General features: G+C 62.3%; 57 protein-coding genes and 1 riboswitch (1 of these 58 running past the window's edge). Of the genes, 35 read left to right on the plus strand and 22 right to left on the minus strand.

What is annotated here, in order from left to right:
- Positions 1 to 377: 377 nt before the first annotated feature.
- Complete coding sequence (locus C3Y91_RS05305) at positions 378 to 692, plus strand: helix-turn-helix domain-containing protein (protein ID WP_168575112.1); 315 nt, start codon at positions 378 to 380, stop codon at positions 690 to 692.
- A 16-nt stretch (positions 693 to 708) separates the two neighbouring features.
- Here the strand turns inward: C3Y91_RS05305 and C3Y91_RS37765 are convergent, their stop codons facing one another.
- The 4 genes from C3Y91_RS37765 to C3Y91_RS05325 form a co-directional block, all read right to left on the minus strand.
- The gene (locus tag C3Y91_RS37765; RefSeq protein WP_343227715.1) at positions 709 to 903 is read right to left on the minus strand and encodes a type II toxin-antitoxin system RelE/ParE family toxin; all 195 of its coding nucleotides are present in this window, start codon (positions 901 to 903) and stop codon (positions 709 to 711) included.
- Between the two features lie 202 nt (positions 904 to 1105).
- Entirely contained in the window at positions 1106 to 1627 is a 522-nt protein-coding gene (locus tag C3Y91_RS05315) for a GNAT family N-acetyltransferase (protein ID WP_168575113.1), read from the minus strand.
- A 19-nt stretch (positions 1628 to 1646) separates the two neighbouring features.
- A complete protein-coding gene (locus C3Y91_RS05320) occupies positions 1647 to 2468 on the minus strand; it encodes a bifunctional allantoicase/(S)-ureidoglycine aminohydrolase (protein ID WP_168575114.1) in 822 nt (273 codons plus the stop codon).
- A gap of 115 nt (positions 2469 to 2583) precedes the next feature.
- Entirely contained in the window at positions 2584 to 3237 is a 654-nt protein-coding gene (locus C3Y91_RS05325; RefSeq protein WP_018071183.1) for a glutathione S-transferase, read from the minus strand.
- A gap of 124 nt (positions 3238 to 3361) precedes the next feature.
- On the opposite strand from C3Y91_RS05325, the gene C3Y91_RS05330 reads away from it, so the two are divergent.
- On the plus strand, positions 3362 to 4576 hold the full coding sequence (locus C3Y91_RS05330; RefSeq protein ID WP_130720127.1) for a polyhydroxyalkanoate depolymerase: 1215 nt from the start codon (positions 3362 to 3364) through the stop codon (positions 4574 to 4576).
- A gap of 31 nt (positions 4577 to 4607) precedes the next feature.
- Here the strand turns inward: C3Y91_RS05330 and C3Y91_RS05335 are convergent, their stop codons facing one another.
- The 6 genes from C3Y91_RS05335 to C3Y91_RS05360 all read right to left on the minus strand — a co-directional run bounded on the left by C3Y91_RS05335 (position 4608) and on the right by C3Y91_RS05360 (position 11724).
- Positions 4608 to 6443, minus strand: coding sequence for an ABC transporter ATP-binding protein (locus C3Y91_RS05335; RefSeq protein ID WP_168575115.1), 1836 nt, complete (start codon positions 6441 to 6443; stop codon positions 4608 to 4610).
- Positions 6444 to 6478: 35 nt separating this feature from the next.
- Complete coding sequence (locus C3Y91_RS05340) at positions 6479 to 7675, minus strand: aminotransferase class V-fold PLP-dependent enzyme (RefSeq protein ID WP_168575116.1); 1197 nt, start codon at positions 7673 to 7675, stop codon at positions 6479 to 6481.
- 68 nt (positions 7676 to 7743) lie between these two features.
- The gene (locus tag C3Y91_RS05345) at positions 7744 to 8256 is read right to left on the minus strand and encodes a RidA family protein (RefSeq protein WP_064246616.1); all 513 of its coding nucleotides are present in this window, start codon (positions 8254 to 8256) and stop codon (positions 7744 to 7746) included.
- 50 nt (positions 8257 to 8306) lie between these two features.
- Positions 8307 to 9176: an ABC transporter permease gene (locus C3Y91_RS05350; protein ID WP_130772928.1), complete on the minus strand. Its 870-nt coding sequence runs from the start codon at positions 9174 to 9176 to the stop codon at positions 8307 to 8309.
- Positions 9176 to 10117, minus strand: coding sequence for an ABC transporter permease (locus tag C3Y91_RS05355; protein ID WP_168575117.1), 942 nt, complete (start codon positions 10115 to 10117; stop codon positions 9176 to 9178). The genes C3Y91_RS05350 and C3Y91_RS05355 overlap by 1 nt, the downstream gene beginning before the upstream one ends.
- An 80-nt stretch (positions 10118 to 10197) precedes the next feature.
- Complete coding sequence (locus C3Y91_RS05360) at positions 10198 to 11724, minus strand: ABC transporter substrate-binding protein (RefSeq protein WP_018483465.1); 1527 nt, start codon at positions 11722 to 11724, stop codon at positions 10198 to 10200.
- A 227-nt stretch (positions 11725 to 11951) separates the two neighbouring features.
- On the opposite strand from C3Y91_RS05360, the gene C3Y91_RS05365 reads away from it, so the two are divergent.
- The 19 genes from C3Y91_RS05365 (at position 11952) to C3Y91_RS05455 (ending at position 30914) form a co-directional block, all read left to right on the plus strand.
- Positions 11952 to 12536: a DUF1349 domain-containing protein gene (locus C3Y91_RS05365; protein WP_168575118.1), complete on the plus strand. Its 585-nt coding sequence runs from the start codon at positions 11952 to 11954 to the stop codon at positions 12534 to 12536.
- Positions 12537 to 12761: 225 nt separating this feature from the next.
- Positions 12762 to 13895 carry a transporter substrate-binding protein gene (locus C3Y91_RS05370; RefSeq protein ID WP_027690182.1) on the plus strand — a complete coding sequence of 378 codons (1134 nt, stop codon included), beginning with the start codon at positions 12762 to 12764 and terminating at the stop codon, positions 13893 to 13895.
- Positions 13892 to 14473, plus strand: a complete 582-nt coding sequence (locus C3Y91_RS05375) for an ANTAR domain-containing response regulator (protein ID WP_017996435.1) — start codon at positions 13892 to 13894, stop codon at positions 14471 to 14473. The genes C3Y91_RS05370 and C3Y91_RS05375 overlap by 4 nt, the downstream gene beginning before the upstream one ends.
- Positions 14473 to 15321, plus strand: a complete 849-nt coding sequence (locus tag C3Y91_RS05380; protein ID WP_027690184.1) for an ABC transporter permease — start codon at positions 14473 to 14475, stop codon at positions 15319 to 15321. The genes C3Y91_RS05375 and C3Y91_RS05380 overlap by 1 nt, the downstream gene beginning before the upstream one ends.
- Positions 15321 to 16241: an ABC transporter permease gene (locus C3Y91_RS05385; protein WP_168575119.1), complete on the plus strand. Its 921-nt coding sequence runs from the start codon at positions 15321 to 15323 to the stop codon at positions 16239 to 16241. Before C3Y91_RS05380 ends, C3Y91_RS05385 begins: the two co-directional genes overlap by 1 nt.
- A gap of 25 nt (positions 16242 to 16266) precedes the next feature.
- On the plus strand, positions 16267 to 17886 hold the full coding sequence (locus tag C3Y91_RS05390) for an ABC transporter substrate-binding protein (protein ID WP_168575120.1): 1620 nt from the start codon (positions 16267 to 16269) through the stop codon (positions 17884 to 17886).
- Between the two features lie 67 nt (positions 17887 to 17953).
- The gene (locus C3Y91_RS05395) at positions 17954 to 18898 is read left to right on the plus strand and encodes an acetamidase/formamidase family protein (RefSeq protein ID WP_018071170.1); all 945 of its coding nucleotides are present in this window, start codon (positions 17954 to 17956) and stop codon (positions 18896 to 18898) included.
- On the plus strand, positions 18895 to 20583 hold the full coding sequence (locus C3Y91_RS05400) for an ABC transporter ATP-binding protein (RefSeq protein WP_018071169.1): 1689 nt from the start codon (positions 18895 to 18897) through the stop codon (positions 20581 to 20583). The genes C3Y91_RS05395 and C3Y91_RS05400 overlap by 4 nt, the downstream gene beginning before the upstream one ends.
- Positions 20584 to 20727: 144 nt before the next feature.
- Positions 20728 to 20824: riboswitch (TPP riboswitch) on the plus strand.
- Positions 20825 to 20874: 50 nt separating this feature from the next.
- Positions 20875 to 21678, plus strand: coding sequence for a hydroxyethylthiazole kinase (gene thiM / locus C3Y91_RS05405; protein ID WP_024320036.1), 804 nt, complete (start codon positions 20875 to 20877; stop codon positions 21676 to 21678).
- On the plus strand, positions 21675 to 22310 hold the full coding sequence (gene thiE / locus C3Y91_RS05410; RefSeq protein ID WP_075225527.1) for a thiamine phosphate synthase: 636 nt from the start codon (positions 21675 to 21677) through the stop codon (positions 22308 to 22310). Before thiM ends, thiE begins: the two co-directional genes overlap by 4 nt.
- Positions 22307 to 23116, plus strand: a complete 810-nt coding sequence (gene thiD, locus C3Y91_RS05415) for a bifunctional hydroxymethylpyrimidine kinase/phosphomethylpyrimidine kinase (RefSeq protein WP_024320034.1) — start codon at positions 22307 to 22309, stop codon at positions 23114 to 23116. The genes thiE and thiD overlap by 4 nt, the downstream gene beginning before the upstream one ends.
- Positions 23117 to 23336: 220 nt before the next feature.
- Entirely contained in the window at positions 23337 to 23816 is a 480-nt protein-coding gene (locus C3Y91_RS05420) for a GNAT family N-acetyltransferase (RefSeq protein WP_024320033.1), read from the plus strand.
- A gap of 24 nt (positions 23817 to 23840) precedes the next feature.
- Positions 23841 to 24863: a glycoside hydrolase family 3 N-terminal domain-containing protein gene (locus tag C3Y91_RS05425; protein ID WP_024320032.1), complete on the plus strand. Its 1023-nt coding sequence runs from the start codon at positions 23841 to 23843 to the stop codon at positions 24861 to 24863.
- 43 nt (positions 24864 to 24906) lie between these two features.
- Complete coding sequence (locus C3Y91_RS05430; protein ID WP_018071163.1) at positions 24907 to 26553, plus strand: ABC transporter substrate-binding protein; 1647 nt, start codon at positions 24907 to 24909, stop codon at positions 26551 to 26553.
- Positions 26554 to 26609: 56 nt separating this feature from the next.
- A complete protein-coding gene (locus C3Y91_RS05435) occupies positions 26610 to 27587 on the plus strand; it encodes an ABC transporter permease (RefSeq protein ID WP_018071162.1) in 978 nt (325 codons plus the stop codon).
- 1 nt (position 27588) lies between these two features.
- Positions 27589 to 28467 carry an ABC transporter permease gene (locus C3Y91_RS05440; RefSeq protein WP_024320030.1) on the plus strand — a complete coding sequence of 293 codons (879 nt, stop codon included), beginning with the start codon at positions 27589 to 27591 and terminating at the stop codon, positions 28465 to 28467.
- Positions 28464 to 29267 carry an ABC transporter ATP-binding protein gene (locus C3Y91_RS05445; RefSeq protein ID WP_018071160.1) on the plus strand — a complete coding sequence of 268 codons (804 nt, stop codon included), beginning with the start codon at positions 28464 to 28466 and terminating at the stop codon, positions 29265 to 29267. The genes C3Y91_RS05440 and C3Y91_RS05445 overlap by 4 nt, the downstream gene beginning before the upstream one ends.
- Complete coding sequence (locus C3Y91_RS05450; RefSeq protein ID WP_024320029.1) at positions 29264 to 30163, plus strand: ABC transporter ATP-binding protein; 900 nt, start codon at positions 29264 to 29266, stop codon at positions 30161 to 30163. Before C3Y91_RS05445 ends, C3Y91_RS05450 begins: the two co-directional genes overlap by 4 nt.
- Positions 30164 to 30233: 70 nt before the next feature.
- Positions 30234 to 30914 carry a spermidine synthase gene (locus C3Y91_RS05455; protein WP_024320028.1) on the plus strand — a complete coding sequence of 227 codons (681 nt, stop codon included), beginning with the start codon at positions 30234 to 30236 and terminating at the stop codon, positions 30912 to 30914.
- A 3-nt stretch (positions 30915 to 30917) separates the two neighbouring features.
- On the opposite strand, the gene C3Y91_RS05460 is transcribed toward C3Y91_RS05455, so the two are convergent.
- The 3 genes from C3Y91_RS05460 to C3Y91_RS05470 form a co-directional block, all read right to left on the minus strand.
- Complete coding sequence (locus C3Y91_RS05460) at positions 30918 to 31709, minus strand: HpcH/HpaI aldolase family protein (protein WP_018071157.1); 792 nt, start codon at positions 31707 to 31709, stop codon at positions 30918 to 30920.
- Between the two features lie 106 nt (positions 31710 to 31815).
- Entirely contained in the window at positions 31816 to 32013 is a 198-nt protein-coding gene (locus C3Y91_RS05465) for a hypothetical protein (RefSeq protein ID WP_024320027.1), read from the minus strand.
- Between the two features lie 120 nt (positions 32014 to 32133).
- Entirely contained in the window at positions 32134 to 33036 is a 903-nt protein-coding gene (locus tag C3Y91_RS05470; RefSeq protein ID WP_018071155.1) for a choline sulfate utilization transcriptional regulator, read from the minus strand.
- A gap of 140 nt (positions 33037 to 33176) precedes the next feature.
- On the opposite strand from C3Y91_RS05470, the gene betC reads away from it, so the two are divergent.
- Positions 33177 to 34691: a choline-sulfatase gene (gene betC, locus C3Y91_RS05475; RefSeq protein ID WP_024320026.1), complete on the plus strand. Its 1515-nt coding sequence runs from the start codon at positions 33177 to 33179 to the stop codon at positions 34689 to 34691.
- Between the two features lie 18 nt (positions 34692 to 34709).
- Here betC and C3Y91_RS05480 read toward each other — a convergent pair whose 3' ends face one another.
- Positions 34710 to 35570 carry a sugar phosphate isomerase/epimerase family protein gene (locus tag C3Y91_RS05480; protein WP_024320025.1) on the minus strand — a complete coding sequence of 287 codons (861 nt, stop codon included), beginning with the start codon at positions 35568 to 35570 and terminating at the stop codon, positions 34710 to 34712.
- A gap of 66 nt (positions 35571 to 35636) precedes the next feature.
- On the minus strand, positions 35637 to 37007 hold the full coding sequence (locus tag C3Y91_RS05485) for an amidase (protein ID WP_168575121.1): 1371 nt from the start codon (positions 37005 to 37007) through the stop codon (positions 35637 to 35639).
- Positions 37008 to 37282: 275 nt separating this feature from the next.
- Between C3Y91_RS05485 and C3Y91_RS05490 the strand changes: the two genes are divergently transcribed.
- Both C3Y91_RS05490 and C3Y91_RS05495 read left to right on the plus strand, forming a co-directional pair.
- Complete coding sequence (locus tag C3Y91_RS05490) at positions 37283 to 37561, plus strand: hypothetical protein (protein WP_018071151.1); 279 nt, start codon at positions 37283 to 37285, stop codon at positions 37559 to 37561.
- Between the two features lie 176 nt (positions 37562 to 37737).
- A complete protein-coding gene (locus tag C3Y91_RS05495; protein WP_018497187.1) occupies positions 37738 to 38178 on the plus strand; it encodes a DUF1810 domain-containing protein in 441 nt (146 codons plus the stop codon).
- A gap of 49 nt (positions 38179 to 38227) precedes the next feature.
- Here C3Y91_RS05495 and C3Y91_RS05500 read toward each other — a convergent pair whose 3' ends face one another.
- Together C3Y91_RS05500 and C3Y91_RS05505 are read right to left on the minus strand one after the other, a co-directional pair.
- Entirely contained in the window at positions 38228 to 38416 is a 189-nt protein-coding gene (locus C3Y91_RS05500) for a hypothetical protein (RefSeq protein ID WP_018071149.1), read from the minus strand.
- 74 nt (positions 38417 to 38490) lie between these two features.
- The gene (locus C3Y91_RS05505; RefSeq protein ID WP_130671142.1) at positions 38491 to 39114 is read right to left on the minus strand and encodes a TetR/AcrR family transcriptional regulator; all 624 of its coding nucleotides are present in this window, start codon (positions 39112 to 39114) and stop codon (positions 38491 to 38493) included.
- 127 nt (positions 39115 to 39241) lie between these two features.
- On the opposite strand from C3Y91_RS05505, the gene C3Y91_RS05510 reads away from it, so the two are divergent.
- Positions 39242 to 39457, plus strand: coding sequence for a hypothetical protein (locus tag C3Y91_RS05510; RefSeq protein ID WP_024320020.1), 216 nt, complete (start codon positions 39242 to 39244; stop codon positions 39455 to 39457).
- Between the two features lie 187 nt (positions 39458 to 39644).
- Here C3Y91_RS05510 and C3Y91_RS05515 read toward each other — a convergent pair whose 3' ends face one another.
- Complete coding sequence (locus tag C3Y91_RS05515; protein ID WP_026170824.1) at positions 39645 to 40502, minus strand: SDR family oxidoreductase; 858 nt, start codon at positions 40500 to 40502, stop codon at positions 39645 to 39647.
- 315 nt (positions 40503 to 40817) lie between these two features.
- Here C3Y91_RS05515 and C3Y91_RS05520 point away from each other — a divergent pair, with 315 nt between their 5' ends.
- A complete protein-coding gene (locus C3Y91_RS05520; RefSeq protein WP_168575149.1) occupies positions 40818 to 41657 on the plus strand; it encodes an IclR family transcriptional regulator in 840 nt (279 codons plus the stop codon).
- Positions 41658 to 41678: 21 nt separating this feature from the next.
- Here the strand turns inward: C3Y91_RS05520 and C3Y91_RS05525 are convergent, their stop codons facing one another.
- Together C3Y91_RS05525 and C3Y91_RS05530 are read right to left on the minus strand one after the other, a co-directional pair.
- Positions 41679 to 42896 carry an amidohydrolase/deacetylase family metallohydrolase gene (locus tag C3Y91_RS05525; RefSeq protein ID WP_018071144.1) on the minus strand — a complete coding sequence of 406 codons (1218 nt, stop codon included), beginning with the start codon at positions 42894 to 42896 and terminating at the stop codon, positions 41679 to 41681.
- Between the two features lie 265 nt (positions 42897 to 43161).
- Positions 43162 to 44031 (minus strand): sigma-70 family RNA polymerase sigma factor, encoded by an 870-nt coding sequence (locus tag C3Y91_RS05530; protein WP_018071143.1) that lies wholly within the window; start codon positions 44029 to 44031, stop codon positions 43162 to 43164.
- Between the two features lie 126 nt (positions 44032 to 44157).
- Here C3Y91_RS05530 and C3Y91_RS05535 point away from each other — a divergent pair, with 126 nt between their 5' ends.
- The gene (locus tag C3Y91_RS05535; RefSeq protein ID WP_024320017.1) at positions 44158 to 44616 is read left to right on the plus strand and encodes a carboxymuconolactone decarboxylase family protein; all 459 of its coding nucleotides are present in this window, start codon (positions 44158 to 44160) and stop codon (positions 44614 to 44616) included.
- A 94-nt stretch (positions 44617 to 44710) separates the two neighbouring features.
- Here C3Y91_RS05535 and rhaI read toward each other — a convergent pair whose 3' ends face one another.
- The gene (rhaI, locus tag C3Y91_RS05540) at positions 44711 to 46003 is read right to left on the minus strand and encodes an L-rhamnose catabolism isomerase (RefSeq protein ID WP_168575122.1); all 1293 of its coding nucleotides are present in this window, start codon (positions 46001 to 46003) and stop codon (positions 44711 to 44713) included.
- A gap of 77 nt (positions 46004 to 46080) precedes the next feature.
- Between rhaI and C3Y91_RS05545 the strand changes: the two genes are divergently transcribed.
- On the plus strand, positions 46081 to 46239 hold the full coding sequence (locus tag C3Y91_RS05545; RefSeq protein ID WP_003547831.1) for a YqaE/Pmp3 family membrane protein: 159 nt from the start codon (positions 46081 to 46083) through the stop codon (positions 46237 to 46239).
- A gap of 64 nt (positions 46240 to 46303) precedes the next feature.
- Here the strand turns inward: C3Y91_RS05545 and C3Y91_RS05550 are convergent, their stop codons facing one another.
- On the minus strand, positions 46304 to 48400 hold the full coding sequence (locus tag C3Y91_RS05550; protein WP_130800988.1) for a bifunctional rhamnulose-1-phosphate aldolase/short-chain dehydrogenase: 2097 nt from the start codon (positions 48398 to 48400) through the stop codon (positions 46304 to 46306).
- Between the two features lie 198 nt (positions 48401 to 48598).
- Here C3Y91_RS05550 and C3Y91_RS05555 point away from each other — a divergent pair, with 198 nt between their 5' ends.
- The 7 genes from C3Y91_RS05555 to C3Y91_RS05585 all read left to right on the plus strand — a co-directional run.
- Entirely contained in the window at positions 48599 to 49411 is an 813-nt protein-coding gene (locus tag C3Y91_RS05555) for a DeoR/GlpR family DNA-binding transcription regulator (protein WP_018071139.1), read from the plus strand.
- A 48-nt stretch (positions 49412 to 49459) separates the two neighbouring features.
- Complete coding sequence (rhaS, locus tag C3Y91_RS05560) at positions 49460 to 50455, plus strand: rhamnose ABC transporter substrate-binding protein (protein ID WP_024320014.1); 996 nt, start codon at positions 49460 to 49462, stop codon at positions 50453 to 50455.
- Positions 50456 to 50528: 73 nt separating this feature from the next.
- Positions 50529 to 52064, plus strand: coding sequence for a sugar ABC transporter ATP-binding protein (locus tag C3Y91_RS05565; RefSeq protein WP_168575123.1), 1536 nt, complete (start codon positions 50529 to 50531; stop codon positions 52062 to 52064).
- Between the two features lie 59 nt (positions 52065 to 52123).
- Positions 52124 to 53125: an ABC transporter permease gene (locus tag C3Y91_RS05570; RefSeq protein ID WP_017968377.1), complete on the plus strand. Its 1002-nt coding sequence runs from the start codon at positions 52124 to 52126 to the stop codon at positions 53123 to 53125.
- Positions 53122 to 54129 carry an ABC transporter permease gene (locus C3Y91_RS05575; RefSeq protein ID WP_024320012.1) on the plus strand — a complete coding sequence of 336 codons (1008 nt, stop codon included), beginning with the start codon at positions 53122 to 53124 and terminating at the stop codon, positions 54127 to 54129. Before C3Y91_RS05570 ends, C3Y91_RS05575 begins: the two co-directional genes overlap by 4 nt.
- Entirely contained in the window at positions 54126 to 54446 is a 321-nt protein-coding gene (rhaM, locus tag C3Y91_RS05580; protein WP_024320011.1) for an L-rhamnose mutarotase, read from the plus strand. The genes C3Y91_RS05575 and rhaM overlap by 4 nt, the downstream gene beginning before the upstream one ends.
- Positions 54443 to 55766, plus strand: the 5' portion of a protein-coding gene (locus C3Y91_RS05585) for an FGGY-family carbohydrate kinase (RefSeq protein ID WP_168575124.1). Its footprint extends 56 nt past the window's final position; only the first 1324 of its 1380 coding nucleotides appear in the window; it begins with the start codon at positions 54443 to 54445; its stop codon lies off the right edge, out of view. Before rhaM ends, C3Y91_RS05585 begins: the two co-directional genes overlap by 4 nt.

The raw sequence follows: 55766 nt of genomic DNA on the forward strand, positions 1-55766 counted from the left end.
CCAAAGTGACACTTCTACTTTGCACACAAACGGACATTCCAACTTCCCCGCCACATTACCACTAGCGATTGCTAATCAATGATAATGCTCTCTACGATTGCTTTGGATGCGTGAGGTCAATACCGTTTGATAATCGCAGTTCGTAGCGCGTGATCGCGCAACCGATGCCCCTCGGCGAAATTGGGATAATTGAACTGACCGATCCTCATCCCCAGTCGTCTCATAACCCTCAAATTTGATGTTTGCGGGCACCGTGAAGCTGACTGTGCGATGACGCATCAGCTTTTCCTAGGCGGGGTGAAAAGCGATTAACCGAACCGCTTGACGGTCCCGTCATTTCGACCTATATACTGGAACCTGTATAAAGGGGTTATCATATGGAACGGCTTGTCTACGACAACGTCTTCGAGTCACTCGTTGACGACAAGGGTGAAGCCGCCGACTTGAGCTTCCGCGCATCGTTGATCTCCGCTCTCGTCGATCTCTTCGAGGATCGCGGTTGGAAGCAAGCAGATGTAGCAGAAGCACTAGGCGTTCCACAGCCACGAGTTAGTGAGCTGATGCGAGGGAAGGTTCATCTGTTCTCCGCTGATCGGCTCATAGGCTACCTGGCTCGCCTCGGCGTTCGCTTCAAACCATCCTTTGAACATCACAGAATAATATGTGATGTGGAAATGACAGAGGCCGCCTAACGCGGCCTCAGTTGTCTCACTTCTTCCTTTGCTTCTTTCGCGCGTTAACCTCGGCCATCATGGCCTTGTAGCGCTCCTCCACCGTCTTCATTGCGGCCCTGTCGACCCCGTTCGTGGTCTTGGTGAATGCGTGCAATACGAAGACCGTATCTTCATACTTGGCGCAGTAGACTGCCCGATAAGCCGGGCTGCCGTTTTCGATTAGTTCGATTACCCCCGCCCTGCCCGATACCCTTTAAATGTTTAAAATCCGACAGGGGCTCTTGCCTTCTTGTACCCTCTGCAGGTCCGTCGCAAATTGGAGTGCGATCTCCTTTGGGAGAGCCTTCATCGCCTTCATCGCGGAGTTATTCACGTACTCTAAATTCATTTTTTTGGACATTTTCCCTCATCTCTTCAGGATAGCCCTCTTTCTAGCTGACCTTCTCGTAGAGGACGTGACGGCGCAACGGATGCCCTTCGGCCAAATTGGGATGATCGAACTCACCGATCCGGTTCATCCCCAGTCGTCTCATCAATCCCCAGGAATTGCTGTTTGCGGGCACCGTGAAGCTGACGATGCGGTCAAGCTTCAGATCGTTGAACGCAAAGTCGAGCGAGCGTTCCGCGGCCTCGCGCGCATATCCGGCGCCGTGCCGCGACGCTGAAAGCCGCCAACCGATTTCGACCGCCGGGGCAAACGGCAAAGCCGGCGAAACCTTGGCGAGGCCGCACATACCGATCAACTGGCCGCTGGCCTTCTCCTCCAGCGCCCAAAACCCCCAGCCATGGTCCTCGAAGTGCCGGTCGATGCGGTCGAGCATCGCATTCGACTGTTCGTCGGTCAGAGGATTGAGATATCTGACGACGTCGGGCTCGGCATTGATCGCAGCGAAGGGCTTGCGATCCTGCTGTCGCCAGGGTCTCAAAATCAGACGTTCGCTTTCGAGCTTCATCGTTCCTCTGCGACAGATCCTACCAGAGCGTCATGTGACGGTTGACGTCCTTGTAAAGCAGGTAGCGGAACCGGCCGGGGCCGCCGGCATAACATGCCTGCGGGCAGAAGGAGCGCAGCCACATGAAGTCGCCGGCCTCGACCTCGACCCAATCCTGGTTCAGCCGATAGACGGCCTTGCCCTCCAGCACGTAGAGACCATGCTCCATGACATGGGTCTCCATGAAGGGAATCACGGCACCCGGCTCCAAAGTCACGATATTCACGTGCATATCGTAGCGGACATCGGCCGGATCGATGAACCGGGTCGTCCCCCAGCGTCCATCGGTATCGGGCATTGCCGAGATGGGATGCTGGTCCTCATGCGTGAAGATCGCCGGCGGCGGCTCCAGCCCCTCGACCTCCTGAAAGGCCTTTCGAATCCAGTGGAATTTTGCCGCGGTCGAGCCGCTATTTTCCAGGCGCCAGACCGAGCCCGCCGGAAGATAGGCGAACGAACCGGCGCGCAGCGCATGGCTGTTGCCGTCGAGCTCCACGGTCATCTCGCCTTCGACGACGAACAGGACCGCTTCGGCCCGCTTGTTGGGCTCCGGCCGATCGCTTCCGCCGCCGGGCTGAACCTCCATCACATATTGCGAAAAGGTCTCGGAGAAACCGGAAAGCGGCCGGGAGAGAACCCATGCCCGTGTCCCCGTCCAGTGAGGAAGGACGCTGGTGACGATATCGGTCATGACGCTGCGCGGGATGACCGCGTAGGCTGTGGTGAAAACGGCCTTGCTGGAAAGCAGCTCGGTCTGCGGCGGCAGTCCGCCGAGTTTGGAATAATAGTCGTTGTTGTTCATCGGTCCAGATTTCGCGGCATGTGGCACTGCAACTGATTTATGCGCCGCTCACCTTGCAGGCAACTCTTAATTCGGCGCGTGAAGGTCGATACGGAGCCGCACCGCCGCGTTCCCTTCAGAACTCGACTTCCAACTCGACGATCTCGTCCGGCTCGGCCATCGCCCCTTCGGTCCATTCGCCCATCAGCGGCCAGGACAGCACCGTTTCCACATAGGCTTCGAGCTGCGGTTCGAGCTCCACCGCATAGGTGCGGAACCGGGTGCAGACCGGCGCATACATCGCATCGGCCACGCTCGGCGTGGTGCCGAACAGCCAGGGCCCGCCGCTTGCCTCGAGGCATTCGGTCCAGATCGCCTTGACGCGCTCGACATCGGGCCGCGCGCCCGAAAATATCTTGAAGCTCGCATGCCGCGCCTTGAGGTTCATCGGCAATGCCGAGCGCAGGTTATGGAAACCCGAATGCATCTCGCCCGAGACCGACCGGCAGCGGGCGCGCGCCGCGCGCTCAGTGGGCCAGAGCCTGGCATCCGGCACGACCTCATGGAGATATTCGGCAATCGCCAGCGTGTCCCAGACAGTCACCTCGTCATGGGTCAGCCTCGGCACCAGGACCGATGGTGAAAGCAGAAGCAGTTCCTGACGCGCCTCGTCATCCATCTCCACAAGGACTTCGGCGAAGTCCAGCCCGGCCATCCGGCACAGCAACCAGCCGCGCAGAGACCATGAGGAGTAGTTCTTCGAGGAAATCGTCAGTGCAGCTTGCGACATCGCGCTCGTATCCTTGCCGGACAATGTTGCTTCTTCCTCGATAATCTTCTCGCATGGCAGGACATATTCCACTAGCATTTTTTGCACCGCCGCATCGATGCGGCAGTGCGGGAGATTTCGGCCCATGCTCTACCAGGCCTATCAGTTCCAGGATGATCTCATCGCGCCGCTCCGCGATCTGGCGCGGCGCCTGCAGATCTTCTCCGCGACAGCGCTCTGGGGATCCGGCAGCGAAATGGGACGGCACTTCGCCGCCGCGCTGGAGATGATCTCACGCTTCGAGATCACCCACCAACGTCCGGATTTCGCGATAGACTCGGTCATGATCGGCAATCGCGTGGTGCCCGTCACAGTCGAGACCGTACTCGACATGCCCTTCGGCGCACTGCTGCACTTTGCAACGGACACCGATGCAAAGCGGCCGCGGGTGCTGGTCGTCGCCCCGCTGTCCGGCCATTTCGCCACACTCCTGCGCGGCACGGTGCAGACCCTGCTGCGCGATCACGACGTCTATATCACCGACTGGGCGAACGCCCGCGACGTGCCGCTGTCGGCCGGACGCTTCGGCATGGACGACTATGTCGATTATATCATGCATTTCCTGGAGGAAATCGGCCCCGGCGCTCATATCCTCGCCGTCTGCCAGCCCTGCGTACAGGCGCTGGCCGCCATTGCCGTGATGTCGGAAGAGCGGCATCCCGCCACCCCGCGCACCATGACGCTGATGGCCGGGCCGATCGATCCGCGCGAGAGCCCGACCAAGGTCAACGAACTTGCCGTATCGAAGTCGCTCGCTTGGTTCGAGAACTCGCTGATCACGGGCGTTCCCTGGCGTTATCGGGGCGCCGGGCGGCGGGTCTATCCCGGCTTCCTCCAGCTCGTCGCCTTCATGTCGATGAACATGCAGCGCCATCAGGACGCCCATCGCAAGCTCTACGACCATTTGGCGAAGGGCGAGACGGCCGAAGCCGGCAAGATCAAGAAGTTCTACGACGAATATTTCGCCGTGCTCGACCTTACCGAAGAATTCTACATCGAAACCATCGAACGCGTCTTCCAGAAGGCGGAACTCGCAACCGGCGACTTGACACACCATGGCCGCAAGGTCGACCCGGGCCAGATCCGCAACACGGCGCTCTTGACCGTCGAGGGCGGCCGCGACGACATCTGCGCGCTCGGCCAGACGTCGGCCGCGCACGATCTCTGTCGTGCACTGCGCCCGCATCTGAAGCGCCATCATCTTCAGGCCAATGTCGGACATTACGGCGTCTTCAGCGGCCGCCGCTGGGAGGGGGAAATCTACCCCGTCGTGCGCAACATGATCCTGGCGATGGAATAGCGCCCGTCAGATCCGAAACGCGATGGCAAGTCTACCGATCGGCCATGACCAGGTGGCCAGGCGCGACTTCGCGATAAGACGTGCTTGCAGGCTGATAGTCGACGGCACGCATCGGGCTCTTGATCTCGTCATTCGCCACCATCCGCTTTTCGTGGCGACGGTCGGGATCCGGCACGGGCACTGCCGCAATGAGTTTCTTGGTATAGGGATGCTGCGGATTTTCGAAGACCGCGGCCCGCGGGCCGATCTCGACGATCTCTCCGAGATACATCACCGCCACGCGATGGCTGACGCGCTCGACCACGGCCATGTCGTGCGAGATGAACAGGAAGGCAAGGTTGAGGCTCTGCTGCAGGTCGAGCATCAGGTTGATGACTTGCGCCTTGATCGAGACGTCGAGCGCCGAGACGCTTTCGTCGGCGACGATGACCTTCGGCTGCAAGGCAAGCGCGCGGGCGATGCAGATGCGCTGGCGCTGGCCGCCGGAAAATTCATGCGGATAGCGCGTGGCCATATCCGAGGACAGACCGACCTTCACCAGCAGATCGGCGACGACATCCTTTGCCTGTTTCGCGTTGCCCATCTTGTGCTCGAGATAGGGTTCGGCGATCGCCGCACCAACTGTCATGCGCGGATTGAGGCTGGCAAAGGGATCCTGGAAGATCATCTGCACGGATTTGCGCATCTCGCGCAGATCCTTCCTGTCGAGGCCGAGCACCTCCCTGCCCTCGACGAGAACGGAACCGGCCTGCGGCTCGATAAGCCGCATGATGGCGCGCCCGGTCGTCGATTTGCCGCAGCCGGATTCGCCGACGAGCGACAGCGTCTCGCCGGCATGAAGATCGAAGGAAACGTTTTCGACGGCATGCACCCGGCTGGTCAGCCGGCCGAACAGGCCGGAATGAATGTCGAAGCGCTTGGTGAGGTTCTTCACCTGCAGGACCGGTGTTGCAGCGACGGTATCGGCAACCTCGGCAGGAATGTCGGATTCCCCCGTTGCGGTATTGACCACGGGAAAGCGCAGCGGTCGTGGCCTGCCCTGCATCGAGCCGAGCACCGGCACGGCTGAAAGTAGCGCTCTCGTATAGGGATGTTTGCCGCGGTGGAAGATATCGGCGGTGGCGCCGCTTTCCACCTGTTCGCCGCGATACATCACCACCGTCCTGTCGGCGATCTCGGCGACGACACCCATATCATGGGTGATGAAGAGAACGGAGGTCCCCTCCTCGTCCTGCAGCATCTTGATGAGATCGAGGATCTGGCCCTGGATCGTCACGTCGAGCGCCGTCGTCGGCTCGTCGGCGATCAAGAGTTTCGGCCGGCTGGCGAGCGCCATGGCGATCATCACCCGCTGGCGCATGCCGCCGGAGAAACGATGCGGATATTCGCCGAAGCGCGAGGCAGCCGAGGGGATGCGGACCTTTTCCAGCAGCCTTATCGTCTCGGCTTTGGCATCGGCCCGGCTCATATCGGAATGGCAAAGCAGTGCTTCGGAAATCTGGTCGCCGATGGTGAAGAGCGGATTGAGCGATGTCATCGGCTCCTGGAAGATCATCGCCACCTCGTTGCCGCGCACCTGCCGCATGGCATTTTCCGGTAAGGCCAGAAGGTCGCGTCCGCCGAGCATGACGCGGCCCTCGACGCGGCTGGTATCCGCCTGCAGCAGCCGCATGATCGAGAGAGAGGTGACGCTCTTGCCCGAGCCGGATTCGCCGACGATCGCCACCGTCTCGGCCGGCGCCACCGTGAAGGAAACATCGCGCACGACCGGTTTCCAGACGCCGTCCACCAGGAAGGAGGTCGTCAGACCTTCGACAGAAAGAACGTCGGTCGTCGTCTGGATCGGTTGGGTTTGGACACTGGCCATGGTGGTTCCTCTAGCGACAGATGAGCGTCGGCGGATCAATCCGGCCAGCGCAGCGCATCGTCGAAGCGGTGCCTGCTGCGGTTCTCGATCGGCGTTGCGATGATCTCGTTGGAGGCGCGCGCCTTGTCGAGTTCCTGCGCCAGGCGCTCCGCGACAATCTTCTCCTCGCCCGGGTGCAGATTGCACGGGTCGAGGTAGAAATAGCGGTGCTCCACCTCGTGATCGCGCACGATGATCGGCGGGCTGCCCTTGGCAAGCGCATCGGCCAGATCCCAGGCGGTGATATGGGCTTGCTCGGGATCGACGATCAGGCGCAGCCGATCGAGCGGATTATTGGTCGGATCGGGCTCGATCAGCGCGGTAAGGCCCGGGCGGCCGTCGAGCGTGCGCTTCCACAAGTTGAGATAGCTGGTCTCGCGTTCCCGGATGCCGGCATGGTCGCGGTTTTCCCAGGCTTCGAGCGCTGCCATAACGCCAAAGATGCTCTCCTTGCCGACCTTCATGCCGCGGCCGATGCCCATATTCTGCAGGAAGGCATGGCGCACCAGTTCCTTCCTGCCGGCAACGATGCCCGAGGTCGGGCCGCCGAGGAATTTGTGGCCGGAATAAAGCGCGATATCCGCGCCCTGTTCGAGAAAGATGCGCAGGTCATATTCCGAGGCCGCATCGACGATGACGGGCACGCCCTTGGCATGGGCGATCTCGACGAATTCCTTGAGATTCAGCAGGCCGTAGTCGACGACATGGTGGGAGACGACATAGACGGCGGCTGCGGTCTTGTCGGTGATGGCGTTTTCCATGTGGAAGCGATGCGTCGAGGTCGCCTGCCCGACAAGAACGACCTTGCCGCCGGCAAGCCGGATCGCCTGGTCGACCGGGGCGCCGTAACTGACGACATGGCCCATCTGCACCAGCACTTCGTTCTTCTCCGGCACCACATCCGGCAGCCTCTCGATCGCCAGCAGATTATTGCCGGTGATCGCGCCGGCGACGGCCAGCGAAATGCCGGCCGAGCAGGAGGCGGTGACGAAGCCCGCCTCGCCGCCGGTCAGCCGGGCGATGACGGCGCTTGCCTTGCGCTGCAGGTCGTTGATCTCGACGAAGTGCGGCAGCATCGATGCCATCGCGCTGATCGCTTCTGGAACGACGATCGAGGCGCCGAGGCTGGTCATGGTGCCCGATACATTGATGACAGGGCGAAGGCCGAGCGACGGGCGGATATCAGTGGACATGGAGATCTCCAGGATTCTGGGTCGAAAAACGAAACATGGGGCGGTCGATCAAGTGTGTCGAGTTCCCGTCAGCCGTGCAAGGCGACGATCGCCTCGATCTCGACGGTGATGTTGCCGGGCAGCGAGCCGAAGCCGACGGCCGAGCGGGCATGTTCGCCGGCCGGCCCGAAGACTGCAATCAGCAGATCCGAACAGCCGTTGATGACGCTCGGATGATCCTCGAACTCAGGCACGGCATTGACCATGCCGAGCAGCTTGACCACCCGCTTGACCCGGGTGAGATCACCGAGCGCATCCTGCATGACGGCAAGCAGGTTGATGCCGGTCAGCCGCGCATGGCCATAGGCCTCCTCGACACTGATGCCGGCGCCGACCTTGCCGGCATGCATGAAGCCGTCGGCCTCGCGCGGTCCCTGGCCGGAGAGGTAGAGCATGTTGCCTTCGATTACGTGCGTCACGAAATTGGCGATCGGCGGCGGCGGCGGCGGAAGCGCAATACCGAGGGCGGCAAGCCGTTCGTAAGGCGAGTTCTCGACCTTGCCGGCGGCGGTGGGAAACTGATTCACGCAAACTCCTGTCATGCAATTTTCGATTTGGCGAATTTCGATTGGGCCAACGCTTGGTCGGCGGATTAAAGATCCTTGCGAAGTCTGGGATCGAGCATGTCCCTGAGGCCATCGCCGACCATCTGCAGCGACAGCACGGAGAGGATGATGGCGACGCCCGGAAACAGCGTCATCCAGTCCGCCTGGCCGATATACTGGCGGCCGGCGGCGATCATCGTTCCCCAAGTCGGGATTTCGGGGCTGACGCCGAGGCCGAGGAAAGACAGGCCGGCTTCGGCAAGCATGGCGCTGGCGAAGAGGAACGTCGCCTGCACAAGGATCGGCGACAGCAGATTGCGCAGCACATGCCGCGTCATGATATGGAAGGTCGAGATGCCGAGCGCCCTTGCCGCCTCGACATAGGGCAGCTCGCGAATGACCAGCGTCGAAGCGCGCACGATCCGGGCAAGGCGCGGCGCGTAGACGATCGATAGCGCGATGATGACAGTGGTCAGCGACGGGCCGAGGGCAGCAACGAGCGCGATCGCCAGCAGAATATCCGGAAACGCCATCATCGCGTCGATCAGCCGGGCGATCGGCGTGTCGAGCTTCTGGAAGAAGCCGGCAAGCAGGCCGAGCGTCACGCCGATCACGGCCGACAAGGTCACGACCGCAACACCGACGAGCAGCGACAGGCGGCCGGCGAAGATGGTGCGTGAGAAGACGTCGCGGCCGAACTCATCCGTGCCGAAGACAAAGGTGCCGCTCGGCGGTTTCAGCCGGTTGACGATGGAAAGCTTCGACGGCGAATAGGGCGCGACAAGAGGCGCAAAGACTGCCAGAAGCACGAAGATCGTCAGGATCAGCAGGCCGCAGGCAACCGTCTTGCGCTTCAGCAGGCGCCTGGCGAATTTGCTGCCCTCGCCTTCGGCTGATTTGATTGCGATATCGGCCATCAGTAGCGCACCCTCGGATCGATCAGCAGGTAGAGCATGTCGATCGCAAAATTGATCAGCACATAGAGGGCGGCGATGACGAGCAGCGCCCCCTGGATGACGGGGTAGTCACGGCGCAGCACCGCCGAGACGACGAGATTGCCGACACCCGGTAGGCCGAAGACGGTCTCGGTGACGACGGCGCCTGAAATCAGCACCGCTGCCGTCAGGCCGATCACCGTCAGGATCGGGATCAGCGCATTCTTCAGAGCGTGCTTCAGAATGACCCGGCGCTCGATCAGCCCCTTGGCGCGGGCGGTACGGATATAATCGTCGCCGAGCACGTCGAGCATCGAGGCGCGTGTGAAACGCAGGATCAGCGCCGAGGAGACAATGCCGAGTGCAAAGGCAGGCAACGTCAGATGATACATGCGCTCGAAGAAGGTCGAGCCCGGACCGCCATAACCCGAGACCGGGAAGAGGTTCAGCCTGACGGCGAAGAACTGCATCAGGATCAGGCCGAGCCAGAAGCTTGGAATGCTGGCGGCAAACATCGCGAGCGTCGTTGCCGCCTGGTCGATGAAGGAACCGCGCCGATAAGCGGCATAAATGCCGATCGGCAGGGCGATGATGCTGGCGATTGCGAGCGAGAACAAAGTCAGGAAGAAGGTCGGCTCGGCGCGGTCGAGCAGAGCCGAAGTGACAGGCATGTTGAGGAAGATCGACTGGCCGAGATCACCTCTCAGCATCTGGCCGATATAATAGACATATTGCAGGGCGAGCGACCGATCGAGGCCGAGCCGGGCCCTGAGGTCGGCAATATCCTGCGGCGTCGCATCCGGCCCGAGCATGACGGCGGCCGGATCGCCCGGGGTCACGCGCACGATGACGAAGACGATCGTGACGACGAGAAACATCACGACGATCATGCCGAACAGGCGCTGGAGGATGTAACGTATCATGAATGCCTGGCAAACCTTTGCAGATGCTGCAAAAAAGAAGACCGATACCGGCCAGGGATGGCCGGTATCGGTGGCGATGTTTACTTCTTGATCGAAGCATTCCAGAAATACGGCCACGGAGCCGGATCGACGCCTTCAAGCTTGGTCGATTCCGCCGAAACGGCGTTGAAGTCGCCGATCTTCATGAAGGGGGCGTCGGCATAGATCGCCTTCTGGACATCGGCCCAGAGCGCCACGCGCTTCTTCGGATCGACTTCCGAGGTGAAGGCATCGACGGCGGCCTTGCGGGCCGGCGTATCCCACCAGCCCGGCGAGCTGGTCGAGAGCGAGCCGATGAGGGCAGGCTCCGGCAGGAAGGGGCTATGGGTGATGTAGATATCCCAGAGCTTCGGATCGGTGCGGCGCTGCGTCAGCGTCGCCCAATCCACAACCTGCATATCGACGGTGAAGCCGGCAAGCTTCAGATATTCGGCGGCGACCTGCGCCATCTTGTAGTGGAACTCGTACTGGCGGCTGGTCAGGATACGGATCGGCTCGCCATTGTAGCCGGCCTTCTTGGCGGCAGCCGCCGCCCCTTCCGGATCGGCGACGTTATAGGCGCCCTCGACGCCGGCATCCGTCGACCAGGCAAAGGTCTTGGGATAGATGGCGCCGTCGAGCGCATAAAAATCCTTGCTGCCGAAAGCCGCGGCCAGCATGTCTTCCATGCTGAGCGCCTGGCGGATGGCCTTGCGAACCTCGACATTCCCAGCACTCCCTTCCTTCGTGTTGAAGACGAAGACGGGATAACCGAAGGGCTTCAGGATGATCGGCTGCGAGGCGGTGGAGGCCTTCAACTTGTCGTAGGATTCCACAGGGATCGAGTCGACATAATCATACTGGCCGGAAACGGCGGCCTCGACACGAGTGTTCGGATCCGGCACCGGCACGAAGCGGATCTCATCGAGATATTGATGACGGGCGCCGCCGTAACCATTGCTGTCGCCTTCGCGGGACTTATAGCCATCGAAACGGACGAGCTGGATATACTGGTCGGCCTTGCGCTCCTTCAGCATATAGGGACCGGTGCCGATGAAGTCCTTCATCGGCTCGTCCTGCTTTTCCGACGGGATGATGATCGCGGCCGAATTGTTGAAGGCGAGCAGCGAGGTCAGCGGCGCATAGGGCTGCTTCAGCGCAATCTTGACGGTCGCCGGATCGACGGCGGTAACGGATTCGATGAAGCCGGCCACCTGCTTGCCGCGCGAGGCGATCTTCATCCAGCGACCAAGCGAGGCGACGACATCTTCCGAGGTCATATCGGTATTGTCGTGGAACTTGATGCCGGTCCTGAGCTTGATCGTATAGGTTTTGCCGTCGGCGCTGATCTCAGGCAGGCTTTCGGCCAGAAGCGGCGTGACGTTCCAGCTCTTGTCGAAGGTGTAGAGCGTTTCGAAAATGTGCTGCGTGACGATGCCGACCAGATCGGCCGTCGACGACATCGGATCGAGCGTCGGCGGTTCGCCGATCGTCGCGACGTTAATGACGCCACCCTTTTCCTGGGCAAGGAGTGTCGAAGGCAGGGCGACGAGCGCAGTGCCGAGAAGGAATGCGACCAGTGTTTTCATGTGATGGCTCCCGATTTAGTTCCACAATTATGTAATTCATCTTTTTGTAACAGAATAGGAGATGGATCGATCCTGTCAAGCACGAGCGACGGATTATGCCCGGGGCGGATACCCGGACGCCGGAAAAATACACAATCTTCGGCTGCGCCCGCCTGCACCACGGCCGCGCATTGTGCCAAGGTGAGGCGATCGCCCTCAATCAGGCTTCAAGGGAACGGGAGAAGAGGATGAGCATCGATTTCAACGACGGAAAATGGCTGAACGAGCCGGCTCAATGGCGGGCGGTCGACGCAGGTCTCACCCTGACGACCGACGAGAATACCGATTTCTGGCGGGAAACCCATTATGGCTTCACCCGCGAGAGTGGCCATTTCCTCGCCTTTCCCACCACCGACGGCTTCACCGCGCAGATCCGCGTCCAGGGCGAATTCCGCACCCTCTACGACCAGGCCGGCCTGATGGTGCGCATCGACGAGAAACGCTGGGTGAAAACAGGCGTCGAGTTCACCGACGGCGAAGCCTTCCTCAGCACCGTCGTCACCGACGGCAAGTCCGACTGGTCCGTCGCTCAGCCCTTCAGGGAATTGGAGGATTTCTACATCCGCGTCACCGTCGCCAACGGCGCGATGCGCATCCAGGCTTCGCGCGATGGCAGTTTCTGGCCGCTGCTGCGGCTCGCCCCCTTCCCGGCGGCCGATCACTACGAGGTCGGACCCACGGCCTGCACGCCTGAGCGCAGCGGGTTGGCAGTCCGCTTCTCCGAATTCTCGATTGGGCCGGCAATTACCAGGGATCTGCATGATTTGAGCTAGAAGAGCGTCCTTTCGCGGCTCTACCGAAAGAACAAGATCAAATGACTGCGAGTGCAGCGCAGCACACTTGACAAAGACAAGCTGCCTGTATTTTACTCAAGCCTGCGGAATAGGCAAAAGGCCGGCCGCATTGACATGACTCCGATAGTCTCTGGGCAGTTTCGCCCCATGACGCCTCATCGCTCGATGGGACCAGCGTCGTGGGGTTTTTGATGTGGTCACTTCATGAACGACACGCTGAAAATCGGCATCCTCTATTCGACCACCGGGCCTTACGGCTCGATGGGCCGCGACGCGCGCGACGGCGCCGATTTCGCGATGGCCGAATATGCCGGCGTCGAAGGGCTGGCGATCGAACCCGTCTTCTTCGATCCGCATGCCGATCTTGCCGCCTATCTCGATGGCGCGCGCCATCTTCTGCGCGCCGGCTGCCGCCATATCGTCGGCACGATCACCTCTGCGGCACGCAAGGAAGTCATCCCGCTCGTCGAGAAACATGACGGCCTGCTCTGGTACATGTGCCCCTATGAAGGCTTCGAGGCCAACGAGAACGTCATCTATGTCGGCGGCTGTCCCAACCAGCATCTGCTGCCACTGTTCGAGCACCTGATCCCGCGTTTCGGCGCAAGGCCCTATCTCGTCGGCGCCAACTATGTCTGGGGCTGGGAGATGAACCGGCTCGCCCGCGAACTCATTGCCAATGCCGGCGGCGAAGTACTTGGCGAACGCTATCTTCCGCTTGAGGAGACCGCCGTCGAGCGCATTGTCGCCGAGATCGCACAACGCCGCCCGAGCTTCATCCTCAACAATCTGATCGGCCCGTCGAGCTACGCCTTCCTGGAGGCGATCAAGGCCCTCGGTGATCGCGACCCGGCCTTCCGCGCGGAAAACTGCCCGGTGGTCAGCTGCGACCTGATGGAATGCGAACTCGACGATATCGCCGCCGGAGCTGCTGCCGGCCAGCTTTGCGCCGCTTCCTATTTCGACAGTATCGCGACCCCCGAAAATGCCGCCTTCAAGGCCCGTGTCACTGAGCGTCACGGCGCCGAGCGGCGTGTCTCCAGCGTCTTTGCCAGCGCCTATACGGCCGTCCGGCTCTGCGTCGACGCGATCGTCGCTGCCGGCGGTGACGAGCCCGACGCCGTCCGGCGCGAGCTCTACAATCGATCCTGGCCGACCCCGTTCGGCACGCTTTCGATCGACCGCGAGACCAATCATGCCGCCCTGCCCTTCCATCTCGGCCGGATCAACGCCGATAACGGCTTCGATGTCGTCGCCTCACGACCGCCGCTCGCCGCCGACCCCTATCTGACCGGCCGCAACCGCCAGGCCTTTCCACGGCTAAGGGTGGTCTCATGAGAGAGACACCCAATTTCACCGGCTGGCAGGCGATGGTCCTGCATCGCGAGGACGGCAACACCGAAAAGCTGATCCGCCAGCTTCGCCTGCTCGGCATCCATGCAACGCTGCAATGGGCGCCGCTTTCGGCTGCGGCACTGCCCGATCTCGTCATCGTCGATGCCGACCAGGGCTGGGACGATCTGCTGCCCTGGAACGGCGAAACGCCTGCTTGCCCCGTCGTCGCCTTGCTTGGTTCGGAAGCGCCCGGCCGCATCGCCTGGGCGCTCGGACAGGGTGCCGGCGCGATCATCGCCAAGCCGATCGCCACATCGGCCGTCTATCCGGCGCTTGTCATGGCCGTCTCCATTCATCAGGAGCGCAAGGCGACTGCGGAAAAGCTGCAATATCTCGAAGAGCGCGTCCGGCTGCGGCCGCTTGTTCACGCCGCCGTCGAAAAGCTGCAGGCCGCACACGGCATCGACGAGGAGAGCGCTTACGCAATCCTGCGCAATTGCGCCATGCGCCGCCGCCTGCCGATGGAGCAGATATCAGCCTTCATCCTGGCGGGTGCCGAACCCCTGCCGGAGGCGGGCTGATGCATGTGCTGAAACAGATGATCCGCCAGCCGACGGCCCTCTTCGGCCTGATCGTCGTCACACTCGTCATCGGGCTCGCCATCGCAGCGCCGTGGATCGCGCCGTTCAGCCCCGACGAGCAGATGTTTGACGGCCTCTCGCTCGAAGGCGCGCCGCTGCCGCCGGGCGGTCCCTATCTGCTGGGCACCGACACACTCGGCCGCGACCTCTTCTCGCGCCTGCTCTTTGGCGCCCGCACCTCGCTGATCATCGGCCTTGTCGCCAATGGCATCGCGGTGGCAATCGGCCTCTTCGTCGGCATCGTTGCCGGTTATCTCCGCGGATTGCCGGGCAACATCCTGATGCGCTTCACCGATCTGATGATGGCCTTTCCGGCGCTGCTGCTCGCCATCGTGCTGGCGGCCCTTTTGAAGCCGAGCCTCTGGATCGTCGCCATGGTGATCGCGCTGGTCAACTGGGTGCAGGTCGCCCGCATCGTCTATACCGAGACTCGCGGCCTGGTGGAGCGCGATTTCATCATGGCCGAACGCTCGCTCGGCGCCGGCCATATGCGCGTGCTCTTCATGCATATCCTGCCGCATCTCATGCCGACGGCAATCGTCTGGGGAACGCTCGGCATCGCCACCACCGTGCTGCTCGAGGCCACACTCTCCTTCCTCGGCGTCGGTGTCCAGCCGCCGCAGCCCTCTTGGGGCAACATCATCTTCGAGAGCCAAAGCTATTTCCAGGCCGCTCCCTGGCTGGTCTTCATTCCGGGCGCGATCATCCTTCTGACGGCGCTTTCCTTCAATCTGGTGGGCGACGCGCTGCGCGACATTCTCGACCCGACCCAGCGCGGGAGGGGCTGATGGCGTCACTCATGCTGCGCCGGCTGGCGCAGGCGGCCCTCATCCTGCTCGGCGTCGCTGCCATCACCTTCGTGCTGCTCTACGCCCTTCCGGCCGATCCGGCCCGCATGATCGCCGGTCGCAGCGCAACCGCCCAGACAGTCGCCAATATCCGCCATGAGCTCGGCCTCGACCAGCCGCTGCTGGTCCAGTTCGGCACCTATCTCGGCAATCTGCTGCACGGCAATCTCGGCCGCTCCTATGCGCAGAAGACCGACGTCTGGACGCTGATTGCCGCCCGCCTGCCGGCGACGCTGACGCTGATGCTTGCCGGCATCTTCGTCGAGGTGGTGCTCGGCCTGACGCTCGGCACCATCGCCGCCGTGCGCCGCGGCGGCTTCATCGACCGGCTGGTGATGATGGCCTCCTTTGTCGGCACCTCGGCGCCGCAGTTCCTTGTTGCCCTGCTGCTGCTCTACCTGCTGGCGGCAACGCTCGGCTGGTTTCCGATGAGCGGCTGCGGCAGCTTCTCGCATCTCGTCCTGCCTGCCGTAACACTCGGCATCTGCGGCGCCGGCTGGTACGCCCGCATGGTGCGCTCGTCGATGATCGACGTGCTGAACCAGGATTATGTCCGCACGGCGCGCGCCAAGGGCCTTTCCTCGAAACGCGTCATCCTGCGCCATGCGCTGCCCAATGCCGTGCTGCCGATCATCGCCATGATCGGCATCGATATCGGCCAGTTCATGGGCGGCGTGGTCGTGGTCGAGGCCGTTTACGGCTGGCCCGGCATCGGCCAGCTCGCCTGGCAGGCGATCCAGCAGGTCGACATCCCGATCATCATGGGCGTCACGCTGACCTCGGCGCTTGCCATCATCATCGGCAACCTGCTTGCCGACCTCGTCGCGCCGGTCATCGATCCGCGCATCCGCACACGCTGACAGCAACCAAAGAAGGGGAACCAAGATGTTCAAACGCTGGCTGCAACAGACGACCATGGCAACGATGGTGGCGCTCGCCCCATTGTCCGTCATGGCTGAGGAAACGCCCAAGCAGGGCGGCGATATCGTCGTCACCTACAAGGACGACATCACCACGCTCGACCCCGCGATCGGCTACGACTGGGTCAACTGGTCGATGATCAAAAGCCTTTATTCCCGCCTGATGGATTATGCGCCCGGCACGCCGAACCCGGTGCCCTCGCTTGCCGAGAGCTTCACCGTTTCGCCCGACGGCTTGATCTATACCTTCAAGCTGCACAAGGGCGTGAAGTTCTCGAACGGCCGCGAGGTCGTCGCCTCCGACGTGAAATATTCGATCGAACGCGCCGTCGACCCGAAGACGCAGGGGCCTGGCGCCGGCTTCTTCGGCGCCATCAAGGGCTTCGAGGATGAAACCGGCGGCAAGACGACGACGCTCTCCGGCATCGAGACGCCGGATGACAGCACCGTCATCTTCAATCTCTCGCGTCCCGACGCCACCTTCCTGCACGTGCTTGCCATCAACTTCGCCTCGGTCGTGCCGAAGGAAGCCGTCGAGGCGGCCGCCGGCGACTTCGGTAAGAAGCCCGTCGGCTCCGGCACCTTCATCCTGAAGGATTGGACGATCGGCCAGCAGCTCGTTTTCGAGCGCAACAAGGATTATTTCGTCAAGGGCGTTCCTTATATCGACAGCTTCAAGGTCGAGGTCGGCCAGGAGCCGCTGGTGGCGCTCTTGCGCCTGCAGAAGGGTGAGGTCGACATTGCCGGCGACGGCATTCCGCCGGCGAAATTCCTCGAAATCAAGAATTCGGCCGATGGCGCACAGATGATCGTCGACGGCGAACAGCTGCACACCGGCTACATCACACTCAACACCAAGGTTAAGCCCTTCGACAACGTCAAGGTTCGCCAGGCGCTGAACATGGCGATCAACAAGGACCGCATCACCCGCATCCTCAACGGCCGTGCAACGCCTGCCAATCAGCCGCTGCCGCCGCTGATGCCGGGCTACGACAAGTCCTTCACCGGTTATGCCTATGAGGTGGCGAAAGCCAAGGCGCTGCTTGCCGAAGCCGGTTATCCAGATGGCTTCGAGACCGCGCTCTACTCCACCAACACCGACCCGCAGCCGCGTATCGCCCAGGCGATCCAGCAGGATCTGGCCGCTGTCGGCGTCAAGGCCGAAGTCCGGGCGCTCGCCCAGGCAAACGTCATCTCGGCCGGCGGCACGGAAGGCGAAGCGCCGATGATCTGGTCGGGCGGCATGGCCTGGATCGCCGACTTCCCGGACCCGTCCAACTTCTACGGCCCGATCCTCGGTTGCGCCGGCGCGGTTCCGGGCGGCTGGAACTGGTCATGGTACTGCAACGCCGATCTCGACAAGCGCGCCGTTGCCGCTGACTCGATGTCCGATCCGGCAAAGGCAGCCGAGCGTACTGCCGCCTGGGGCAAGATCTTTACCGACATCATGGCCGATGCGCCGTGGATCCCTGTGATCAACGAACGCCGCGTCGTCGCCAAGTCGCTGCGCATGGGCGGTGCCGACAACATCTACATCGATCCGACCCGCGTCATCAATTACGACGCGATCTACGTGAAGCAATAAGCCCTGAAGAAACAAAGCCTTCCCGGTCCACGCCGGGAAGGCGTCATAAAATCGAGGGAGATATGACATGTGCATCGCCTGCACCCACACCATTCACCGCGCCCAGCATAATTTCGGCTGGAACAAGGATTTCGCCCCCGCCGTCGTCGCCAAGCCTGGCGAGACGATCCACTTCGAGTGCATGGATTCGTCCGGTGGCCAGATCGGAAGCGACGCGACGCTGGAAACGCTGAACGCGCTCGATTTCGGCAAGATCAACCCGGTCTCCGGCCCGGTCTATATCGAAGGCGCCAAGCCCGGCGATGCGCTGAAGGTGACGCTACGCAAGTTCATTCCCTCGGGCGTCGGCTGGACGGCCAATATCCCGGGCTTCGGCCTGCTTGCCGACCAGTTCAAGGACCCGGCGCTGCATGTCTGGTCTTATGACGCCAACAGCATGGTGCCAGCCCTTTACGGTCCGGGCGGCCGCGTGCCGCTGAAGCCTTTTGCCGGCACGATCGGCGTCGCACCCGCCGAGCCCGGCACCCACTCCGTCGTTCCCCCGCGTCGCGTCGGCGGCAACATGGACATCCGCGACCTGACGGCGGGGGTAACGCTCTACCTGCCGGTCGAGGTCGACGGCGCGCTGTTTTCGATCGGTGATACCCATGCCGCCCAGGGTGATGGCGAAGTCTGCGGCACGGCGATCGAAAGCCAGATGAACGTCGAAGCGACGATCGAGCTCGTCAAGGACGCCAGGCTGCAGACGCCGCGCTTCACCACGACCGAACCGGTGACGCGCCATCTCGACGGCGCCGGCTACGAGGTCACGACAGGCATCGGCCCTGACCTGATGACCGGGGCGCGCGAAAGCGTCATGCGCATGATCGATCTTCTCGGCGCCGAACATGGCATGAGCGCCATCGATGCCTATCTGCTCTGCTCGGTCTGCGGCGATCTGCGCATCAGCGAGATCGTCGACCAGCCGAACTGGGTGGTTTCCTTCTACTTCCCGAGGATCGTGTTCGCGTGAACGAAGCCATGCCCGCCGCAGCACCGGTGCTCAGCCTTCGCAATCTGAGCGTCGATGCCCGCACACCCGAAGGCCGCAAGCCGGTGCTGCAGGATGTCAGCTTCGCGCTTGCAAGCGGCGAAACGCTCTGCATTGCCGGCGAATCCGGTTCCGGCAAGTCGGTCACCTCGCTGTCGATCATGGGGCTCTTGCCGAAGGCCTCGCTGAAGGTCGCCTCCGGCAGCGTGCTGCTTGGCGAGCGCGACCTGCTCAGGCTTTCCGACCGGGCGATGCGCAGCGTGCGCGGCGGCGATATCGCCATGGTGTTCCAGGAGCCGATGACCTCGCTCAACCCGGTCATGTCGGTCGGCAACCAGCTGACCGAGGCAATCCGCGCGCACCAGGGCAGCGACAATGCCGAGGCGGTGGCACTGAAGATGCTCGATGCCGTGCAGATCACCGAGCCGGCCCGGCGGCTGAAGCAATATCCGCACGAGCTTTCCGGCGGCATGCGCCAGCGGGTGATGATCGCCATGGCGCTCTCCTGCCGGCCGAAGGTGCTGATTGCCGACGAGCCGACGACGGCACTCGACGTCACCGTGCAGGCGCAAATCCTCAGGCTGATGCGCGAGTTGAAGCGCGAATTCGGCGCCTCGATCATCCTGATCACTCACGACATGGGCGTTGTCGCCGAAATGGCCGATCGCGTCGTCATCATGCAGAATGGCAGGATCGTCGAGCAGGGAACGGCGCTCGCCGTCTTCCAGCGGCCGAAGGAAGCCTATACGCAGCAATTGCTGGCCGCCGTCCCGCGGCTCGGCGCGCTTGCCGGCACCGATCATCCACCGCGCATCACGCAGCGCGCCGTCGAGACGCTGCATCCGGACCGCACGCCGGTTCTGAACGTGCGCGACCTCACCGTCACCTATGGCAATGCCGCAAGCCGGTTTTTCAAGGGCAAGCCGCCGGTTGCAGCCGTAGACGGCGTCTCCTTCGATATCCTGCCGGGTGAAACGCTCGGTCTCGTCGGCGAAAGCGGCTCGGGCAAATCGACGACAGGCAAGGCCGTGCTCGGCCTCATCCCCTTCAAGGGCAATGTCCTGATCGACGGCCGCAATATCGCCGGCCTCAGCCAGCGCGAGATGCGGCCCGTGCGCCGCTCGGCGCAGATGATCTTCCAGGATCCCTATGCCTCGCTCGACCCGCGCATGGCCGTCGGCAAGGCGATCGGCGAACCGATGCTCATCCACGGCATCGGCAACCACAGCGAACGGCAAGACCGCGTCGCCGAACTGCTGCGCCGGGTCGGCCTGACGCCTGACGCAGCGACGCGCTATCCGCACGAGTTTTCAGGCGGCCAGCGCCAGCGCATCTGCATCGCCCGGGCGCTGGCACTGGAGCCAAAGCTGATCGTCGCCGACGAGAGCGTCGCAGCGCTTGACGTCTCCGTCCGCGCCCGGGTGCTCGACCTGCTGCTCGAACTGCAGGAAACCATGGGGCTCGCTTATCTCTTCATCTCCCACGACATGGCCGTCGTCGAGCGCATGTCGCACAACGTCGCCGTCATGCGCGCCGGCCGCATCATCGAAACCGGCACGCGGCGGGATATCTTCGAGAACCCGAGGGATGACTATACCCGCGCGCTGATCGCCGCGGTTCCGATCCCCGATCCGGAGGTCTATCGCGGCAGGGAAGCGCATGCGTGATTGAAGGTTTGAGACTGACTAGAATGTCGACGAGGAGCGCCTCGTGGGCTGACCGCGTTTCGTAAAAGAGACGCGCCGCCGCGCCGGTCGCAGGATTGTCATTTTCGAGGTGACATCAGCCCCGTTCTCTGCGAAAAAGAGCGCGATGAGAGACAGGGGCGCCCGTCGACAGACGGGCTGAGAAGCACCCTTCGAACCTGAACCGGATAATGCCGGCGGAGGGAGTCGCTCGGGGTCGCGGCACAGCCCGCACGAACCGCCCCGTGCCCGCCCCCGCCTGAAAGGGGCCACATGCAGACCAAGACCACACCAGGAGCGATGCTGAATGCGATGCGCGAGAAGCCGCCGCTCGTTCAATGCATCACCAATTACGTCGCCATGAACATCGCCGCAAATGTTCTGCTTGCATCAGGCGCCTCGCCCGCCATGGTGCATGCCGCAGAAGAAGCCGGCGAGTTCGCCGGGATCGCCAGCGCGCTGACAATCAATATCGGCACGCTGTCGACGCAATGGATCGACGGCATGCAGGCGGCGGCGAAGGCGGCGACATCAGCCGGCAAGCCTTGGGTGCTCGATCCGGTCGCGCATTATGCGACGGCTTTCCGCCGCAACGCGGTCGCCGACCTCCTGGCGCTCCGTCCAACCATCATCCGCGGCAACGCTTCCGAAATCATCGCGCTGGCCGGCGGAGAGAGCCGCGGCCAGGGGGTCGACAGCCGCGATCCGGTCGAACAGGCGGAAGGTTCGGCGCGATGGTTGGCTGAGCGGCAGCAGTCGGTCGTCGCCGTTACCGGTGCCGTCGATTTCGTCACCGACGGCGAGCGGGCCGTGCGCATCGAAGGCGGGTCGGCCTTGATGCCGCAAGTCACAGCACTCGGCTGCTCGCTCACCTGCCTCGTCGGCGCCTTTGCCGCGACGGCACCTGAGGATATCTTCGGCGCGACGGTTGCGGCACTTGCGACCTTTGCCATCGCCGGCGAGGAGGCAGCACTTGGGGCGGCCGGCCCCGGCTCCTTCTCCTGGCGCTTCCTCGATGCGCTGGCCGCGCTCGACGCCGAAACGCTTGACGCCAGGGCAAGGATATCGGCCGCATGAAGGCCTTCGACCTTTCGCTCTATCTCGTCCTTGACCCCGATCTCTGCGCGGGGATCGGCATGGTCGAAACCGCGCGCCTTGCCGTTGCCGGCGGCGCCACCATGGTGCAACTGCGCGACAAACATGCCGGCACCATCGGGATGATCGAGACCGGCCGTGCCTTGAAACAGGCATTGGATGGAACCGGCGCCCTCCTCATCGTCAACGACGATGTCGAGGCGGCAATCGCCATCGGCGCCGACGGCCTGCATATCGGCCAGGAGGACATGGATGCGATGAGAGCGCGGACGATGATCGGCCCCGACATGATCCTTGGCCTGTCGGTCGAGAACGAGGCGCTCGCCGGTGCCGTCGATCCTGATCTCATCGACTACACGGGCGTCGGGCCAGTGTTTGCGACACCGACCAAGGCCGACCACAAGCAGCCGATCGGCTTTGACGGCCTTGCAAGGCTGGTGAAGGCCTCGCCAGTGCCGTCCGTCGCAATCGGCGGGCTCAAGGCGGATCATGTCGCCCAAGTGTTCGCCGCCAGCGCCAAGGGCCTTGCCGTCGTATCCGCCATCTGCGGCACGCCCGATCCGGAAGCGGCCACGCGCCGCATCGCCGCAGAAATTCGAAAGGTGCGCGCATGATCCGCAACGTTCTCTCGATCGCCGGCTCCGATCCCTCGGGCGGCGCCGGCATCCAGGCCGATCTCAAGGCCTTTTCCGCCCGCGGCGTCTACGGCATGGCGGTGCTGACCGCGCTGACGGCGCAGAACACGCAAGGTGTCAGCGGCGTGCATCTGGTGCCGCCGCAATTCGTCGCCGACCAGATCAATGCCGTCTTTGCCGATGTCCGCGTCGATGCCGTCAAGATCGGCATGATCGCCAATGCCGGCATCGCCGATGCCGTTGCCGGTGCGCTGTCGGACCACCGCGACATTCCGATCGTCATCGATCCGGTCATGATCGCCAAGGGTGGAGCCGCCCTGCTTGCGCCCGAAGCGGTCGACGTATTGACCCGCCGGCTGCTGCCGCTTGCCACACTTCTGACCCCGAACCTGCCCGAAGCCGCCGCCCTGCTGCAACAGCCGGTGGCGACAAACCGCGCTGACATGGCGGCGCAGGCCGAGCGCCTGCGCGCACTTGGCCCGGTCGCGGTGCTGGTCAAGGGCGGCCATCTCGACAGCGACGAGAGCCCTGACGTGCTTGCCACGGCCGCCGGCCTGCACTGGTTCGAAGCCAGGCGCGTGCCGACCAAGAACACCCACGGCACCGGCTGCACGCTGTCCAGCGCGCTGGCGGCCGAACTCGCCAAGGGCGCTTCGGCGCAGGAGGCGGTCGCCATCGCGAAGGTCTACCTCGCCGGCGCGGTCGCGGCTGCCGGAAGCCTCACCGTCGGCTCCGGCCACGGCCCGGTGCAGCATTTTCATGCGCTCTGGAAACACGGCATATAATAGCGCTCGCTCAGCGAAATGCCGCCAATCGAAAACGGCCCGGCCTTCCCGGGCCGTTTTTGCGTTCGGCACCTACTTTGCGTTGAAACCGCGGCGACTGCGTCGGGTCGTCCCCTTGCCCCTTTGAAAAACCCTGTTGACAAGCCCGGCCAGATGGCCAAGTCTATGACACTAAAAGGGGATACATTCCGCAATAACGGAATAACTGGAGGAGTGACAGGTGCCAGACCTGCTTGTGAGCTTATACTCCACTGAGCTCGCCGACCTGAAACAGAAAGCCGACGATATCGGCATCTCCATCCGTCCGGCCCTCCCCCCGGAACTGCATCTTATCGCCAACTGGGTTCGCGAACAGTTCAGCGAGAACTGGGCAAGCGAAGTCACAGTCGCCTTCTCCCGCCAGCCTGTTGCCTGCCTGATCGCCATCGAAGGCGGCAAGCTCCTGGGCTTTGCCTGTTATGACACGACGGCACGCGGCTTCTTCGGTCCGACCGGCGTCGAGCCGCAAGTGCGCGGCAAGGGCATCGGGCTCGCCCTTTTTTCCGCCTGCCTTCAGACCATGAAGACGCTCGGCCACGCCTACGCCTTCATCGGCGATGCCGGCCCGGTCGATTTCTACGCCAGGACCGCAGGCGCAATCGTCATCCCCGCCCCCGATAAGGGCATCTACGAAGGCATGCTGAGAAGCACGCCGAAATGACCATCTGATCCCGGAGCTACAGATTTGTCCTCGACCCCGCTCGCCCTTTTCGTCGGCCTTCCGAATCCCACTATTTCGGATGATGAATTCGCCCTCTTTCGCGAAACCAATCCGCTTGGTCTCTTCGTCGGCCGGCGCAATCAGCGCAAGCCGGAGCAGACGAAGCGGCTGATCGACCGCTTCCGCGAAGCCGTCGGCCGCGACGACGCGCCTGTCTTCACCGACCAGGAAGGCGGCCGCGTTCAGCATCTCGATGCCGGCCCCTGGCCGCTCTTCCGCAGCTTCGGCCAGTTCGCCGAACTTGCGCGCCGCGATTTCGATCTCGGCAAAAAAGCATTGCGCCTTTCCTCCCAGGCCATGGGCGCGATGATGACGGAACTCGGCCTTTCCAGCGGCTGCTCGCCCGTTCTCGACCTCGTCTTCGAGACGACGAGCGCGGTCATCGGCGCCCGCTCCTTCGGCCCTGATCCCGATTTCATCGCGGCCCTCGGCCGCGAGGTGGTCGACGGCCTGCTCGAGACCGGCAACATGCCCGTCATCAAGCATATTCCCGGCCATGGCCGCGCGACGCTCGATTCGCACAAGGAGCGTCCGGTGGTCGACGCCAGCCGCGAGACGCTCACCGCGACCGATTTCAAACCCTTCGTCGCGCTGAAGGATACGCCCTGGGCCATGGTCGCCCATGTCGTCTACTCGGCCTATGACGCGGAGCTGCCGGCGTCCGTCTCGCCTGTTATGCACGACGTGATCCGCAAGGACATGGGCTATGAGGGCGTGCTGATATCAGACTGCATCTTCATGCAGTCGCTCTCCGGCACCCTGCCGGAACGCGTCAAACAGGTGCTCGACGCAGGCTTCGACATCGCGCTCCACAGCCACGGCGACATCCCGGAAAGCGAAGCAGCCGCCAAGGCCGCCCGCCCGCTGACGGAAGCCGCCCTCAAGCGGATCGCCGCCGGTAAGGCTCGCCTCGGCAATCTCAAGATCGATGTCCGCGCCGCTCATGCAGAAGTCGAAGACATGTTTGCAAGCGCGCTGGTCTCCTGACCAGCGCCTCATCTCTCACCGGATAAGAAAAGGGGAATAAGACATGAAAAAATATCTACTTGCAGCTGCAGCATTAACGCTGCTTTCGGGATCCGCCGTGGCGCAGACGATCCTCACGGTGAACATCGAACCGGCAACGACCTGGGTTCGCAACTTCAACCCGTTCAACCAGACCTCGTCGCGCCAGTCCACGCTAGACTTCATCTACGAGCCGCTGGTCGTCTTCAATCGCTTCGACAGCAACAAGCCGGTCTATCGCCTGGCTGAAAGCTTCAAGCTCTCCGACGACCTGAAGAGCATCGATTTCAAGCTGCGTCCGAACCTGAAATGGTCGGACGGCAAGCCGCTGACAGCAGCCGACGTCAAGTTCACCTATGATTACCTGAAGAAGTTCCCGGCGCTCGATTTCGTCAGCATCTGGACCTTCATCACCGATGTCCAGGCGGTCGACGGCCAGACGGTCCGCTTCACGCTCGCCAATCCGAGCTCGCTTGCGGCCGAGCAAATCTCGCAGCTGCCGATCGTTCCCGAACATGTCTGGAAGGATGTCGCGGATCCCGTCACCTTCGCCAACGAGACCCCGGTTGGCAGCGGTCCGCTGACCGAGGTGCCGCGCTTCACCGGCCAGACCTACGACCAGTGCCGCAACCCGAACTACTGGGACAACGAGCACCTGAAGGTCGATTGCATGCGCTTCCCGCAGCTTGCCGACAACAACCAGATGCTGACCGCAACGGCCGACGGCACGCTCGACTGGGGCGTCTCTTTCATTCCCGATATCGACAATGTCTATGTTTCCAAGGATCCGGCGCATTTCCACTACTGGTATTCGCCAAGCAGCATGGTCGCCTTCCTGTTCAACCTGGAAACGGCGAACGAGAACAACAAGAAGGCCTTCAACGATCTGAAGTTCCGCCGGGCTGTCTCGATGGCGCTCGACCGCAAGACGATGATCGACGTCGCCGGCTACGGCTATCCGACGCTGAACGAAGACCCCGGACTGATGGGCGAGCTCTACAAGAGCTGGGCGGACCCGTCCGTCAAGGCCGACTTCGGCAAATTCGCAACCTATGATGCCGATGCCGCCAAGGCCCTGCTCGACGAGGCGGGCTACAAGGACAAGGACGGCGACGGTTTCCGCGACAATCCCGACGGCACCAAGATCTCCTTCTCGATCATCGTCCCGAGCGCCTGGACGGATTGGATCGATACCGTCAACCTCGCCGTCGAAGGCATGCAGGCGGTCGGCATCGACGCCAAGATCGAAACGCCGGAGGAAGCTGTCTGGACCGGCAACCTCATCAACGGCACCTTCGATGCGGCGATCAACAGCCTGCCGGCATCGGCTTCGCCCTATTACCCCTACAAGCGCGCCTTCAGCGCCTCGGACAAGGGCAAGACCCGCTTCACCGCGCAGCGCTGGTTCAACCCGGAGGTCGAAAAACTCGTCACCGAGTTCACCCAGACCGCCGATCTTACCAAGCAGAAGGACGCGATGAACAAGGCGCAGCGCATCGTCGCCGAAAACATGCCTGTGATTCCGGTGTTCAACAATCCGAACTGGTATCAGTACAACACCAAGCGCTTCACCGGCTGGTCGACCAAGGAAAACCCCTTCGTCAATCCGTCGATCTCGCGGACCAATCCGGCACGCCTGCTGAACCTCCTGGCCCTCGAGCCGGTCAAGTAAGCATCGCAATCCTCGGGAGCGGCGTAAAGCGCCGCTTCCGTCACGACGGAGTTCCCATGGCTTTCCTGCTTCGCCGCCTCGTCTTCTACATGGCAGCCTTCATCGCGGCAGCGACGATCAATTTCTTCCTGCCGCGTCTGATGCCGGGCGATCCGGTGCAGATCATGTTCTCCAGCGCCGGCACCGAATTGCCGCCGGAAAGCCTGCAGGCGCTGAAGCTCACCTTCGGCTTCGTCGACGGTCCGCTCTGGCAACAGTACCTCACCTATCTCGGCAGCATCTTCACCGGCGATCTCGGCCGCTCGATCAAATATTTCCCGCTGCCGGTCACCTCGGTGCTCGGCCATGCGCTGGTCTGGACCGTCGGCCTGATGGGCACGGCGACGATCGTGAGCTTCGCGCTCGGCACCTTCCTCGGCATCGTCGCCGCCTGGCGCCGCGGCAGCAGGTTCGATGTCGTCGTCTCCGTCGGCGCGATCTTCGCCACCTCGGTACCGGCCGTCGTCACCTCGCTGATCGTGCTCTTCATCTTCGGCTTCACGCTCGGCTGGTTTCCGAACGGTTATGCCGCCGACCCATCGCTCGATCCGGCCTTCAGCCTGCAATATGTCGGCAGCCTCGCCTATCATGGCATCCTGCCGATGGTGACGCTCTGCACTGTGCTGATCGGCGGCTTCACCGTCACCATGCGCAACAACATGATCAACCTGCTCGGCGAGGACTATATCGTCATGGCCCGCGCCAAGGGCCTTTCGGACCGGCATGTGATGCTCTGGTACGCTGCGCGCAACGCCCTGCTGCCGACCGTCTCCAGCCTTGCCATCGCCATCGGCACCATCCTTGGCGGCTCGCTGGTGACGGAGGTCGTCTATAACTATCCCGGCCTCGGCAATATTCTCTACCAGGCGATCCTCGCCCGCGATTACCCCGTCATTCAGGGCCAGCTCCTGATCATGACCGCGACCATGCTGATCGCCAATTTTATCGTCGACGTCAGCTATGTCATGCTCGACCCGCGGCTGAAGGGAGCGTGAGATGAAGACCCTGCTTCGAAACCGCAAGGCGCTCGTCGGTCTCGTCATCATCGCCTTCATCGTCCTCGTCGCGATCGCAGCGCCGCTGCTGACGCAGTACGATCCCGCCGCCCGCACCGGACGACCGCACCAGCCGCCGTCGCTAGACCATATCCTCGGTACGACCCGCATCGGCCAGGATGTCTTTGCCCGGCTGATCTACGGTGCCCGCACCTCGCTTGCCGTCGGCTTCGGCGCCGGCCTGCTGATCACGCTCGTCGGTACCGCGCTCGGCATCATCTCCGGCTATCGCGGCGGCAAGACCGACGAGATCATCAGCTTCTTCACCAATATGGTGCTGGTCGTCCCGAACCTGCCGCTGCTGCTCGTGCTTGCCGCCTTCATCGGCCAGGCAAGCCCCCTCGTCATCGCCCTCATCCTCGGCGCCACCTCCTGGGCCTGGGGCGCACGCGTCACCCGTGCCGAAACGCTCTCCGTCAAGCAGAAGGATTTCGTCAAATCGGCCGAGATGATGGGTGAGCCGCAATGGCGCATCATGACATTCGAGATCTTTCCCAACGTGATTTCAATCGTCGGCATCAATTTCATCGGCAGCGTCATCTTCGCGATCATTACCGAGGCGACGCTGGAATTCCTCGGTCTCGGCGATCCGAGAGCGATCTCCTGGGGCACCATGCTCTACAACGCGCAGAAGGCCTCGGCTCTTTCGGTCGGCGCCTGGTGGGATATCCTCACCCCCTGCTTCGCGCTCGCCTTCCTCGGCATCGGCATGTCATTGCTGAACTTCGCCGTCGACGAGATCGCCAATCCGCGGCTGCGCACCGGCAATCACCTGAAGCGCTGGTCCCTGCTCGTCCGTTCCGGGGAGGGCCGCCTGTGACGCAGCCGCTGCTGTCGGTGAGGAACCTCACCATCGACTATATCGGCGAGGAGAAGGATTTTCGCGCCGTCAACGATGTCAGCTTCGACGTCGCGCCCGGCGAGGTCTTCGGCCTTGCCGGCGAATCCGGCTGCGGCAAGAGCACCATCGCGTTTGCCATCAGCCGCCTGCACAAGCCGCCGGCGCTGATCCGCAAGGAGAGCCGCATCCTGCTCGATGGCCGCGACGTGCTCGGCCTCGACCGGCAGGCGCTCAGCGCCTTCCGCTGGCGCGAGGTTGCCATGGTGTTCCAGAGCGCCATGAACTCGCTGAACCCGGTGCTGCGCATCGAGGCGCAATTCTACGACATGCTGCGCACCCACAAGAACATGAGCCGTGCGGAAGCCCGCGAGCGCACCGCCGAGATGCTGACGCTCGTCGACATCGCGCCGGATCGCATGCGCGACTATCCGCACCAGTTTTCCGGCGGCATGCGCCAGCGCATCGTCATCGCCATCTGCATGGCGCTCGATCCGAAGCTCGTCGTCATGGACGAGCCGACGACGGCGCTCGACGTCGTCGTCCAGCGCGAAATCCTGCAGCGCATCAACGAATTGCGCCGCAGCTTCGGCTTCTCCGTGCTGTTCATCACCCATGATCTCGGCCTGATGGTGCAGTTTTGCGACCGCATCGGCATCATGCTTGCCGGCCGGCTGGTGGAGCAGAACACGGCCGAGGCGATCTACAGGACGCCAAAGCACGACTACACGAAGAAGCTCTGGGCCTCCTTCCCCTCGCTGCATGGAGGAGTGCTGCTATGACCGACGCCATTCTCGCACTCGATAGCGTGACGAAGACCTTCGGCCATGGCTCCGGGGCCGTGCATGCGGCGCGCGCCATCTCTTTTTCGCTGCATGCCGGCCGGGCGCTGGCGTTGGTTGGCGAATCCGGCAGCGGCAAGACCACCTGCGCCCGCATGGCGATGCGCGAATATCTGCCGACATCGGGCCGGATTCTCTACAAGGGCCGGCCTGTCGAGGCGGCGAAATCCGCCGAGATCGCCCGCTACCGCCGCTCGGTGCAGATGATCTTCCAGGACCCCTTTGCCTCGCTGAACCCCGCCCACACCATCGCCCATCATCTCAGGCGGCCGCTGAAGCTGCACCGCCCGGAGATCAAGGGGGCAGAGATCGACGTTGCGGTCCGCGAACTGCTGCAGCGCGTCAGGCTCGATCCCGATCTCGTCGCGCCGAAATATCCGCATGAACTTTCCGGCGGTCAGCGCCAGCGCGTCAACATCGCTCGCGCCTTGGCCGTCAAGCCGGAGGTCATCGTCGCCGACGAACCGACCTCGATGCTCGACGTCTCGGTGCGCCTCGGCGTGCTGAACCTGTTGAACGAGATGAAGCGGGAGCTGAATCTCGGCCTGCTTTACATCACCCATGATATCGCCACCGCCCGTTACGTCGCCGAGGACATCGCCGTGATGTATGCCGGCCAGATCGTCGAATGGGGCAGCGTCGCCAAGGTGATCGACAATCCGCTGCATCCCTATACCCGGCTGCTGCTCTCGGCCGTGCCCGATCCGGACGTCCGGTTCGACGACCCGAAGGCCCGGCTGAGGCCCGACGAGGTGGAAGATATCCGCCGCCGTTCGGCCATGCCGCAGGACGACATCGTCGAATTCGAGCAGGACCATTTCATGCGGATGATCTGAGGCCGGCTTGCTGGCCTCGTCGCGTGCCCTATGCTAGGGGACGGTCCCTTTCATATGAGGCGAAGCCGTCATGCTGCCCTGGATCCAGCTCGATTCCGCGACCATTCCCGGTGAAAACGGCGAATTGCGGCTAAAGCAGCGCGGCAGCGAGTTCTCGATCATGCTCGGCGCCAACGAGTTGATGAACAGCCGCCTCAGCGGTTCGGAGGAAGCGCTGGCGACCCTTTCCTGGGATCGCATCAAGTCGCACCCGAAGCCAAGGATCTTGATCGGTGGGCTCGGCATGGGCTTTACCCTGCGCGCCGCTCTCGCCGTCCTTCCCGAAGATGCCGGCGTCACCGTCGCCGAACTGGTGCCGGCCGTGATCGCCTGGGCACGCGGGCCGATGGCCGAGGTCTTCCAGGGCTGTCTCGACGATCCGCGCGTCGGCATCCATCAGGGCGATGTCGGCGAAGCGATCCGCGCCGGCAAGGGCGCCTATGATGCGATCCTGCTCGATGTCGACAACGGCCCTGATGGCCTGACCCGCAAATCCAACGACCGGCTCTACGATTTTGCCGGCCTTCGCGCCGCCAGCGACGCGCTGCGCCCCGGCGGCGTGCTCGCCGTCTGGTCCTCCGGTCCCGATCCCGATTTCACGCGACGTCTCAAGGGCAGCGGTTTTTCCGTTGACGCCGTCAATACGCGCGCCAACGGCAAACGCGGCGGCGCCCGCCACGTCATCTGGCTGGCCGTCAAGCCGGTGAAATGACGTTCAAGCCGAAGCGATCCTGCGGGCGGCATTGATGGCGCGGCGAGCGCCGGAGCGCAGTTGCGCGGTCTCCGCACCGGCAATGACCAGATCGAAACCGAATTTCAGCAGCTCGCCGGCCCGTTCGCCGTCGCCGGCGAAGGCGCAGGCGAATTTGCCGTGGGCGCGGCAGCGCGAAACGGCATGCTGCATGGCGCTGTCGATCTCGGCGGCGTTCGGCGCCACCTGGTCGCCGTTCGAGAGTGCGATCGAAAGGTCGGAGGGACCGATGAAAATGCCATCGATGCCGGCAACGCCGAGAATGTCGTCGATCGCCTCGAGTGCTGCCCGGGTCTCGACCATGGCGATGGCGACGGTGAGCGCATTGGCGTTCTTCAGATAATCATCGGCCGACAGGCCGGTATGGTTCAGCGCCAGCGACGGTCCCCAGCTGCGTTCGCCGAGAGGCGGGTATTTGGTGGCCTTGACGAAGGCTTGGGCGTCTTCGGCCGAATTGATCATCGGCGCGATGATGCCGGAGGCTCCGGCATCGAGCAGGCGCGAGGCGGACGCGAAATCACCGACCGGTATGCGTGCCAGCGCTGGCTTGCCGGCAAGGCGCACCTGGGCGACGGCGTTCGCTGCCGAGGGCATGTCCCACATGCCGTGCTGCATATCCAGCACGATGGTGTCGAAGGCCTCCTGCGCCAGGTGGTTGGCGAGCGTGGCGTCGGGAATACCGATCCAGGCGGAGATCATGCCACCCCGGTGCTGCCTGATCCGGTCCGCAAAGCCGTCGATTTCAGCTGCGCTCATGCCATTCTCCTCAGTTCGACAGGCCGCCAGCGGCCAGAGATTTCACCTCGAGGAACTCGTCGATGTCGAATTCCCTCAAAGCCATGCACGGGTTGCCGGCTCATCCTCACCGGCGCAGCCGCGAAATAATGACCGTCACGGCGATCCCCGCCACAGCCATGATGCCTCCCCAAAGAACCCAGATGCTTTGGTTGATCATGAAACTGGATGACGGATAGGGAAAATAGCCGCTTCCCTGTGCGATCCAGATCAGTCCCAAGAAGATCATGAGCAGTCCAACGACGTATCCGACGGTTCGCGACATGCTTCGGCCCTTCCCTATGAATCGATGCCACAATGTCGATCGGCGTCGGTCATGACAAGGCTTCTCTCCTGAGCGCGAACATATTCCGGATGCAACGGCGCGCTGGCCTCGGTCCGAATGTCAGGTCCTGCCGACTTCATCCACCAGCCAGGTGCTGAGCCTCTCGCTATCAATATTTGCCGATCGCGGCGGTATCAGCCAGTAACCACGGTCGGGTGCCTCGAGCGGCGGCCCGGCTTCCACCAGCATATGTGTGGAGAGAAGCGTATCGACCAGCCCCATCCAGCCGATCGCCACGCCCTGCTCGCTGAGAGCGGCCTGGACGACCAGCGAGTAGGTATTGAAACTGACATCACCGCGGCCGGCATGGAGATCGCGAGTAACGGAGAATTCGGCAAGATAACTTCGCCAATCGAACCAGGGCGGTGGCGTCGGCGAGTCGAGATGGATCAGGACCGCCTTGGCAAGAAGCTGCGGATCGTCGAACGGGCCGTTGCGATCGAGAAAGCCTTTCGTGCAGACGGGCACGACCTTTTCCTGCAGCAGAAGCGATCCGATAGCGCCGAATTCCGCCCGCGTCCCAAAAACTACCACCACATCTGCGTCGTCGCGAAAGCCGGGCTCAAGCCTCTGGGTCGCGACGATCTGTATATCCGCTTCCGGGTGAAGCAGGCGAAAGCCGTGCATGCGCGGGATCAGCCAAAGCGCTGAAAAGGCATAGTCGGTTCTCAGTCTGACGACCGGCCTTTGAGCCTCAGTGCGGAAACTGCGCGCCAGGGCATCGATATCACCGACCGTTTTGGCGGCGACCTGGAAAAGCCGCTCTCCTTCCGCGGTCAACTCGACGCCGCGGTGCTGGCGGCGCAGCAGGGCGACGCCGAACTGCTCTTCCAGCCGCCGAATCTGATAGCTGACGGCCGGCTGCGTAAGGCCGAGACCTGCCGCCGCGGCCGAAAAGCTGCCGAGCCTTGCGACCTCCGCGAAAATGCGCATCCATCCCAGCTCAGGCGGGCGGTCTGGCATAAAAATTCCTTTTGACAACCATCGAAAAAAGCCAGCTTTACAGGCACGATGATACTGGCTTTGATAAGATCTGCAAATAGCAAGAGGGACGTTCCCTTCATCGGCCCCCCGGCCTTTGAGACCACAGGAGACAATTTCACATGGCGCGTCCGAATATCCTCATCCTGATGGTCGATCAGTTGAATGGCACTTTCTTTCCCGACGGCCCTGCCGATTTTCTGCATGCGCCGCATCTGAAATCATTGGCGGAGCGTTCCGTGCGTTTCACCAACGCCTATACCGCAAGCCCGCTCTGCGCACCGGCGCGGGCCTCCTTCATGTCCGGACAATTGCCGAGCCGAACCCGCGTCTATGATAATGCGGCGGAATTTGCCTCTGACATTCCGACCTATGCGCATCATCTGCGCGCGGCCGGATACCAGACCGCACTTTCCGGCAAGATGCATTTCGTCGGCCCCGACCAGTTGCATGGGTTCGAAGAGCGCCTGACGACGGACATCTACCCGGCCGACTTCGGCTGGACGCCGGACTATAGCAAGCCCGGCGAGCGCATAGACTGGTGGTATCACAATCTGGGCTCGGTCACCGGCGCCGGCATTGCCGAGATCACCAACCAGATGGAGTATGACGACGAGGTCGCCTACCACGCCGGCCGCAAGCTGTTCGATCTGTCGCGCGGACACGACGAGCGCCCCTGGTGCCTGACCGTCAGCTTCACCCATCCGCACGACCCCTATGTCGCGCGCCGCAAATTCTGGGATCTCTATGAAGATTGCCCGGCACTTGATCCGGCGGTTGCGCCGATTGCCTTCGAGCTGCAGGACGCGCACTCGCAGCGTCTGATGAAAGCCTGCGACCACGATGCTTTCAACATCAGCGATGAGCAGATCAGGCGGGCAAGGCGCGGCTATTTCGCCAATATCTCCTATGTCGACGAGAAGATCGGCGACATTCTCGGCGTCCTCGACCGGACCCGCATGGCCGAAAACACGATCATCCTCTTTGCGTCCGACCATGGCGACATGCTCGGTGATCGCGGTCTCTGGTTCAAGATGAACTTCTTCGAAGGATCGGCCCGCGTTCCGCTGATGATCGCGGCACCCGGCTGGAAGCCCAAACGGATCGACCAGCCTGTCTCTACCCTCGACGTGACGCCGACGCTTGCCGGCCTTGCCGGGATCGATATCGCCTCGTTGAAGCCGTGGACCGAGGGCGAGGATCTGGCAGCGCTTGCCGAAGGCACCGGCAGCCGCAGCCCGGTGCCGATGGAATATGCCGCGGAGGGTTCCGAGGCGCCGCTCGTCTGTATCCGGGACGGACGATACAAACTCTCGCTCTGCGAGAAGGACCCGCCGATGCTGTTTGATCTCGAGACCGATCCCCAAGAACTCGACAATCTGGCGGACGGCCCGGCGCATGCCGAGACCTTGGCAAGGCTTGTCGAACAGGCCGGCCGACGCTGGAACCTTTCCGATTTCGATGCAGCCGTGCGCGAAAGCCAGGCGCGCCGCTGGGTGGTCTATGCGGCGCTACGCAATGGGGCCTATTTTCCATGGGATTATCAGCCGCTGCAGAAAGCCTCGGAGCGCTATATGCGCAACCACATGGATCTGAACGTGCTGGAGGAAAACCAAAGGTTCCCGCGCCAGGAATGAGCGAGACGTGCTTCTGATTTAAGCCATCTTGCGCGCCGGCGCCTCGCGCAGGAAATCCTCGATGAACGCCTTTTGCAGCAGGATGCCGTCCCATTCATCAGGGAAGAAGGGTGAGTCATAGATCAGCGTGAAGGGACCGGCATAACCGGCTCTCTCGCACATCTCCAGGCACGTGCGGTAATCCTCGGCATCGAGGCCGGTAACGCCGTAATCGGCTTTGGCATGGCAGATTTCCGCCCGGCCCATGATATCGGCAAGACCCTCATATTTCGCTGGCGCCGCCCAGTTGCCGAGGTCGCCGTTGAGGCCGACCTTGCCGTCCAGCCGGTCCAGCAGCCAGTTCATTTCGACCGGTGACGGCAGCAGGTCGAACCAGTTCTCGACGACGACACGCACGCCGCTGCCTTCCGCCTTTCCGGCCAGCCAGTTCAGATGGCGGGCGGCGCGGGTAAGGTTTTCCTCCGTCGGCTTCTGCTTGCCGGCAATGACGCGCATCCTCTCAGCCCCGAGGGCTGCGGCGATGTCGATCCACTCCGCCATCCATTTGACGTCGCGTTCGGCCGTCTCCGGATGGCTCGGATCACCGTCCTCGACGAGCAGCGTCTGGAACAACACGTTCGAGGCCGCCATCGCCTCGCGCAATTCGCTTATATAGGCGGCATTAAGGCTCGGCAGATGGAAGGAACAGACCTCCAACCGGTTGACGCCGCGTGCAGCAAGCGCCGCCGGCACGTCGATCAGTGCCGCAGCACCCGGGCCATAGGGTTCTTTCGGCGCAGCGCTTTTGTCAGGATCGGGACTATAGGCATGAACGGCGCCAAGCAGCCGATGCAGCGACCATGTCGAAACCGCGAAACGTCCGTTTTGCAAAACCTGCACTTGCTTTCCTCCGGGATCTCCTCATGCCATCAATGGCAACTAAATCCCGGCGGTTCAATTGCCAATTCAGCCAAAATCGTCGCGGATGACCGGCTCGGCGGCAAGGGCGATCCCCAGCAACGCCTCATCGCGATGAGCGGTGGCCGAAAGCAGCAGGCCGACCGGCATGCCAGCCTCGCCGCTGCCGCAGGGAATGGAAACGCCGCACCAGTCGAGGAAATTGCCGAGCGCGGTGTTGCGCAACGTCTTGTTGTTCGTCGCAAAGAACAGCTCGTCATCCTGCGCCAGCGGCCCGATCGGCGGCGCGACATGGGCAACGGTGGGAAAGGCGAGCAGCCGGTCGCCGACGAGGCGCTCGACATCGGCGATCAGGCGGCTACGCGCCTCGAGGATTGCCAGGTAATCGGGCAGCGTCGTCTTGCTTCCGAGACGGGTACGCATGACGACACGGTGATCCATCCTGTCCGCGTCCGGTCCGGCCAAGCGTTCGCGGTGAAGTGCGAAAGCCTCCGCCGTGACCAGCGGACCATATTTCGTCATCAGATCGAATATCTCGTCGAAGGCGGGAATGACGGTGCGGGCAACATGCGCGCCGGCCTTTTGAAGACGTTCCAAAGCTGCCTCGAACGCGGCGATGACGCCCGCTTCCGCTCCGTCGAAGACGACGTTTTCAGGCACGATGAGTTCCAGCCCTTGCAGGGGACGCGTGGCGACATCAGGCGCCGTCAAGCCGCGCATCGCCGCATCGATCCAGACCGCGTCCCTGACGCTGCGGCAGAGCGGTCCCAACGAATCCAGGCTCTTTGCCAGCGGATAGACGCCTGCCATTGCGTGGCGGCCGCGCGTCGCCTTGTAGCCGACGATGCCGTTGAAGGCGGCGGGAATACGCACCGAGCCGCCGGTATCGGTGCCCATGGCGACCGGAACCAACCCAGCCGCGACGACGACACCAGCACCTGAGGACGAGCCGCCCGGAATGCGCGGGAGATCGGCGCCGCGCGGATTTACCGGCGTGCCGTAATGCGGATTGATGCCGAGGCCGGAAAAGGCGAATTCGCTCATATTGGTGCGCCCGACGGCGACCATGCCGGCCTGCCTGAGCAAAGCGACGACAACCGCATCGCGCTTGGCCGGCATGTCCTTTGCCAGAACGACGGAACCCGCTGTCGTTGGCAGGCCTTCAATGTCGAAAAGATCCTTCCAGGCAATCGGAATGCCGTCCAGCAATCCAAGCGAGCGCCCTTCCCGCAGACGTCGCGAAGAGGCACGCGCCTCTGCCATCGCCCGGCTTTCGAGCAGTGTCGTGAAAACCGCCTTGTCGGCATAATTCGCGATGGACTCGAAGATCGCCTCGGCTACCTCGACCGGATCGGCCGCGCCAGCTTGAATGAGGGCGGAAAGTTGCGCGACCGACATCGCGCCGAAGGATTTGCTCATGGGACTATCCAGAAGAAAGATGTTCCTCTCTGGACTACCCCGGATCATTCCGGTGAACCAGAGCTTCACGATATTTTGCATTTATTGGTACGATTTTTTGAACACTGAGTTTGAATATCGCCCCTTCAATTGCCACGATCGAAGACACACATGCTGCTCGCATGCGGACGCGGTTCGGCACGAGGGTGAGAGTTTGCTCTAGAGAGACCGTCGCCGCATGTGTTGCAGGAGTAATTGAAATGACAGATTGTGAAACTTTAAGCCGTCGCCAGGATATGGTGACCCTCCATGTAAAAGAGGATGAAACCGCCGGTTTAGGCGAGCGCGATTATGTGGACCATGTCAGCGCCCAGAAACTTTCGGCCTTCGAGCGCATTGTCGTGGTCGGAGCGCTGGTTCTCTTGAGCTTTGCGGGTTTTGCCGCCTATTCTTCCGGCAATACGGACCCGATGACGACATCGGCCATTGCCGCCCCCGCCGGCGATAACACGCCGCCGCATCCGGCTTACGGCCATTGCCGCGACAGCAGCCCCTACGCTGAGAGGGTCTGCTAACAGGAAAGCCACCGCATGATTCCTTAAATCGGAATCGATTTAAGGATAAAATTATGCGGTAATTTAAAGTGCTACAGCGTCCTTTGCGCGTCTCAAAAGACGCGCGGCGCTGTAGCTCGCCGGGCATGGAGACCTTGGCCCAGGCTGCATCGACAGCAGGAAAAGGGAAAAGGACCATGGCCGGTGAAATCGATTATAATCTCGATCGCTTCATCGATGCCCAGAACGGCGTCTATGAACAGGCGCTCTCAGAGCTGAAAGCGGGACGCAAGACGTCCCACTGGATGTGGTTCATCTTCCCGCAGATCGCCGGTCTCGGCACGTCGGTGATGGCCGAAAAATATGCGATCCGCTCGGCCGAGGAAGCCACCGCCTATCTCGCCGATCCTATTCTCTCAAGCCGGCTGCTGCGCTGCGTCGAGGCGATCCTGTCTGTTGGCGGCAGATCGGCGCACGAAATCCTGGGTTCACCCGACGACCTCAAGCTGCGCTCGTCGATGACCTTGTTTGCCGCGATCAGCGATCACGGTTCGCCCTTCCACCGGGTGATCGAGCATTTCTATCAGGGAAAATTCGACGAACGGACGATGGAAATCCTCAGTGCCAGCACGGGATGATCTTAGGCCAGGCCGGCCTGAAATCTGAACCCGTTCCCAAATGAAACAGTTAGCGGCCCGGCCTGCTCTCCAGCGTGGCGATTTCCTCGGAGATCTCGCTCAACCGCTGACGCAGATCGCTGTCGGTGCCATCATCGACCTCTTCCTCGCCGAAACAATAGCGCGCATCATGAAGCTCCAGCTTGGCTTCGAGCTCGGCGCGTTTGTCATATAGGCGCTTGAGATAGACGTAGTTCATCTCCCTGCCTCCACATCGCCCCGGTGATGGGAAAACGGCATGGAAGCGGTAAAGGTTCCCCCGAAAGAGGGCGGTCAGGCGAAAGAAGCGATCGCCGCTTGGCAGGCCTTGGCGAAATGACCGCAGCAGCCGGCAGCGCCCATGGCCTGGCGGCTGACGCGCGCGCCTTCGAGCAGCAGCGTCAACGTATCGGCAAGAAGCTGGGGTTCGCGCGCGCCGGCCGCCGAACAGAGCGCGGCCAAGCGATCACGCTGTTCGGCCTTGTGCCGCTCGATCATTTCGTGGGCGGGATGGCCCTCGCCCTTCAGCTCGATGGCGGCATTGGCGAGATCGCAACCGGCGGGCTCGCCGTTCAGACATTGCGCCCGCATCTCCACCCAGGCCTCCAGCTGGGCGCGCGGATTGCCGGGATAGGCTGCTTCTAGATCGCGCCAGATGGTACCCGCCTTTTCGGAAGCGCGGCGCAGCGTCTCGCAGACCAGTTCATCCTTCGAGCCGAAATGCCGGTAGAGCGTCATTTTGTTGGTCAGAGCCGCGTCGGCAATGGCATCGACGCCGATGCCGCGGATGCCGCGTTCGCGGAAAAGCTCCGAGGCGGTCGAGACGATACGCTCCCGCGGCGGGATGCGATCTTCTGGAACGGCTGCGGAGATTTCATTCGAAGTTTCTGATTTTTTTGCGGACGTAGTCCTTGACATCAATGTGACCGATCGGTAACAAATGCATTGTTACTTACCGGTAACACCACGAAACGCGAAAGTCAATGCCGAGGGCATGACAGCGGAAAGTGGAACACGGGCGACCGCCCACGAAAGGAGGACAACCATGACAAAGACCAGAGAAGACCTGACGATATCCGAAGCCCTTCGCGACCCCCTGATCGCCATGGTGTTGCGCGCCGACGGCGTAAAGCTTGAAGACTTCAAGCAACTCCTGGAGACGGCCGCCCGCAAACGCGAACCGCGTTCGAATTCGGTGGGCAATATGATCGGAGCACTCGCAAACCGCGCCAATCTGCCGGCGATGCCCTGCTTCGGCTGAACAAGCCGCCTGACCAGCTTGGGGATCTCTCCCTGCCCCCGTCAAGGGCTGCCGTCACAACCAGACGGCGGCCCTTGCCGCTTTAAGGCATGTCGCTCAAAACTGTGCAGCGGTTTTGCGCTAACGACATTGCGTAAAAACAAAGACCTAAAGCGCAAGGAGCGAATCTGAAAGATCGCGACGCGCCTTACAGGATCGGCTTGCCGCCGGTGACCGCAATTGTCGTGCCGGAGACGTAGCTCGACAAGGGATCGGCCAGCATCACGTAGGCTGTCGCCAGCTCGGCCGGCTGTCCCGGCCGTTTCATCGGCACCTGCTTGCCGAAATTGCTGACGCTTTCTTCAGGCAATGTCGAAGGGATGAGCGGTGTCCAGATCGGGCCAGGCGCCACCGCATTGGCGCGAATGCCTTTCTCGGCCAGAAGCTGGGCAAGACCGGCGGTGAAATTCTGGATCGCGCCCTTGGTCGTCGCATAGGCAAGCAGCGTCGGGTTCGGACTGTCCGAATTGATCGAGGCCGTGTTGATGATGGCGCTGCCGGGTTTCATATGAGCGACAGCTGCCTTGGTCAGGTAGAACATCGAATGGATATTGACCTTGAAGGTCAGTTCCCACTCTTCATCGCTGATCTCGTCGATGCTCTTGAAGCTTGCCTGGTGCGCGGCGTTGTTGACGAGAATGTCGATGCCTCCGAGTTCCTTGACCGCCGTCTCGACGATCTGCCTGCAATGGGCCGGATCCTGGATGTCGCCGCTGACAAGGACAGCCTTGCGTCCGGCCTGCTCGACGAGCCGTTTCGTCTCATCGGCATCCTCATCCTCGTCGAGATAGGAGATCACCAGGTCGGCACCTTCCCTGGCGTAAGCGATTGCCACCGCCCGACCGATGCCGCTATCGCCGCCGGTGATGATCGCCCGCTTGCCTTTCAGCCTGTCGGCGCCGCGGTAGCTCTCCTCGCCGTGATCGGGAATAGGGTCCATCTGCGCGGTAAAACCCGGCATCGGTTGTTTCTGGGATGGGAAAGGGGGTGTCGGGTAATTCGTCATCATGACCTCCTGGGTTTCAGAGATCAAACTCGGGCTGAAGCTTGTTGTTCCAAGCCTTTCGACGGGGTGACTTCTTGGTCAATCGCCCCTCGCGGAGCACGCTCACGGCCGTCGCCGAAACTCGAATTTCCCCTCATTGTCGGCGCGTTGCCTTGGCTGATTATTGGAAAACGGAGCCTGCTCACCTGGTCGACCCAATTGGCCTACATGCCGCTGTCGCATTCACCCGACACTATCAACCCGTAAAATGTTGCGATTTGCCACAGCGACGGCTATGCCATAGTAATGTAACATGATCGCAGTTTTCATGAGGTGCTGGAATTGGACGGAAAGACATCATCCGCAGTTTACTCCGAAGGTCAGGGCGTTGCCGACGAAGCCGCCGGCAAGGGTGCGCGTCGCGCGCGCGTCAGCGGCATCGACCGGGCGCTTCAGGTGATCGACCATCTTTACGAGACCGGATCGCCCGCCGGCGTCTATGCGATCGCCAAGGCGGTGAAGGCGCCGCTTTCGACCGTTTACGTCATCGTCGACGATCTCGTCGAGAAGAACATGCTGACGCGCCAGGCGGACGGCTCGATCTGGCTCGGCGCCCGGCTCTACCATTACGGCCTCGCCTATGCGCGGTCGCTGGATTTCATGAGCATCGCCACCCATGAGATGCACGATCTCTGCCGCCAGGCCGGCGAAACCGTGCAGGTCTGCGGTCGCGACGGCGACTATATGCTGGTACTGGCCATGGCTGACGGCCCGAGCCATTTTCAGGTGGCGTCCCGCGTCGGCACAAGGGTGCCGCTGAACTGGACGGCCTCCGGCCGCCTGCTTGTCGGTCACCTGGCCGAGGAAGAGCGCATCGAACTGTTCAAGCGCTGCGCCCGCTCTTCACCGACCGGCCGCGCCGAGATCGATCCGGGCACGCTGTCGGAAGCCGCCGGCAAGGCCTTCGAATCGCGCCTGTCGATCCAGGCGGGGGAATCGGATTACGCGGTTGCCTGCATCGCCTCGCCGATCTGCGATCGCGACGGCCAGTGCGTTGCCACCATTTCCATCGTGCTGCCGGAACAGAAGGCCTTTTCCGACGAGAACCACTATACGGCGCATGTGCGCAGTTCAGCGGAACGGATCGAAAAGCTGATGGGCTGGCGCAACCGCTGACGCTTGCCGCGTCAGCCGATCCTATCTGTAGGAATAGCCGTGGCTGTGGCGCACCAGCTTGCGCGCCCGCGGCACGTAGCGGCTGGCGGCGAAGGCATCGGCGCCCATCACCGCATAGCGCGGCTCGAACAGCTTGTTGAGGACCGAGACGTCGCCGTTGGAATCCGTCGCCTCGAGATCGGAATCGACCAGGTCGAAAATGGTGAATTCCGCTTGCGAGCCGACCGAAAGCCGGTTCTCCATCGACAGCTTGATGACGGATGCCGGCGCATGGGTGACGGCCTCCACCACCTTGTCGAAGGGCATGCCGACGCTGAGCAGCTTCGACATCGTCGTCGCCAGATCCCAGACCGGGAAATTCATCGAATGGCCGTGCAGGTCGGTCGAGATCGAGAACGGCAGCAGCCCGCGCGCGATCGCCGCTTCGGCGACCTTGAACGAGAAGGAGGCGCCGCCATGGCCGATGTCGAGGCGGATGCCTTCGGAGGCGCAGCGCTCTGCGAGAGCAAAGAGGTCCTCGTCTTCCATGATGCTCGAACCGGCCTTGCCGTTGAAGCAGTGGGTGACGACGTCGCCGGGGCCGAGGATCTCGAGCACTTCGTCATAGAGCGCCGGCGGCTCGCCGACATGCACCATCATCGGCACTTTCAAGATCTTGGCGATCTTCTTGCCGAGCTTCACCGGCGTGACGCCCCAGGACCCGGTGATGACATGGCTGGCGCGCACCTTGATGCCGACGATGTGCTCGCTGTTTTCGGCATAGACTTCAAGGATGCGATCGAGATCGATATCGCGGATATCCCGCAATTCCGCGACCCGGTTGCAGGCCACAAGACCGATCGAGCCGAGATTGAGGAAGGCCTTGATGCGTTCGCGCGAGGGCTCGATGATATATTCCCGGAAGCCATGGAAGTTCGCCTCGCCGGCCGAACCGGCATCGACCAGCGTGGTGACGCCGCGCTCGACGCCGCATTCGGACGGACGGATGGAAATATCGGTGCCGCCGTGCCAGATATGCACGTGCAGATCGACCCAGCCCGGCGAAATGAAGGCGCCCTTGCCGTCGATGCGCGCAACATCCTGCGAGACCGCGAGCGACGGACCGATCTCGGCGATCCTACCGTCGGCATTGACGAGAATGTCGATTGCCCCCTCTTGTGTGCCCGCACCAAAAGCCATCGGTTTGACATTGGTGAGGAGAAGCGGCTTCTTCGTCTGGTCGCCGGGCATGACATGCATTCCTTTCGAAGTCTCGGACCGGGATCACGCCTCGGCCATCCGTCTGCGGGTCATTATGGAAGAGTAATGGGGAAGGTAGAGATGGCCTCTCAGGGCGCCGTACCGGAAATTCCATAACTATGATACGTAAGGCTTTATAATAGAATAAAGCCGAAGACGAAGCTGTCAAGGAAAATGACGCGGTCGTCGCCATCGAGGAAACGTAAGCGGTGCGCTCCTTGCGAAGCGCACCTGTCTCGAAGATCCGGTAAATTCCTGTTTGTTTTCAATCCCGAAGAATCGAATAGTCAAGCCGTTCCAGGTGATCTGGATCGGCGATGGCGTCGATCGCGGCGATCCTGCCATCGGCGATCGTCAGCGCCACCACGACGCGGAGCTGGCCCTTGATCTGCACGACGAATCCGAGCTCGCCGTCGACGATGGCGATTTCTGCCGCCTGCGCCCGACCCTTGAAGGCTTCGGCCACGTGAGCCGCGCCGCGCGTTTCGCCAATGGTGCCGAAGCGGGCCGCCGTCGCATCCGGCCGGAAGACGACGTCAGGGGCAAGCACCGCGAGCAACCCTTCCAGATCGCCGTTGCGCGAGGCCGTCAGAAAGGCCTCGGCGATCGTCCGCTTGCGGCCGAAATCGACATCAGGCGCTTCGTCCACCCCCTGCACCCGGCGGCGGGCGCGGCTTGCGAGCTGACGGGTGGCACCGGACGAACGGCCGATGATCGGCGCGATCTCGTCGAAGGGCAGATCGAACATGTCATGCAGCACGAAGGCGACACGTTCGGCGGGCGCCAGCGTCTGCAGCACGACGAGCAGCGCCAGACCGACCGAATCGGCAAAGGCGGCTTCGCGCTCGGGATCGTTCGCGGGATCGGCGATCCCGCCATGAACCGGCGCCTCCAGCGGCTCCTCGCGCCGGGTCTTGCGGGTGCGCAGCATGTCGAGGCAGATGCGCGCCACCACCGTCGTCAGCCAGCCGCCGAGATTGCCGACCCCTGTCGTATCCGTGCGGCTGAGCCGCAGCCAGGCCTCCTGAACGGCATCCTCCGCCTCGCTGCGCGAGCCGAGCATGCGATAGGCTGCGGCCCTCAGATGCGCTCTGTTTGCCTCGAATTCATCGGCCAGCCATTTTTTCTCGTCCATTTGTCACATTCCTCCGCTGCGTTCCGTCAAGGCCATGACGAATGAAACCCGGCCGATGTGACAACGCCGGCGGATCGTCGAATCATAAACGCATCAAGGAGACATACCATGCAGGAAAAAATGGTCATGCAGGAGCGAATGGGAAATCCCGCCCTCGTCCTTCCCGCAGCCATGCAGGCGCTCAATGCTCTCAGCAAGGTGCCGGCCGAAACCGGCCTTTCACCGAAGCTGCTCGAACTCGTCAACCTGCGCGCCAGCCAGATCAACGGCTGCAGCGTCTGTGTCGACGGTCATCCCCGCATTGCAAAGAAGCTCGGCGAAACCGACGAAAGGCTCTTTGCCATCGGCGCCTGGCGCGACTCGCCCTATTTCAGCGATGCCGAGCGGGCAGCCCTTGCGCTGACCGAGGCGGTGACCCGCATCAGCGACCGCGCCGACCCGGTGCCGGATGATATCTGGGACGAGGCGACCCGGCATTATGACGGCAGGAGCCTTGCGGCACTCGTCATCGCCATTGCCAACATCAATGTCTGGAACCGGCTGAACATCGCCACCCGCCAGATCGCCGGGGCCTGGAAGCCGTAAACGGCGAGGTTGCCGGCAGCGCGTCACCCCTGCGCTGCCGGCAACCCTCATCCCTAATCAGCATGGCTTCAGGCCATGCGAGACAATCGGTCGTTCAGATGATGCCGCCGCCGCCGGCAGCGGATGCCGGACGCTCGGCCGCCACTTGTCTGCGGTAGCCGCTGGCGCGGTAGACGGCGATCGGGTCGATTGCGCCGTCTGCCCTGCGCCGGGCTTCGGCCAGAATCGGTTCGACATCGGCGCGATAGGCGCGCTTCAGCGTTTCCGACGCCATCAGCGCGTCGTTGTCGTCCTGGTAACCGGAGAGCGCCTGGCGGTCGACGAGCAGTGCCTGCGCATAGGCGCGGCGGATTTCGTTGGCGCTGTTGATCAGGCTTTCGATCGGGTCGGTGACGTTGTGCGACTGGTCGATCATATGGGCCGGGTTGAAGTCGTTGACGCCGCGCTGCTCGGCATCGACCAGTTCGTTGAAGACGAGGAACAGCCGGTAGGGATCGATCGCGCCGGCGTCGAGATCGTCATCGCCATATTTCGAATCGTTGAAGTGGAAGCCGCCGAGCTTGCCGAACTGGATCAGGCGGGCGACGATCATCTCGATATTGGTGTTTGGCGCATGGTGGCCGAGATCGACGAGGCAGTAAGCCTTGGGGCCGAGCGTCTGGGCGATCAGGTAGTTGGTGCCCCAATCCTGCACGATTGTGGAATAGAAGGCCGGCTCGTACATCTTGTGTTCGGAGAACAGCTTCCAATCGTCGGGCAGCGCCTTGTAAATATCCGCCATCGAGGCGAGATAACGCTCGAAAGCCTTGGTGAAATGGCTCTGGCCGGGGAAGTTCGAGCCGTCGCCGATCCAGACGGTCAGCGCCTTGGAGCCGAGCGCCTTGCCGATCTCGATGCATTCGAGATTGTGCTCGACCGCCTGCGCCCGTGTCGCCGCGTCGGTGTGGCTGAGCGAGCCGTATTTGTAGGAATGGGCCTGGCCGGGCGCATCGGAAAAGGTGTTGGAGTTCATCGCATCGAAGCCGAGGCCGAGCGCGTCGCCCTTGGCCCTCAACTCCCTGGCATCCGCCTTGTCCCAGGGAATGTGCAGCGAGACGTTCGGCGTCGCCTGCGTCAGCTGGTTGATGACGGCGCAATCGTCGAGTTTGTCGAAGATGCCGCGCGGCTCGCCGGTGCCGGGGAAACGGGCAAAACGCGTGCCGCCGGTGCCGACGCCCCAGGAGGGAACGGCAACGAAGAATTCCCCAACCTTCCGGGTGACTGCTTCGATATCGACGCCGCGACGGGCAAGTGTCGCACCCAGCGCCTCGTAATCGGCTTTCAGCGCGATTGCCCGCTTGTCGTTGTCCGTCGCGACCAGATCTGGCGCAATCCTGGATTCTGTCATCTATTCCTCCCTGGTCGCGAACCATAGGGCACGGTTCGCGTTCAAACGCTTACAAGTCTTCAAACTAAGGAGCGACGATGGACGTTGTCCGCATTCTTCTTGCGATCATCCTGCCGCCCCTTGGCGTATTTTTGCAGGTCGGGATCGGCCTGCATTTCTGGCTCAATATATTGCTGACACTCTGCGGCTATGTGCCGGGGATCATCCACGCGATATGGGTGATCCTCCGGAAATAGCTCCCTCCGTTTGCTCTACGCAATTCCGGACGCAAAACCCCTGCACACTGCTGCTGGAATTGCTCTAGCGCGTAAAACTCTGCACGTTGCCGGCATCGACGTTGATGATGTTGCCGGTCGATTTTGCCGAAAGGTCCGATGCGAGGAAATAGATCGCCTCGGCGATATCTTCCGGAAACACGTTGAGTTTCAGCATCGACCGCTTGCGGTAATGCTCCTCGAGATCGTCCACCTCGATCTTGGACGAGGCGGCGCGCTGCTCGCGCCATTCGCCGCTCCAGATCTTCGAGCCGCGCAGGACGGCATCCGGATTGACGGTGTTGACGCGGATGCCGGCATCCGCGCCTTCGAGCGCCAGGCAGCGGGCGAGATGGATTTCGGCAGCCTTGGCGGTGCAATAGGCAGCCGCATTCGGTGAAGCGGCCAGACCGTTCTTCGAAGCGACGAAGACGACGTTGCCACCGAGCGTCTGACGGCGAAACAGGCGGAAGGCTTCGCGCGAGACGAGGAAATAGCCAGTCGCCAGAATATCGATATTGCGGTTCCACGTCGACAGTTCGGTCGCTTCGATCGGTGCGGAGGAGGCAATGCCGGCATTCGAGACGAGGATATCGATGCCGCCGAATTCGACGCAGGCTTCCGCGAAGGAGGCGATCACCGCATCTTCCTTGGTGACGTCGAGCCGGACGCTGCGCACAGCGTCAGCGCCGAACTTCTTGACGAAATCGGCTTCGGTGCCTTCGAGCGCTGCCTGGTCGATATCGGCAAGCACCACGCAGGCACCTTCGCCGACGAGGCGTGCGGCCGTCGCCCGGCCGATGCCGCCGGCGCCGCCGGTGACGAAGGCGACGCGGCCGGCAAGGCTCTTCGGCTTCGGCATGCGCTGGAGCTTCGCCTCTTCGAGCAGCCAATATTCGATATCGAAGGCTTCCTGCTCGGGCAGGCCCTGATATTCGGAGACCGTCGAGGCGCCGCGCATGACGTTGATGGCGTTGACGTAGAATTCGCTGGCAATGCGAGCCGTCGCCTTGTCGCGGGCAAAGGACAGCATGCCGACGCCGGGAACGAGGAAGATGACGGGATTGGCATCGCGCATGGCGGGCGAATTGTCATGCTTGCAGTCGTTATAATAGCGGGCGTAGTCGGCGCGGTAGTCCTCCAGCGCCTTGTCGAGACCGGCGACGATCGCGTCGACATCCGGCTTGGCCGGGTCGAAATCGACGATCAGCGGGCGGATCTTGGTGCGCAGGAAATGATCGGGGCAGCTGGTGCCGAGCGCGCCGAGCGGACGCAAATCGCTGGAATTGACGAATTCGAGCACGGCGTCCTGATCGTCGAAATGCCCGAGCTTGCGCTCTTGCTTGCCGATGCGGCCGCGGATCTCCGGCATCAGCCGGGCGGCGATGGCGCGGCGTTCGGCAACGGCCAGGCTCTGAGCGACCGCGCCGCCGAAAATCGTCTTGCCGTCGGTCTTTTCGGCAAACCAGACGATCGCCTTGTTGATGATATCGAGTGTCAGCTCGTAGCAGGCCTTGGCATCATTCGCCCAGGTGAAGAGGCCGTGGCTTTCGAGCACGACGCCCTTGGCATTCGGATTGGCTGCAACGAAAGCGCCGAGGTCGAGGCCGAGCTGGAAGCCCGGACGGCGCCAGGGCAGCCAGCCGATCTCGTCGCCGAAGATCTGCTGCGTCAATTCCTTCGAATTCTTCGACGCGGCAATCGCGATGATCGCATCGGGATGCATGTGGTCGACATGGGTGAAAGGCACGAAACCGTGCAGCGGTGTGTCGATCGAGGCGGCACGGCCATTCAGGTTGAAGGTGCAGTGCGGCAGGAAGCCGACCATGCGGTCCTCGTCCTCGACACCCTTGTAGATGCCCTTCAGCGATTCCAGCTTGTCCTGGTAGAGCGTCGCGAAACCGTCGAGCTTGATCGTGCCGACGTCGCCGCCCGAGCCCTTGACCCAAAGTACCTTCACCTTGCCGCCGGTGAGCGGATCGGTTTCCATCACCTTCGCCGAGGTGTTGCCGCCGCCATAATTGGTGATGCGCTTGTCGGCGCCGAGCAGGTTGGAACGATAGAGCAGCTTGCCAGGCTCATCGAGGCCTGCCGCGTAAGCATCATCCCACCGGTTTTCCAGAAGCCGGACGTTCGCCGCCATGTCATCCTCCCATATGAAATCTTCATCGAGACACAAAGTTCGCGCCCCTTTTCGCTGACGGTATCGCTCATCAAAATGGAGGTTGTCAATCGAAAACGATCAAATTCGATTATTGTGCAGCGCAATATGAAAATTTATGATCGTTTTTGATTGACACATTGTCATATGTGCGAAATAAACGGTCCAAGGAGGAGCCCCATGCACGAACGCGAACGCCATCGCATCATTCTGAGCGCCGTTCAGGAAAAGTCCGTCGTGACGGTTCAGGATATTTCCGAACTGACCGAGGCTTCCGAGGCGACGATCCGGCGCGACATCGCTGCTCTTCATGTCCAGGGCAAGATCCGGCGTGTGCGCGGCGGCGCCGAGGCCGTGCATCCGCCGCAGCTCGGCAATCTCGCCGGCCGCCCCTTCCGTGTTTCGGAATCGGTCAATATCGACAAGAAACGCGCAATCGCCCGCCAGGCCGTCGAGCTTTGCGATCCGGGCGACGCGATCATCATCAACGGCGGCACGACCACCTTCCAGATGGTGCATTTCATGGCGGCGCACCGCCTGCAGGTGATGACCAATTCCTTCGCGATCGCCGAACATCTGGTCAAGCATTCGAAGAACACGGTAACGGTGCCGGGCGGCGCGATCTATCGCGAACAGAGCCTGATCCTCTCCCCTTTCGACAATGACGCGATCCGCAATTTCTACGCCCGCCGCTTCTTCATCGGCGCGCAGGGTATCGGCCCGCTCGGCATCATGGAAGCCGACGCGCTGATCATCCAGAGCGAACAGAAGCTGATGCATCAGGCCGACGAATTGGTCGTCATGGCTGATTCCAGCAAGTTCCATCGCCGGTCGAGCCTCATTCTGTGCCCGCTCGAGCGTGTGTCTACAATCATCACCGATGACGGCATTCCAGAGGAAGCCGTCAGGATGATCGAGAATGCCGGCATCAGGCTCATTGTCGCGAGCCCGGTCACCCAGGCAATCAAGGAGGATTCCTCGTCGGTCGCATAAGGCGCCGGGGAGGTGTGAAGAGTGTCAATCAAGTGGGAGGATGAAAGCATGAAACTCGCAAAGAAACTCGCAATCGGCGTGGCATTTGCCGTCGCCATGATGGCCGGGACAGCCAGCGCTGCCGACATCAAGATCGGTCTCGTGGTCAAGTCGCTCGGCAACGGCTTCTTCGATGCTGCCAACAAGGGTGCGCAGGAAGCCGCCAAGGAACTCGGCGGCGTCGAGGTCATCTATACCGGTCCGACGACGACGACGGCCGAAGGCCAGATCGAAGTCATCAATTCGCTGATCGCCCAGGGCGTCAGTGCCATCGCTGTTTCGGCCAACGATCCCGACGCTCTCGTTCCGGCGCTGAAGAAGGCGACACAGCGCGGCATCAAGGTCATCTCCTGGGATTCCGGCGTCGCACCTGAAGGCCGTATCCTGCAGCTCAACCCGTCGTCCAACGAGCTGATCGGCAAGATGTGCCTGACGCTCGTCAAGGACCATCTCGACGGCGGCAAGGGTGACTTCGCCATCCTGTCGGCAACGACCACCTCGACCAACCAGAACATCTGGATCGACCAGATGAAGAAGCAGCTCAAGGATTTCCCGGGCCTCAACCTCGTCACCACGGTCTATGGCGACGACCTCTCGGACAAGTCCTATCGTGAAGCCGAGGGCCTCTTGAAGGCCAACCCGAATATCAAGGTCATCGTCGCGCCGACGACGGTCGGCGTTCTCGCCGCTTCCAAGGTCGTCGAAGACAAGGGCCTTGTCGGCAAGGTCTACGTCACCGGCCTTGGCCTGCCGTCCGAAATGGCCGGCGCGATCAAGTCGGGCGCCACGAAGGAATTCGCCATCTGGAACCCGATCGATCTCGGCTACTCAGCAACGCAGATCGCCTATCGCCTCGTCAAGGGCGAGACCGACGGCAAGCCGGGCAGCGAGATCGAAGTCGGCCGCATGGGCAAGATCAAGGTCGGCGACAATGGTGAAGCCGCCATGGCCGATCCCTTCGTCTACAATGCTTCGAATATCGACCAGTTCTCCAAGGTCTTCTGATCTGGAGCCGACGCATAAAAGCCCGGCGGCCTGATGGCCGCCGGGATTCTCATTCGACACTGGTAGAAGCTCGATGAACGCCGCCTTTCAACAAACCGCCACGGACAGCAAAACCGGTGATGTGCCCGCCATTCTGGAAATGCGCGGCATCTCCCAGATCTTTCCGGGCGTGAAGGCGCTCGACAATGTCAGCATCGCGCTGCATCCCGGCACGGTGACTGCGCTGATCGGCGAAAACGGCGCCGGCAAATCGACGCTGGTCAAGATCCTGACCGGCATCTACAGGCCGAACGAAGGCGAGATCCTGGTCGACGGCCAGCCGGTGACCTTTGCCAACGCCCAGGCTGCGATCGATGCCGGCGTTACCGCCATCCATCAGGAAACCGTGCTGTTCGACGAGTTGACGGTTGCCGAAAACATTTTCCTCGGCCATGCGCCGCGCACGCGTTTGCGCACCATCGACTGGCAGGTGATGAACAGCCGCGCCAAGGCGCTGCTGACCGCGCTTGAAAGCAATATCGATCCGACGATCCGGCTGAAGGACCTCTCGATCGCGCAGCGCCATCTGGTGGCGATTGCACGCGCTCTGTCGATCGAGGCCCGCATCGTCATCATGGACGAACCGACGGCAGCCCTTTCCCGCAAGGAGATCGACGATCTCTTCCGCATCGTCCGGAGCCTGAAGGAAAAGGGCAAGGCGATCCTCTTCATCAGCCACAAGTTCGACGAGGTCTACGAGATCGCCGACGATTTCGTCGTCTTCCGCGACGGCCGCGCCGTCGGCCAGGGCCAGCTCAAGGAGACGCCGCAGGACGAGATCGTCCGCATGATGGTCGGCCGCGACGTCGAGAATGCTTTTCCGAAAGTCGACGTCGCCATCGGCGGCCCGGTTCTGGAGATCCGCAACTACAGCCATCGCACTGAATTCCGCGACATCTCCTTCACCCTGCGCCAGGGCGAAATTCTCGGCATTTACGGCCTGATCGGCGCCGGCCGTTCGGAACTGTCCCAATCGCTCTTCGGCATCACCAGGCCACTGTCCGGCACCATGATGCTCGAAGGCCGCGAAATCACCATCCATTCGCCGCAGGATGCGATTCGCGCCGGCATCGTCTACGTGCCGGAGGAACGCGGCCGCCACGGGCTGGCGCTGCCGATGCCGATCTTCCAGAATATGACGCTGCCTTCGCTTACCCGCACCTCGCGCCGGGGCTTCCTCAGGGCGGCAGAAGAATTCGCGCTCGCCCGCAAATATGCCGAGCGGCTGGACCTGCGCGCGGCCGCCCTTTCCGTCCCGGTCGGCACGCTGTCGGGCGGCAACCAGCAGAAGGTCGTCATCGGCAAATGGCTGGCGACGGCGCCGAAGGTCATCATCCTCGATGAACCCACAAAGGGCATCGACATCGGCTCGAAGGCAGCCGTGCACGGCTTCATCAGCGAACTCGCCGCCGAGGGCCTGTCGATCATCATGGTCTCCTCCGAACTGCCCGAAATCATCGGCATGTCGGACCGCGTCCTGGTGATGAAGGAGGGTCTCGCCGCCGGAATTTTCGACCGCGCCGAGCTGTCGCCGGAAGCGCTGGTGCGCGCCGCCACCGGCAATGCATGAGGCCCGCAATGCATAAGGCCCAGCAATTCATAAGGCCCAGGAATTCCTAAGGTAAGAGCATGGCAAGACTGATCAGAAAACGCGAAACCCTGCTGTTCCTCATCATCGTGGTGATGATCGCGATCTTTTCGACGCGCGCTGCCGATTTCGCAACGCCGGAGAATCTCGCCGGCATTTTCAACGATACCTCCATCCTGATCATCCTGGCGCTGGCGCAGATGACGGTCATCCTGACGAAATCGATCGACCTGTCGGTTGCCGCCAACCTCGCCTTCACCGGCATGGCGATCGCGATGATGAATGCCGCCTATCCCGACCTGCCGCTCGTCGTGCTCATCCTTGCCGCGATCGTCATCGGCGCCTGCCTCGGCGCCATCAACGGCTTTCTCGTCTGGGCGCTCGAAATCCCGCCGATCGTCGTCACACTCGGCACGCTGACCATCTATCGCGGCATGGCCTTCGTGCTGTCGGGCGGGGCATGGGTCAACGCCCACCAGATGACGCCGATCTTTCTGTCGGTGCCGCGCACGCCGATCCTCGGCCTGCCGGTTCTCGGCTGGGTGGGCATCGTCATCGTGCTTCTGATGTATGTCCTGCTCAGATATACCCAGTTCGGCCGCTCGGCCTATGCGACCGGCGGCAATCCGACCGCGGCCGTCTATGCCGGCATCGATACGGGCTGGACGAAATTCCTGGCCTTCGTTCTGTCGGGCGCGCTTGCCGGCCTCGCGAGCTATCTCTGGGTGTCGCGTTATGCCGTCGCCTATGTCGATATCGCCAACGGCTTCGAACTCGATAGCGTCGCGGCCTGCGTCATCGGCGGCATTTCGATTGCCGGCGGTGTCGGCTCGGTCGCCGGCACCGTGCTCGGCGCGCTTTTCCTCGGCGTCATCAAGAATGCATTGCCGGTGATCGGCATTTCACCCTTCACGCAGATGGCGATCTCCGGAACCGTCATCATTCTCGCCGTCGCCTTCAACGCCAGGCGCGAGCGCAACCGCGGGCGCATCATCCTGCGCGACCGCGCCGCAGCCGAGATCAGAACGGAGGCCGCAGCATGAGCACCGTGTCCACTCACGAAAAGCGGATCATCCCGGACCGCCTCGGCACACCCTTCCGCCGCATTCTCGCCAGCTGGGAGGTGCTGCTCTTTGCCGTCGCCGTGCTAATCTTCATCTTCAATTCGCTGGCCTCGCCCTATTTCCTCGATGCCTGGAACCTCTCGGACGCCACCTTCAATTTCACCGAAAAGGCAATGATCGCCTTCGCCATGGCGCTGCTCGTCATATCAGGCGAGATCGACCTTTCGGTCGCTGCGATCATCGCGCTCGCCTCGACGGCAATGGGCGCTGCCGCGCAGGTCGGCATCGGCACACCGGGTCTGGTCGCGATCGGCATCGGCACCGGCCTTGCCTGCGGCATCTTCAACGGCGTTCTGGTCTCGGTGCTGAAACTGCCGTCGATCGTCGTCACCATCGGCACGATGAGCCTTTTCCGCGGCATTTCCTATATCGTGCTCGGTGATCAGGCCTATGGCAAATACCCTGCTGATTTCGCCTATTTCGGCCAGGGCTATGTCGTCTGGGTATTCTCCTTCGAATTCGTGCTCTTCATCGTGCTGGCGATCCTCTTCGCCGTCCTCTTGCATGCGACGAATTTCGGCCGGCAGGTCTATGCGATCGGCAACAATGATTTCGCCGCCCGCTTTTCCGGCATTCCGGTCGAACGCGTCAAATTCATCCTCTTCCTGCTGACCGGCGTCATGAGCGGCATCGCCGCCGTCTGCCTGACCTCACGTCTCGGCTCGACCCGGCCGTCGATCGCCCAAGGATGGGAGCTCGAGGTCGTCACCATGGTCGTACTCGGCGGCATCTCGATCCTCGGCGGCTCAGGCACCATCGTCGGCGTCGTCATCGCCGCCTTCGTCATGGGCCTCGTCACCTTCGGCCTCGGCCTGCTGAACGTGCCCGGCATCGTCATGTCGATCTTCATCGGCCTGCTTCTGATCATCACCATCGCCATCCCGATCATCGCCCGCCGCATCAAGGTCATGAGCTCCCGATGACTTTAGAAAAACACGCCTTCAAAATGCAGCTCAATCCCGGCATGGAAGCCGAATACCGCAAGCGGCATGACGAGATCTGGCCGGAACTGGTCGATCTCCTGCACAAGTCAGGAGCAAGCGACTATTCCATCCATCTCGACCGCGAGACCAACACGCTGTTCGGCGTGTTGACGCGGCCCGCCGACCATACGATGGCGAGCCTGCCGGAGCATCCCGTCGTGAAAAAGTGGTGGGCTTATATGGCCGATATCATGGCGACCAATCCCGATAATTCACCGGTCCAGAGCGACCTGGTCACCGTCTTCCATATGCCATGAACGCCACCTCCTATCGCCGCATCGCCGTCCTCGACATCGGCAAGACCAATGCCAAGGTCGTTGTGCTCGACAGCGAGACGGGCGCCGAGATCGCCGTGTTGAAACGGCCGAATATCGCGATCAAAACCGGTCTCTATCCGCATTACGACGTAGAGGCTCTCTGGTCCTTTGCGCTTGATGCGCTGAAGAGCCTTGCGCGCGAGCCCGGCTTCGACGCCATTTCGATCACCACCCATGGCGCCTCCGCAGCACTGCTTGCCCGGGACGGCACGCTTGCCATGCCTGTCATCGACTATGAACACGAATATCCGCAGGACATCCGCGACGCGTATACGCGGCTGCGCCCCTCCTTCGACGAAACCTTCTCGCCGCGCCTCGCGATGGGTCTCAATGTCGGCGCACAGCTGCACTACCAGAAGACCGCCTTTCCCGAGGAGTTTGCCAAGGTGGCGACCATCCTCACCTATGCGCAATATTGGACGGCACGGCTGACCGGTGTCGCCGCCAACGAGCTGACTTCGCTCGGCTGTCACACCGATCTCTGGAACCCGAGGGCCGGCCGCTATTCCTCGCTCGTCGACAGGCTCGCCATCGGCGACCTCATGGCGCCGATCCGTTCCGCTTTCGATGCGCTCGGCCCGGTCCTGCCCGATATCGCCGCTGAGCTCGGCCTTGCCGCACCCGTGCCGGTCTATTGCGGCATTCACGATTCGAATGCCTCGCTGCTGCCGCACCTGGTCCATCGGGAGGCCCCCTTTGCCGTCGTCTCGACAGGCACATGGGTCATCAATTTCGGCGTCGGCGGCGATCTTGCCCATCTCGATCCGAAACGCGATGCGCTCGCCAATGTCGATGCCTATGGCCGGGCTGTCCCCTCCTCCCGCTTCATGGGCGGCCGTGAATTCGAGATCCTGTCGGCCGAAATCGGCCCCGTCGACGAAAAAGACGCCCAGGCGGCAATCGGCCCGGTCATCGACAAAGGCATGATGCTGCTGCCGAATATTGCCCCCGGTTCCGGGCCCTTTCCGGGAAAGGCAAGGCGCTGGATCGGTGCCGAAGAGGTAAGCAGCGAGGAGCGCTCTGCCGCTGCCTGCCTCTATCTCGCCTTGATGACCGATGCCTGCCTCGGACTGATCGGCGCCAAAGGCCCGGTTATTGTCGAAGGGCCTTTTGCGCTGAATGAGACCTATCTCCAACTGCTGGCGGCCCTAACCAGTCGCGAGGTCATGGCCCTTCCGGGGTCGACCGGCACCAGCCAGGGTGCTGCCCTTCTCACCGGCATCCGGCCAGTGTCGGGTGCCGAGACGCATGTTCCGCCGA

Origin of the sequence: Rhizobium ruizarguesonis (genome assembly GCF_012349115.1) — a bacterium.
GTDB lineage: Bacteria > Pseudomonadota > Alphaproteobacteria > Rhizobiales > Rhizobiaceae > Rhizobium > Rhizobium ruizarguesonis.

Bases quoted from the DNA above. Each gene is read 5' to 3' on its own strand.
- C3Y91_RS05435 (WP_018071162.1), top strand. From the start codon at position 26,610: ATGGCTTTCCTGCTTCGCCGCCTCGTCTTCTACATGGCAGCCTTCATC.
- rhaM (WP_024320011.1), top strand. From the start codon at position 54,126: ATGACTTTAGAAAAACACGCCTTCAAAATGCAGCTCAATCCCGGCATG.
- C3Y91_RS05470 (WP_018071155.1), bottom strand. From the start codon at position 33,036: ATGCCAGACCGCCCGCCTGAGCTGGGATGGATGCGCATTTTCGCGGAG.
- C3Y91_RS05360 (WP_018483465.1), bottom strand. From the start codon at position 11,724: ATGAAAACACTGGTCGCATTCCTTCTCGGCACTGCGCTCGTCGCCCTG.
- C3Y91_RS05430 (WP_018071163.1), top strand. From the start codon at position 24,907: ATGAAAAAATATCTACTTGCAGCTGCAGCATTAACGCTGCTTTCGGGA.
- thiE (WP_075225527.1), top strand. From the start codon at position 21,675: ATGAAGGCCTTCGACCTTTCGCTCTATCTCGTCCTTGACCCCGATCTC.
- C3Y91_RS05380 (WP_027690184.1), top strand. From the start codon at position 14,473: ATGCATGTGCTGAAACAGATGATCCGCCAGCCGACGGCCCTCTTCGGC.
- C3Y91_RS05555 (WP_018071139.1), top strand. From the start codon at position 48,599: ATGCACGAACGCGAACGCCATCGCATCATTCTGAGCGCCGTTCAGGAA.
- C3Y91_RS05565 (WP_168575123.1), top strand. From the start codon at position 50,529: ATGAACGCCGCCTTTCAACAAACCGCCACGGACAGCAAAACCGGTGAT.
- betC (WP_024320026.1), top strand. From the start codon at position 33,177: ATGGCGCGTCCGAATATCCTCATCCTGATGGTCGATCAGTTGAATGGC.
- C3Y91_RS05350 (WP_130772928.1), bottom strand. From the start codon at position 9,176: ATGGCCGATATCGCAATCAAATCAGCCGAAGGCGAGGGCAGCAAATTC.
- C3Y91_RS05485 (WP_168575121.1), bottom strand. From the start codon at position 37,007: ATGAGCAAATCCTTCGGCGCGATGTCGGTCGCGCAACTTTCCGCCCTC.
- C3Y91_RS05460 (WP_018071157.1), bottom strand. From the start codon at position 31,709: ATGAGCGCAGCTGAAATCGACGGCTTTGCGGACCGGATCAGGCAGCAC.
- C3Y91_RS05455 (WP_024320028.1), top strand. From the start codon at position 30,234: ATGCTGCCCTGGATCCAGCTCGATTCCGCGACCATTCCCGGTGAAAAC.
- C3Y91_RS05395 (WP_018071170.1), top strand. From the start codon at position 17,954: ATGTGCATCGCCTGCACCCACACCATTCACCGCGCCCAGCATAATTTC.
- C3Y91_RS05330 (WP_130720127.1), top strand. From the start codon at position 3,362: ATGCTCTACCAGGCCTATCAGTTCCAGGATGATCTCATCGCGCCGCTC.
- C3Y91_RS05535 (WP_024320017.1), top strand. From the start codon at position 44,158: ATGCAGGAGCGAATGGGAAATCCCGCCCTCGTCCTTCCCGCAGCCATG.
- rhaI (WP_168575122.1), bottom strand. From the start codon at position 46,003: ATGACAGAATCCAGGATTGCGCCAGATCTGGTCGCGACGGACAACGAC.
- C3Y91_RS05490 (WP_018071151.1), top strand. From the start codon at position 37,283: ATGGTGACCCTCCATGTAAAAGAGGATGAAACCGCCGGTTTAGGCGAG.
- C3Y91_RS05440 (WP_024320030.1), top strand. From the start codon at position 27,589: ATGAAGACCCTGCTTCGAAACCGCAAGGCGCTCGTCGGTCTCGTCATC.
- C3Y91_RS05465 (WP_024320027.1), bottom strand. From the start codon at position 32,013: ATGTCGCGAACCGTCGGATACGTCGTTGGACTGCTCATGATCTTCTTG.
- C3Y91_RS05345 (WP_064246616.1), bottom strand. From the start codon at position 8,256: ATGACAGGAGTTTGCGTGAATCAGTTTCCCACCGCCGCCGGCAAGGTC.
- C3Y91_RS05365 (WP_168575118.1), top strand. From the start codon at position 11,952: ATGAGCATCGATTTCAACGACGGAAAATGGCTGAACGAGCCGGCTCAA.
- C3Y91_RS05385 (WP_168575119.1), top strand. From the start codon at position 15,321: ATGGCGTCACTCATGCTGCGCCGGCTGGCGCAGGCGGCCCTCATCCTG.
- C3Y91_RS05370 (WP_027690182.1), top strand. From the start codon at position 12,762: ATGAACGACACGCTGAAAATCGGCATCCTCTATTCGACCACCGGGCCT.
- C3Y91_RS05355 (WP_168575117.1), bottom strand. From the start codon at position 10,117: ATGATACGTTACATCCTCCAGCGCCTGTTCGGCATGATCGTCGTGATG.
- C3Y91_RS05320 (WP_168575114.1), bottom strand. From the start codon at position 2,468: ATGAACAACAACGACTATTATTCCAAACTCGGCGGACTGCCGCCGCAG.
- C3Y91_RS05575 (WP_024320012.1), top strand. From the start codon at position 53,122: ATGAGCACCGTGTCCACTCACGAAAAGCGGATCATCCCGGACCGCCTC.
- C3Y91_RS05335 (WP_168575115.1), bottom strand. From the start codon at position 6,443: ATGGCCAGTGTCCAAACCCAACCGATCCAGACGACGACCGACGTTCTT.
- C3Y91_RS05570 (WP_017968377.1), top strand. From the start codon at position 52,124: ATGGCAAGACTGATCAGAAAACGCGAAACCCTGCTGTTCCTCATCATC.
- C3Y91_RS05500 (WP_018071149.1), bottom strand. From the start codon at position 38,416: ATGAACTACGTCTATCTCAAGCGCCTATATGACAAACGCGCCGAGCTC.
- C3Y91_RS05495 (WP_018497187.1), top strand. From the start codon at position 37,738: ATGGCCGGTGAAATCGATTATAATCTCGATCGCTTCATCGATGCCCAG.
- C3Y91_RS05505 (WP_130671142.1), bottom strand. From the start codon at position 39,114: ATGTCAAGGACTACGTCCGCAAAAAAATCAGAAACTTCGAATGAAATC.
- thiM (WP_024320036.1), top strand. From the start codon at position 20,875: ATGCAGACCAAGACCACACCAGGAGCGATGCTGAATGCGATGCGCGAG.
- C3Y91_RS05305 (WP_168575112.1), top strand. From the start codon at position 378: ATGGAACGGCTTGTCTACGACAACGTCTTCGAGTCACTCGTTGACGAC.
- C3Y91_RS05545 (WP_003547831.1), top strand. From the start codon at position 46,081: ATGGACGTTGTCCGCATTCTTCTTGCGATCATCCTGCCGCCCCTTGGC.
- C3Y91_RS05340 (WP_168575116.1), bottom strand. From the start codon at position 7,675: ATGTCCACTGATATCCGCCCGTCGCTCGGCCTTCGCCCTGTCATCAAT.
- C3Y91_RS05550 (WP_130800988.1), bottom strand. From the start codon at position 48,400: ATGGCGGCGAACGTCCGGCTTCTGGAAAACCGGTGGGATGATGCTTAC.
- C3Y91_RS05525 (WP_018071144.1), bottom strand. From the start codon at position 42,896: ATGCATGTCATGCCCGGCGACCAGACGAAGAAGCCGCTTCTCCTCACC.
- C3Y91_RS05530 (WP_018071143.1), bottom strand. From the start codon at position 44,031: ATGGACGAGAAAAAATGGCTGGCCGATGAATTCGAGGCAAACAGAGCG.
- rhaS (WP_024320014.1), top strand. From the start codon at position 49,460: ATGAAACTCGCAAAGAAACTCGCAATCGGCGTGGCATTTGCCGTCGCC.
- C3Y91_RS05375 (WP_017996435.1), top strand. From the start codon at position 13,892: ATGAGAGAGACACCCAATTTCACCGGCTGGCAGGCGATGGTCCTGCAT.
- C3Y91_RS05325 (WP_018071183.1), bottom strand. From the start codon at position 3,237: ATGTCGCAAGCTGCACTGACGATTTCCTCGAAGAACTACTCCTCATGG.
- C3Y91_RS05450 (WP_024320029.1), top strand. From the start codon at position 29,264: ATGACCGACGCCATTCTCGCACTCGATAGCGTGACGAAGACCTTCGGC.
- C3Y91_RS05510 (WP_024320020.1), top strand. From the start codon at position 39,242: ATGACAAAGACCAGAGAAGACCTGACGATATCCGAAGCCCTTCGCGAC.
- thiD (WP_024320034.1), top strand. From the start codon at position 22,307: ATGATCCGCAACGTTCTCTCGATCGCCGGCTCCGATCCCTCGGGCGGC.
- C3Y91_RS05515 (WP_026170824.1), bottom strand. From the start codon at position 40,502: ATGACGAATTACCCGACACCCCCTTTCCCATCCCAGAAACAACCGATG.
- C3Y91_RS05390 (WP_168575120.1), top strand. From the start codon at position 16,267: ATGTTCAAACGCTGGCTGCAACAGACGACCATGGCAACGATGGTGGCG.
- C3Y91_RS05315 (WP_168575113.1), bottom strand. From the start codon at position 1,627: ATGAAGCTCGAAAGCGAACGTCTGATTTTGAGACCCTGGCGACAGCAG.